54 protein-coding genes and 1 pseudogene (1 of these 55 running past the window's edge) are annotated in these 56,645 nt (G+C 66.5%); 23 read left to right on the top strand and 32 right to left on the bottom strand.

What is annotated here, in order from left to right; genetic code table 11:
- From AC0KUR_RS14520 to AC0KUR_RS14545, 6 genes are all read right to left on the bottom strand, one after another.
- Positions 1-25, bottom strand: the 5' end (the start) of a protein-coding gene (locus tag AC0KUR_RS14520; RefSeq protein ID WP_080287998.1) for an efflux transporter outer membrane subunit. It extends 1,445 nt beyond the left edge of the window; the window shows 25 of its 1,470 coding nt (coding positions 1-25); the start codon lies at positions 23-25; its stop codon lies off the left edge, out of view.
- Between the two features lie 6 nt (positions 26-31).
- Complete coding sequence (locus tag AC0KUR_RS14525) at positions 32-1,162, bottom strand: ABC transporter permease (protein ID WP_473376083.1); 1,131 nt, start codon at positions 1,160-1,162, stop codon at positions 32-34.
- Between the two features lie 2 nt (positions 1,163-1,164).
- Positions 1,165-2,079: an ABC transporter ATP-binding protein gene (locus tag AC0KUR_RS14530; protein WP_241012850.1), complete on the bottom strand. Its 915-nt coding sequence runs from the start codon at positions 2,077-2,079 to the stop codon at positions 1,165-1,167.
- Positions 2,080-2,087: 8 nt separating this feature from the next.
- Positions 2,088-3,257 carry an HlyD family secretion protein gene (locus AC0KUR_RS14535; RefSeq protein ID WP_473376084.1) on the bottom strand — a complete coding sequence of 390 codons (1,170 nt, stop codon included), beginning with the start codon at positions 3,255-3,257 and terminating at the stop codon, positions 2,088-2,090.
- A gap of 584 nt (positions 3,258-3,841) precedes the next feature.
- The gene (locus AC0KUR_RS14540) at positions 3,842-4,093 is read right to left on the bottom strand and encodes a hypothetical protein (protein ID WP_034191657.1); all 252 of its coding nucleotides are present in this window, start codon (positions 4,091-4,093) and stop codon (positions 3,842-3,844) included.
- Complete coding sequence (locus AC0KUR_RS14545; protein ID WP_051701093.1) at positions 4,090-5,337, bottom strand: alkaline phosphatase family protein; 1,248 nt, start codon at positions 5,335-5,337, stop codon at positions 4,090-4,092. Before AC0KUR_RS14545 ends, AC0KUR_RS14540 begins: the two co-directional genes overlap by 4 nt.
- Before the next feature lie 400 nt (positions 5,338-5,737).
- Between AC0KUR_RS14545 and AC0KUR_RS14550 the strand changes: the two genes are divergently transcribed.
- On the top strand, positions 5,738-6,544 hold the full coding sequence (locus AC0KUR_RS14550; protein ID WP_473376085.1) for an alpha/beta fold hydrolase: 807 nt from the start codon (positions 5,738-5,740) through the stop codon (positions 6,542-6,544).
- A 170-nt stretch (positions 6,545-6,714) separates the two neighbouring features.
- On the opposite strand, the gene infA is transcribed toward AC0KUR_RS14550, so the two are convergent.
- From infA to urtA, 10 genes are all read right to left on the bottom strand, one after another.
- Positions 6,715-6,978, bottom strand: a complete 264-nt coding sequence (gene infA, locus AC0KUR_RS14555; RefSeq protein ID WP_006483034.1) for a translation initiation factor IF-1 — start codon at positions 6,976-6,978, stop codon at positions 6,715-6,717.
- Positions 6,979-7,445: 467 nt separating this feature from the next.
- A complete protein-coding gene (locus tag AC0KUR_RS14560) occupies positions 7,446-7,649 on the bottom strand; it encodes a cold-shock protein (protein ID WP_006483056.1) in 204 nt (67 codons plus the stop codon).
- A gap of 533 nt (positions 7,650-8,182) precedes the next feature.
- Positions 8,183-9,208: an aliphatic amidase gene (locus tag AC0KUR_RS14565; RefSeq protein ID WP_069704718.1), complete on the bottom strand. Its 1,026-nt coding sequence runs from the start codon at positions 9,206-9,208 to the stop codon at positions 8,183-8,185.
- Positions 9,209-9,285: 77 nt separating this feature from the next.
- Positions 9,286-9,621: an FmdB family zinc ribbon protein gene (locus AC0KUR_RS14570; RefSeq protein WP_034191290.1), complete on the bottom strand. Its 336-nt coding sequence runs from the start codon at positions 9,619-9,621 to the stop codon at positions 9,286-9,288.
- 37 nt (positions 9,622-9,658) lie between these two features.
- The gene (fmdA, locus tag AC0KUR_RS14575) at positions 9,659-10,897 is read right to left on the bottom strand and encodes a formamidase (RefSeq protein ID WP_049036105.1); all 1,239 of its coding nucleotides are present in this window, start codon (positions 10,895-10,897) and stop codon (positions 9,659-9,661) included.
- A 61-nt stretch (positions 10,898-10,958) separates the two neighbouring features.
- Complete coding sequence (gene urtE / locus AC0KUR_RS14580; protein WP_059556590.1) at positions 10,959-11,648, bottom strand: urea ABC transporter ATP-binding subunit UrtE; 690 nt, start codon at positions 11,646-11,648, stop codon at positions 10,959-10,961.
- 34 nt (positions 11,649-11,682) lie between these two features.
- Positions 11,683-12,426 carry an urea ABC transporter ATP-binding protein UrtD gene (gene urtD / locus AC0KUR_RS14585; RefSeq protein WP_034191287.1) on the bottom strand — a complete coding sequence of 248 codons (744 nt, stop codon included), beginning with the start codon at positions 12,424-12,426 and terminating at the stop codon, positions 11,683-11,685.
- 3 nt (positions 12,427-12,429) lie between these two features.
- Entirely contained in the window at positions 12,430-13,599 is a 1,170-nt protein-coding gene (gene urtC / locus AC0KUR_RS14590) for an urea ABC transporter permease subunit UrtC (RefSeq protein WP_069704714.1), read from the bottom strand.
- 73 nt (positions 13,600-13,672) lie between these two features.
- The gene (urtB, locus tag AC0KUR_RS14595) at positions 13,673-14,590 is read right to left on the bottom strand and encodes an urea ABC transporter permease subunit UrtB (protein WP_034191655.1); all 918 of its coding nucleotides are present in this window, start codon (positions 14,588-14,590) and stop codon (positions 13,673-13,675) included.
- Between the two features lie 55 nt (positions 14,591-14,645).
- A complete protein-coding gene (gene urtA, locus AC0KUR_RS14600) occupies positions 14,646-15,920 on the bottom strand; it encodes an urea ABC transporter substrate-binding protein (protein ID WP_034191285.1) in 1,275 nt (424 codons plus the stop codon).
- Between the two features lie 224 nt (positions 15,921-16,144).
- Here urtA and AC0KUR_RS14605 point away from each other — a divergent pair, with 224 nt between their 5' ends.
- The 3 genes and pseudogenes from AC0KUR_RS14605 to AC0KUR_RS14615 form a co-directional block, all read left to right on the top strand.
- Positions 16,145-19,582: a hybrid sensor histidine kinase/response regulator gene (locus tag AC0KUR_RS14605; protein ID WP_034191284.1), complete on the top strand. Its 3,438-nt coding sequence runs from the start codon at positions 16,145-16,147 to the stop codon at positions 19,580-19,582.
- 67 nt (positions 19,583-19,649) lie between these two features.
- Positions 19,650-20,588: a response regulator gene (locus AC0KUR_RS14610; RefSeq protein ID WP_034191654.1), complete on the top strand. Its 939-nt coding sequence runs from the start codon at positions 19,650-19,652 to the stop codon at positions 20,586-20,588.
- 248 nt (positions 20,589-20,836) lie between these two features.
- Positions 20,837-20,953: pseudogene (locus AC0KUR_RS14615) on the top strand (transposase); the annotation flags it as partial.
- A 332-nt stretch (positions 20,954-21,285) separates the two neighbouring features.
- Here AC0KUR_RS14615 and AC0KUR_RS14620 read toward each other — a convergent pair.
- A complete protein-coding gene (locus AC0KUR_RS14620; RefSeq protein ID WP_473376148.1) occupies positions 21,286-21,369 on the bottom strand; it encodes a hypothetical protein in 84 nt (27 codons plus the stop codon).
- Between the two features lie 635 nt (positions 21,370-22,004).
- Between AC0KUR_RS14620 and AC0KUR_RS14625 the strand changes: the two genes are divergently transcribed.
- Complete coding sequence (locus AC0KUR_RS14625) at positions 22,005-24,116, top strand: hypothetical protein (RefSeq protein ID WP_473376086.1); 2,112 nt, start codon at positions 22,005-22,007, stop codon at positions 24,114-24,116.
- A gap of 224 nt (positions 24,117-24,340) precedes the next feature.
- On the opposite strand, the gene AC0KUR_RS14630 is transcribed toward AC0KUR_RS14625, so the two are convergent.
- Positions 24,341-25,018, bottom strand: a complete 678-nt coding sequence (locus tag AC0KUR_RS14630) for a hypothetical protein (protein ID WP_080287996.1) — start codon at positions 25,016-25,018, stop codon at positions 24,341-24,343.
- A gap of 750 nt (positions 25,019-25,768) precedes the next feature.
- On the opposite strand from AC0KUR_RS14630, the gene AC0KUR_RS14635 reads away from it, so the two are divergent.
- On the top strand, positions 25,769-27,157 hold the full coding sequence (locus AC0KUR_RS14635) for a DHA2 family efflux MFS transporter permease subunit (RefSeq protein WP_473376087.1): 1,389 nt from the start codon (positions 25,769-25,771) through the stop codon (positions 27,155-27,157).
- A 9-nt stretch (positions 27,158-27,166) separates the two neighbouring features.
- Here the strand turns inward: AC0KUR_RS14635 and AC0KUR_RS14640 are convergent, their stop codons facing one another.
- Positions 27,167-27,547 (bottom strand): DUF4377 domain-containing protein, encoded by a 381-nt coding sequence (locus AC0KUR_RS14640; protein ID WP_124669942.1) that lies wholly within the window; start codon positions 27,545-27,547, stop codon positions 27,167-27,169.
- A gap of 138 nt (positions 27,548-27,685) precedes the next feature.
- Between AC0KUR_RS14640 and AC0KUR_RS14645 the strand changes: the two genes are divergently transcribed.
- The 4 genes from AC0KUR_RS14645 (at position 27,686) to AC0KUR_RS14660 (ending at position 30,099) form a co-directional block, all read left to right on the top strand.
- Entirely contained in the window at positions 27,686-27,847 is a 162-nt protein-coding gene (locus AC0KUR_RS14645) for a hypothetical protein (protein ID WP_241012848.1), read from the top strand.
- Between the two features lie 105 nt (positions 27,848-27,952).
- Positions 27,953-28,117 (top strand): hypothetical protein, encoded by a 165-nt coding sequence (locus AC0KUR_RS14650; RefSeq protein WP_226103898.1) that lies wholly within the window; start codon positions 27,953-27,955, stop codon positions 28,115-28,117.
- 166 nt (positions 28,118-28,283) lie between these two features.
- On the top strand, positions 28,284-28,730 hold the full coding sequence (locus AC0KUR_RS14655; protein WP_034191279.1) for a hypothetical protein: 447 nt from the start codon (positions 28,284-28,286) through the stop codon (positions 28,728-28,730).
- Between the two features lie 172 nt (positions 28,731-28,902).
- Positions 28,903-30,099: a tyrosine-type recombinase/integrase gene (locus AC0KUR_RS14660; RefSeq protein ID WP_473376088.1), complete on the top strand. Its 1,197-nt coding sequence runs from the start codon at positions 28,903-28,905 to the stop codon at positions 30,097-30,099.
- Between the two features lie 52 nt (positions 30,100-30,151).
- On the opposite strand, the gene AC0KUR_RS14665 is transcribed toward AC0KUR_RS14660, so the two are convergent.
- From AC0KUR_RS14665 to AC0KUR_RS14695, 7 genes are all read right to left on the bottom strand, one after another.
- A complete protein-coding gene (locus AC0KUR_RS14665) occupies positions 30,152-30,370 on the bottom strand; it encodes a YXWGXW repeat-containing protein (protein WP_034191277.1) in 219 nt (72 codons plus the stop codon).
- A gap of 57 nt (positions 30,371-30,427) precedes the next feature.
- Positions 30,428-31,585, bottom strand: coding sequence for a DUF1501 domain-containing protein (locus AC0KUR_RS14670; protein ID WP_034191276.1), 1,158 nt, complete (start codon positions 31,583-31,585; stop codon positions 30,428-30,430).
- Between the two features lie 2 nt (positions 31,586-31,587).
- Positions 31,588-32,982 carry a DUF1800 domain-containing protein gene (locus AC0KUR_RS14675; RefSeq protein ID WP_473376089.1) on the bottom strand — a complete coding sequence of 465 codons (1,395 nt, stop codon included), beginning with the start codon at positions 32,980-32,982 and terminating at the stop codon, positions 31,588-31,590.
- Positions 32,983-33,236: 254 nt separating this feature from the next.
- Positions 33,237-33,740, bottom strand: a complete 504-nt coding sequence (locus tag AC0KUR_RS14680) for a periplasmic heavy metal sensor (protein ID WP_049031188.1) — start codon at positions 33,738-33,740, stop codon at positions 33,237-33,239.
- The gene (locus AC0KUR_RS14685) at positions 33,737-34,156 is read right to left on the bottom strand and encodes a hypothetical protein (RefSeq protein WP_034191273.1); all 420 of its coding nucleotides are present in this window, start codon (positions 34,154-34,156) and stop codon (positions 33,737-33,739) included. Before AC0KUR_RS14685 ends, AC0KUR_RS14680 begins: the two co-directional genes overlap by 4 nt.
- Positions 34,153-34,926, bottom strand: coding sequence for an RNA polymerase sigma factor (locus AC0KUR_RS14690; protein WP_473376090.1), 774 nt, complete (start codon positions 34,924-34,926; stop codon positions 34,153-34,155). The genes AC0KUR_RS14685 and AC0KUR_RS14690 overlap by 4 nt, the downstream gene beginning before the upstream one ends.
- A gap of 226 nt (positions 34,927-35,152) precedes the next feature.
- On the bottom strand, positions 35,153-35,452 hold the full coding sequence (locus tag AC0KUR_RS14695; RefSeq protein ID WP_034191652.1) for a YXWGXW repeat-containing protein: 300 nt from the start codon (positions 35,450-35,452) through the stop codon (positions 35,153-35,155).
- Between the two features lie 322 nt (positions 35,453-35,774).
- On the opposite strand from AC0KUR_RS14695, the gene AC0KUR_RS14700 reads away from it, so the two are divergent.
- From AC0KUR_RS14700 to yddG, 3 genes are all read left to right on the top strand, one after another.
- Positions 35,775-37,460, top strand: coding sequence for a purple acid phosphatase family protein (locus AC0KUR_RS14700; protein WP_473376091.1), 1,686 nt, complete (start codon positions 35,775-35,777; stop codon positions 37,458-37,460).
- 103 nt (positions 37,461-37,563) lie between these two features.
- Complete coding sequence (locus AC0KUR_RS14705; protein WP_034191270.1) at positions 37,564-37,845, top strand: hypothetical protein; 282 nt, start codon at positions 37,564-37,566, stop codon at positions 37,843-37,845.
- 184 nt (positions 37,846-38,029) lie between these two features.
- Complete coding sequence (yddG, locus tag AC0KUR_RS14710) at positions 38,030-38,974, top strand: aromatic amino acid DMT transporter YddG (protein ID WP_473376092.1); 945 nt, start codon at positions 38,030-38,032, stop codon at positions 38,972-38,974.
- A 69-nt stretch (positions 38,975-39,043) separates the two neighbouring features.
- On the opposite strand, the gene AC0KUR_RS14715 is transcribed toward yddG, so the two are convergent.
- Both AC0KUR_RS14715 and AC0KUR_RS14720 read right to left on the bottom strand, forming a co-directional pair.
- Entirely contained in the window at positions 39,044-39,676 is a 633-nt protein-coding gene (locus AC0KUR_RS14715) for a LysE family translocator (protein ID WP_034191268.1), read from the bottom strand.
- Between the two features lie 118 nt (positions 39,677-39,794).
- Positions 39,795-40,691 carry a LysR family transcriptional regulator gene (locus AC0KUR_RS14720; protein WP_034191267.1) on the bottom strand — a complete coding sequence of 299 codons (897 nt, stop codon included), beginning with the start codon at positions 40,689-40,691 and terminating at the stop codon, positions 39,795-39,797.
- Positions 40,692-40,962: 271 nt separating this feature from the next.
- Here AC0KUR_RS14720 and AC0KUR_RS14725 point away from each other — a divergent pair, with 271 nt between their 5' ends.
- On the top strand, positions 40,963-41,808 hold the full coding sequence (locus AC0KUR_RS14725) for a sulfite exporter TauE/SafE family protein (protein ID WP_473376093.1): 846 nt from the start codon (positions 40,963-40,965) through the stop codon (positions 41,806-41,808).
- Between the two features lie 369 nt (positions 41,809-42,177).
- On the opposite strand, the gene AC0KUR_RS14730 is transcribed toward AC0KUR_RS14725, so the two are convergent.
- Complete coding sequence (locus AC0KUR_RS14730) at positions 42,178-43,128, bottom strand: LysR substrate-binding domain-containing protein (RefSeq protein WP_473376094.1); 951 nt, start codon at positions 43,126-43,128, stop codon at positions 42,178-42,180.
- Positions 43,129-43,204: 76 nt separating this feature from the next.
- Here AC0KUR_RS14730 and AC0KUR_RS14735 point away from each other — a divergent pair, with 76 nt between their 5' ends.
- The 3 genes from AC0KUR_RS14735 to AC0KUR_RS14745 all read left to right on the top strand — a co-directional run bounded on the left by AC0KUR_RS14735 (position 43,205) and on the right by AC0KUR_RS14745 (position 45,444).
- The gene (locus AC0KUR_RS14735; protein ID WP_473376149.1) at positions 43,205-44,557 is read left to right on the top strand and encodes a D-serine ammonia-lyase; all 1,353 of its coding nucleotides are present in this window, start codon (positions 43,205-43,207) and stop codon (positions 44,555-44,557) included.
- Positions 44,558-44,610: 53 nt separating this feature from the next.
- The gene (locus AC0KUR_RS14740; RefSeq protein ID WP_027791787.1) at positions 44,611-44,865 is read left to right on the top strand and encodes a hypothetical protein; all 255 of its coding nucleotides are present in this window, start codon (positions 44,611-44,613) and stop codon (positions 44,863-44,865) included.
- Positions 44,866-45,144: 279 nt separating this feature from the next.
- Positions 45,145-45,444 (top strand): DUF4148 domain-containing protein, encoded by a 300-nt coding sequence (locus AC0KUR_RS14745; RefSeq protein ID WP_069704701.1) that lies wholly within the window; start codon positions 45,145-45,147, stop codon positions 45,442-45,444.
- Positions 45,445-45,541: 97 nt separating this feature from the next.
- Here AC0KUR_RS14745 and AC0KUR_RS14750 read toward each other — a convergent pair whose 3' ends face one another.
- The 3 genes from AC0KUR_RS14750 to AC0KUR_RS14760 all read right to left on the bottom strand — a co-directional run bounded on the left by AC0KUR_RS14750 (position 45,542) and on the right by AC0KUR_RS14760 (position 49,355).
- Entirely contained in the window at positions 45,542-47,317 is a 1,776-nt protein-coding gene (locus tag AC0KUR_RS14750; RefSeq protein WP_473376095.1) for a diguanylate cyclase domain-containing protein, read from the bottom strand.
- On the bottom strand, positions 47,314-48,444 hold the full coding sequence (locus tag AC0KUR_RS14755; RefSeq protein ID WP_034191651.1) for an extracellular solute-binding protein: 1,131 nt from the start codon (positions 48,442-48,444) through the stop codon (positions 47,314-47,316). Before AC0KUR_RS14755 ends, AC0KUR_RS14750 begins: the two co-directional genes overlap by 4 nt.
- Positions 48,445-48,632: 188 nt before the next feature.
- Complete coding sequence (locus AC0KUR_RS14760) at positions 48,633-49,355, bottom strand: FadR/GntR family transcriptional regulator (protein WP_049031052.1); 723 nt, start codon at positions 49,353-49,355, stop codon at positions 48,633-48,635.
- Positions 49,356-49,627: 272 nt separating this feature from the next.
- On the opposite strand from AC0KUR_RS14760, the gene uxuA reads away from it, so the two are divergent.
- The 6 genes from uxuA (at position 49,628) to AC0KUR_RS14790 (ending at position 56,572) form a co-directional block, all read left to right on the top strand.
- Entirely contained in the window at positions 49,628-50,689 is a 1,062-nt protein-coding gene (gene uxuA, locus AC0KUR_RS14765; protein WP_175028555.1) for a mannonate dehydratase, read from the top strand.
- A 71-nt stretch (positions 50,690-50,760) separates the two neighbouring features.
- Positions 50,761-52,071 carry an MFS transporter gene (locus tag AC0KUR_RS14770; protein ID WP_200086903.1) on the top strand — a complete coding sequence of 437 codons (1,311 nt, stop codon included), beginning with the start codon at positions 50,761-50,763 and terminating at the stop codon, positions 52,069-52,071.
- Between the two features lie 128 nt (positions 52,072-52,199).
- A complete protein-coding gene (locus AC0KUR_RS14775) occupies positions 52,200-53,633 on the top strand; it encodes an aminotransferase-like domain-containing protein (RefSeq protein WP_069704697.1) in 1,434 nt (477 codons plus the stop codon).
- A gap of 101 nt (positions 53,634-53,734) precedes the next feature.
- Positions 53,735-54,130 carry a hypothetical protein gene (locus AC0KUR_RS14780; RefSeq protein ID WP_034191259.1) on the top strand — a complete coding sequence of 132 codons (396 nt, stop codon included), beginning with the start codon at positions 53,735-53,737 and terminating at the stop codon, positions 54,128-54,130.
- Between the two features lie 205 nt (positions 54,131-54,335).
- Complete coding sequence (locus AC0KUR_RS14785; RefSeq protein WP_226252210.1) at positions 54,336-56,120, top strand: nitrite/sulfite reductase; 1,785 nt, start codon at positions 54,336-54,338, stop codon at positions 56,118-56,120.
- Positions 56,117-56,572: a DUF934 domain-containing protein gene (locus tag AC0KUR_RS14790; protein WP_034191257.1), complete on the top strand. Its 456-nt coding sequence runs from the start codon at positions 56,117-56,119 to the stop codon at positions 56,570-56,572. Before AC0KUR_RS14785 ends, AC0KUR_RS14790 begins: the two co-directional genes overlap by 4 nt.
- Positions 56,573-56,645 lie beyond the last annotated feature (73 nt).

Consider the following 56,645-nt stretch of genomic DNA (forward strand, 5'->3'; position numbering starts at 1 on the left):
GGCGTGGATAGGTTCGTTGTGCCATCGTCGTTCAATCGAGCGTGGTGCGGTACGCGAGCAGGCCGACCGTCATTGCAACCAGAGCGAACACGACCATCGTCGCGGCATCGGGCCATATTTCGTTCCATCCGCTCCCCTTCAGGAGAACACCGCGAATGGCCCGGTTGAAATAGGTCAGCGGCAATCCGTTGCCGAGCAGCCGCGCCCAGCCTGGCATGCCGGCAAACGGAAACATGAATCCGGAGAGCAGGACGCTCGGCAGGAAATAGAAGAACGTCATCTGCATCGCCTGCAACTGGCTCCGCGCGACCGACGATATGGCGATGCCGACCATCAGGTTCGCGACGATCAGCAACGATGCGAGGCAGTAGACCGTTACAGGATTGCCCTCAAACGGCACGCTGAACACGAACCGGGCCGCCAGCAGGATGATCGTGCACTGCAGGAGCCCGATCAGGATGTACGGCACGATTTTTCCGCAGATCACCTCGATCGAGGTTGCCGGCGACGCGAGGATGTTCTCGATCGTTCCGCGTTCACGTTCGCGCGTAATCGCGAGGCTCGTCATCATGACCATCGTCATCGACAGGATGACGCCCATCAATCCGGGGATGATGTTGTACTGCGTAATGCCGGCGGGATTGTAGATCCGGTGCACCCGGGCCGAGAATGCTTGCGGAGGCGCGGTTCTCACCAAGGCTCCGATCAAATCCTTGTTCAACACCGTCTGCGTCATCGTATTGAGAGCGGCGATCGCATTTCCCGTTGCGGCGGGATCGGTCGCATCCGCCTCGACCAGAATTTCCGGATGCTCGTTGCGCACCAGCCGTCGCGAGAAGTCGTACGGCACGCTGACCACGAACTGCACGATGCCCTTTTGCAGCGCGTCACGGGCCGCGCGTTCGGAAAACAGGCCGCCCTGGACGTCGAAATACCCCGTGTTGCGCATGCCGGCGACGAGCGATCGCGAAAATTCGCTTGTGTCGTCGGCGAGCACGATCGTCGGCAGATGCCTGGGATCACTGTTGATCGCAAAACCGAACAGCGCCAGCTGCACGATCGGCAACACGGCGATCATCCCGAGCGTCACGCGATCGCGGCGGATCTGCAAGAACTCCTTCGTCACCATGCTCCACCAGCGGGAAATCGAGATGCGGATCATGATCAGCCGGACTCCCCGGATGTGCCCTTCATCAAATGCAGGAAGACGTGCTCGATATTCGTCTCGATTCTGCGAATCTCGACACCCGCGCCGCAAACTGCTGCGAGACTCGCTCCAAGCACGGCCTCGTCACGTCCCGATACGTGCAGTGCACGACCGAATGCAATCACCTGCTCGACGCCCGGCCGGCCCTTGAGCCGGTCGTTCAGCCGGACGAGGTCGCCACCGGACACCGACCAGGTGTGGAGCGCATGCCGTCGCACGAGATCACCGGCCTCGCCGTGGGCCAGCAGCGTGCCGTACGAGATGTAGGCCAGCTTGTGGCAACGTTCGGCCTCGTCCATATAGTGCGTGCTGACAAGCACGGAAATACCGCGGGCTGCCAGACGGTGCAATTCCTCCCAGAACACCCGGCGCACGCCCGGGTCGACGCCAGCCGTCGGTTCGTCGAGCAGCAGCAGTTCGGGCGACTGCAACAGCGCAGCGGCAAGCGCCACCCGTTGCTTCCAGCCGCCCGACAATGAGCCGGTCAGCTGGTTCGAGCGCGACTCCAGGCCCATCTCGGCGAGGATCCGCGCGACGCGTTCCTTTCGCGCGTCGATCTCATACAGTCGCGCGACGAAATCGAGGTTCTCCCGCACCGTCAAGTCTTCCCAGTACGAAAAACGCTGTGTCATGTAGCCGACTCGTCGCTTGATCTCCCGGCATTCCGTCAGGATGTCGAATCCGAGGCAGGTCCCGCTGCCTGAATCCGGTGTCAGCAGTCCGCACATCATGCGCAACGAGGTCGTCTTGCCGCTGCCGTTTGGTCCGAGAAAACCGAATATCTCGCCCCGGCCGACCTGCAGGCTCAGGTTCTTGACGACGTGCCGTGTGCCGAAATGCTTGTTCAGATCGCGCACATCGATCAGCGGCATCGCATGACTCATCGCGTCACCTCGATCGGCAGGCCGGGGGGCAGGCCACGCGCGGCAACGGTATCGGGCCGCGCTTCGACGAGAAACACCAGCTTCGAGCGTGCGTCATTGCTGTAGATGACGGGCGGCGTATATTCGGCGTTCGACGCGATATGACTGATCGTCGCCGTGTAGCCGCGTTCGCAACCGTCGCATGCGATCCGCACGACACGACCGACGCGGAAATTGGCCAGGGCGGCCTCGGGCACGAAGAAGCGAACCTTCGTATTGAGATCGACCAGGATCTTCACCACCGGGTTGCCGGCGACGACCCACTCGCCCGGCGTGAAGAACGTATCGACGACGACGCCCTTGCCGGGAGCCTGCACCGACAGTTGCCGCAATTGCGTCTGCAGCCGTTCGTATTCGGCCTGCTGCGCGTCGGCGCTCTGTCGTTGCGATTGCAGTTGACCGTCGCGTGCCGGCAGGCGCGCCGTCTTCAGTTGACTGGCGACTTCGCTGACTCGTGCTTTGTCCACCCGGGCCGCCGCACGTTCGCGTTCGAGCTGATCGAGCGAGATTGCCTGTATCGCGTAGTCGGCTTCCGCGCGGGCGAGCCGTTGCGCGGAAAGCGCGGCGTTCGCCCGGGTCTGTTCGAGCTGTACGTTCACCGTATCGATTTCCGATGAACGCTTGCCCTGCTCCAGGTCGCCGAGCACGTCCAGCGACGATTGCCACTGGTGATACTGACGCTTGATTGCCTGTTCCAGGTCCGGCGCACCGATTTCGAAAACGACCGTGCCCGCTTCGACACGATCGCCGCGTGTCGCGCGCAAAGTCTTCAGATTTCCCGAATACGGTGCCGACAGATAGGAAAACTGCCCTTCGACATAACCGTGATACGTTTCCGGCGACTTTGTACAGCCCGCGGCGACGAAGCTCGCGCAAACGAAGCCGTACCCGGCCCACCTGGGCATGAGCGTGATGCGTTCCATAGGGAAGAAGCCGAATGTGGCGTGGTTGTATGCGACGACCGTCAGATGGTCGGCAAGCGACGGTCCGACTGGCATCGACCGCCGATCCGCTTCGTATACGCGTCGAGAAACTCGGCGGCCGCCGCACGCCGGATTTCGGTCACGTATTGCGTACAGCAATGGTCTCCGTCGGCGAACAACGTCAGCTTGACGAAATACCGACAACAGCGTCTTTCGACATTAACTTTTAATACGGAGAGCGCTCCACACGAATTTAGTCAAAGTATTTTCACGAAAGAATCGATACGGCGATGAATTCTATTTTTTTGCCATCCGATTCGTCAACGCCAAATTCATCGCTTTAATTTTTAATTCTGATATTGGATCGTTATTTTTCAATTCGAAACAAACAAAATGCTAGTACCAGTACTAAGCAGGAATGCAAATACCGGAAATGCCCCGATACGCTGCATGAGCAGCGCCAACCAATATTGTGGCTAAGGGAAATCCGCATTGCCGACCGCGACACCACTGTGCCAAGAGGGGGAAAATCCGCCCATTCGACGGATGTCCTTGGCACGGGTAGTGGCCGGGCGGAGGACAAGGCCGCAACACGTCGCGCAGACAATGGCAACGTGACACGACCCAACGGTTACCGCCAGTACGCTGTCAGCCGGTCGGCGCAGGCTCGCCGAACCAACATGTGGCGGGGAAAAGTGTCGTGCCCGATTCGGGCCGTTCGAACTGGCGCACTCATCGAGCGCCGCAGCGTGACCCTTCTGCCTCTCCGTACGTCCCGCTTCCCCCGCTCAACGATGCTTCCCGCCATGCTTGCGCGCCCGATGCTCGGCACGCTTGTGCAGCAGCACCGGCATCAGTTCCTCGATGTACCGCCGCGCCTGCCCGCGCGTGACGATCTCGCTGAAGCGTTGATGCGCCTGCTCCTGTCCGACGAGCGCCGCATGCGCTTTCCTCAGGATGTGCAGATACGCGATCAGGCTCGTGCCGTCGCGCACGGGTAGCGCATCGCGCGGGTCCGGAGTCGGGGCGGTGGTACTCATGTTCCGATCCTTTGCGGACAATCCGTCCGGCACGTAGGCGTCACGAGCGCCAGCAGGTCGTTGGCGAGGCGGTCGCGATCGGTCAGCGGCGCGAGGCCGAACAGCCGCTCGAGCGTCGCGGCGACCGATGCATGGTCATACGGCGTGTGATCGACGTGCCCGGCCGCGACCCACGGCGAAATCACGATCGCCGGCACGCGCACGCCGTACACGTCGAAGCCGAAGCCGCTCGCGTTCAGCGTCGCGGGCGCGCCGTCGTTCGGCGGCGGCGCGGCGCCCGGCCCGACCGAATCGTAGAAGCCGCCGTGCTCGTCGTAGACGATCACGAACAGGCTGCTGTTCCACACCGGCGAATTGCGGATCGCGTTGTACACGCGCGCGGCGAGCTGGTCGCCGCCGGCGAGACCGTCCATCGGATGCTGCGAGCTGCCGTTCTGATAGGTACCGTGCACGATGTCGCCGTAACCGGGCTCGATGAACGTATAGCGCGCCGTGTAGCCGGCCGCGAGATCGGCGTCGAAATGCGCGAGATCGTCGATGTCGAAGAAGCTGATGCCCTTCAACGACGCGACCTGCGGCACGTGGCCGAGCGGGTCGCCCGTCTGGTCCTGGTAGATGCGCCAGTTGTCGTCGCCGAGCGCGCCGAAGATCGAACCCTTCGGATACGGAAAACCGTCGAACCCGTCCCATCCCAGCATTTCCTGCTTGGTCGGCGAATGGTCGAGCCCGGCCGACGACGCGCCATGCAGGAAGAAGCGGTTCGGCCAGGTCGGCCCCGGCATCGATGCATGCCACGCATCACACAGCACGAACGCGTTCGCGAGCGCGTAAAGCGACGGCGCCTGCGTCGCGACGTCGACACCCTGCATGATCTTGCCCGCATCGACCGGCCGCGGCGGCGTGCCTTCGGAATGCGACGTCGCGTAGTTCGACACGAAACCCGAATTGGTGATGGACGGATAGGCCTGCCCTTTCACGAACGGTACGCCCGCGCCGCACAGCTGTTCGAGCACGTCGGTGAATTCGTGGCACGGATCGGTCGGCATCCGGTCGGGCGCGCCGCCGCCGAACGGATAGACCGCGCCGCCGTACGCGTTGCTGTTGCCCGGCGACGCGGCGACGATGTCGGCAATGCCCGACAGTGCAAACAGGTGATCGAAGGAACGGTTCTCGAGCATCAGCACGAACACGTGCCGGATGCGGTCCTGAACGGACGGGGATGCGGGGGCTGCGTCTGCACTCATGGCGCCTCCTGGCGTCGCGCGACGAATGTCCGGCTGGCACGATCGTCGGCCCGCTGAAAGCCACCGAAGGAATGGCAAGCCACGCGCGCGGGCCGCGAATTGCCGACGAGTGTACGGCCGCGCCGCCCCGCGCGTAAAGCATCGTGCGCACCGCGTCGCGGCATGGACGGCCCCCGGCCGCATAGGCGAGCCCGACGATATCGGTCGGTGATCGTGTCCTGCCGTCGGACGACAACCGCCGGGCCGATGCGCAGCGCATCGAGGTGTCGCGCGGAAAGGCACGTCGGGCGTTGACTTTCGCCGATCGGCCCGATACGATCGACGCACTTTCAAGACGCCCTCCCGGTCCGCCGGGAGGGCGTTTCGTTTTGGTTCCCCAACCAGACGGAAACGACTTGAAATGAACCCCATCGACACCTCCTCCGCCCGCCCGACCGGCAACCACGACGGGCTCGGCTCCCTGCGGCATGGCGCCGGCCCCGAATGCGTGATGGTCCTGCACGACTGGCTCGGCGACCACACGAACTACACGGCAACGCTGCCGTATCTCGACGAAACAGCCTTCACGTACGTGTTCGTCGACCTGCGCGGCTACGGCGCGTCCCGCCACCTGACCGGCGCATGCACCGTCGACGAGATTTCCGCCGATTGCCTCGCGCTCGCGGATCGTCTCGGCTGGCAGCGCTTTCACGTGATCGGCCATTCGATGACCGGCATGGCGACGCAGCGGCTCGCAGCCGATGCGCCGTCACGCATCAAGAGCGCGATCGCCGTGTGTCCGGTGTCGGCGGCCGGCAACCGCCTGGGCGCCGACGCGCGCGCATTCTTCGCGAGCACGACGGTCGACGACGATGCGTTTCGGCGGCTCGTGCGATTCGTGACGGGTGGATTGTCGGCGCGCTGGGCCGACCTGAAGTTGCGGCAGAACCGCGAACGCGTGGCGCCGGGTTGCCGACTCGCGTATCTCGACATGCTGACGGGCGCGGATTTCGTCGACGACATCCGCGGGCTCGACACGCGCTTTCTGGTAATCGTCGGCGACAAGGATCCGGGAATCGACGCAGCGGCGATGCAGGCGACCTTTCTCGCGTGGCACCCGGGCGCGCGGCTCGTGACGATACCGAATTGCGGGCATTACCCGATGCAGGAATGTCCGCCGTACTTCGCGATGATCGTCGAGGATTTCCTGCGGGACGCGGCCGCCTGAGCGTTGCGCACGCGCGGCGGCCGGTGAAGGCGGTGGGGGCCGCCGCGGCATGACGGCGCCGCCGGCGACCGACGAACGGCATGCAACGCGCGTTCATCCGGTGCGTCCGGCCGCGTGGCCGGACGGGTTTCGACCCGGTGCGCGAGTGGCCGCGCACCGGTCGAGGCCGCTTAACGACGCGGCTGGCCGCTTCGCGGCGGACGCGGGGAATTCGCGTCCTTGTGACGGAAGTTGATGCGGCCCTTTGTGAGGTCGTAGACCGACAGTTCCAGCGTCACGCGGTCGCCCGCGAGAATCCGGATGTGGTTCTTGCGCATGCGGCCCGACGCGTACGCGCCAACCACGACGCCGTTTTCCAGCGTCACACGGTATTTGCTGTCCGGCAGCACTTCGTCGACGATTCCGTCGAGTTCCAGCAGTTCTTCTTTTGCCAAACCAATTCCTCCAGACAAGGTGATAGACCGCGGCCGCGGCGATCTGCCCGGCGCGGCATCCCGTAACGGGACGGCCGCCGGCAGGCTGCCGGGGATCGGTTCGTTCAGACGGGCCACAGGCCTGTCTTGCGATCGGAGCCCGGCGCGTTGCGGCGTTCGGGCGGTCGGTGGCGGCGGCGGGATGAGCGCCGCGCAAGTCGGGACCGCGCCGGCTACGACATGGCGGCGGTCTGCTCAGGTTGATGCGTTGAAGCGGTGATGCGCTCGCGAAGCGGCGAGCGCTTTGCGAGGGCGTTACGTCGCACGCCGTTCAGGCATGCGAGGAGGGAGGCGTCACGACCGATGCATCGTGAATGTCGCGATGCATCGGTCGTGCGCATCGGAACGCGCCGGCGCCGCCAGGGCGGCGCCTCGCGCGAAACTCCATCCGGCAACGGCCACCGACTGGCGGCCGCTGCCGTTGCGGCTTACTGCGGCGTGATGTTCGACGCTTGCAGACCCTTCGGGCCGCGCTTCACTTCGAAGCTGACCTTCTGGCCTTCGGCCAGGGTCTTGAAACCCGTGCCGCGAATTTCCGAGAAATGGGCGAACAGATCGTCGCCGCCGTTGTCCGGGGAGATGAAACCAAAGCCCTTGGTTTCGTTGAACCACTTGACGGTACCGGTATCCACAAATACTTCCTTAATACAAATAATTGAACATGCGCCCGCGACGGGCACAGAAAGAATCAAAGAGGGAGAGACCAACGACTGCCGCACGGAGCGCGGCCAATGATGAGCAATCGAACTTCTTGAACACTTCGACCATGGACACTACGCCGTAGTGGCCATTTCGTCAAGCCATTTCGATGCAGTGCAGCATGCGATCGCCGCGTGCGCCTTGCGTGGCGGGCGTGACCGGCCGACGGCGCACATTCCGATGCGCCCCCGTTTTCGGGCGGCCTGCCCGTCTTTTTACCGCGGCTCGAACACGTGATGCGGCGCCGGCGGCTCGCCCCCGTCGCGAATCCGCGTCTCGAACGCCTTGCGCGCGACGCTCGTCGGCCGCACGTCGGCCACGTCCAGGTAGAACGGCGAATCGGCTGCCCGTTGCCCTGCCCCGTCAGCTGCGTCGCCTGGTGGTCCTCGAACAGGTTCCCGAAACAGTCGATCGGCGCACGGTGCACGGTCGCAAAGTGCGCGCACGAAGCCGGGAACGCACGCGCTCAGTCTTGATGCGGAATACCTTCGATCGGGCACTCCGGCGTGCCGGGCGTTGCGCGCGTAAGCGCTTCGACGCGGCGACGCGTGGCGTCGGGATCCGCGATCCAGTCGCGATAGAACCCGAATGGACAGTCCGCGACGCCATTCGCGCCATCGCCGGAATTGATCGTGCCGGTATAGCCGCGATGCAGCAGCTTGTACAGATGATTCTGCGACTGCATGTTACGCCGCGCGTCGCGAATCATCCCGAGCGACAGCTCCGCATACTGCACGCCCATTTCCTCCTCGCCGCATTCGCCGAGCGTGCGCCCGTCGAACCCCACGATCGCGGAATGGCCGAAGTACGAATACACACCGTCCCAGCCCGTGGCGTTGGCCACTGCCACGTAGGTATTGTTCATCCACGCCATGGCCTTCGCAACCATCACCTGCTGTTCTTTCGCCGGATACATATAGCCCTGGCAGCGCACGATCAGCTCCGCGCCGTTCATCGCGCAGTCGCGCCAGATTTCCGGATAATTTCCGTCATCGCAGATGATCAGGCTGATCTTGAGACCCTTCGGCCCGTCCGTCACATAGGTCCGGTCGCCCGGGTACCAGCCTTCGATCGGCGTCCACGGCATGATCTTGCGATACTTCTGCACGATCTCGCCGCGATTGTCGATCAACACGAGCGTGTTGTACGGTACCTTGCGCGGATGCGCCTCGTGGCGCTCGCCCGTGATCGAGAACACGCCCCACACGTTGGCCTTGCGGCACGCCGCCGCGAAGATGTCGGTCTCCTCGCCGGGGATCGTCGACGCCGTATCGAACATCTCCTGGCGGTCGTACATGATGCCGTGGGTCGAATACTCGGGGAACACCACGAGATCCATGCCTGGCAAACCCTGTTTCATGCCGACCACCATGTCGGCGATGCGGCGCGCGTTGTCGAGCACCTCCGCCTTCGTGTGCAGACGCGGCATCTTGTAGTTGACTACCGCGACACCCACACAATCGCGGCTGCTCGAAATATCACCATGTCGCATGACGCTTCCTCCTCGAACACGTTGACGCCGCGCGCGACGGCCGCTGCTTCCGGGCATCGGCTCGCGCGCGGCACACCTTAGTGGCTGATCATCCAGGGCCGTCCCGCCGGCCGCTTGAGGCCGTCCGACGCCGTGCCGGCAAGCTTCGCCGCGCCGCCCGAGCAGCAACTGCAGCCGGCGCGATGGCGCAGCGGCGGCCCGTCGTCGGACTGACGCGGCGCGTGCGCGGCACGCTCGTTGGTCGCGTGCGCGGCGCGGCGCGCCCCCGTCATCAGCGCCAGCGATGGCGCGCCGATCACGCGCCCGCCTTGCGCGCCGCACTCGGGACAACGGCACGGTTTTTCGCGATCCGCGATGCGGCGCATGACCGAGAACGGCCCGCAGCTTGCGCACTCGAAGTCGTAGATGGGCATGACAGCCTCCTTTTCCTGCGTTATTTCAGTGTGCCGCTCACGCCTTCGCGAGATCCGGCGAACACGGCAGATCCACGCCGCCCTGGATGTGCCGGATCGGGCCGTCGGCATTCGGGCGAATGTCGAAATCGAAGATCTGCGTGGGCAGCCACAAGGTCGCGCACGCGTTCGGAATATCCACCACGCCGCTGATATGCCCCTGCACCGGCGCGCAGCCGAGCAGCGAATACGCTTGCGCGCCCGAATAACCGAATTTCTTCAGATACTCGATCGCGTTCAGGCACGCCTGGCGATACGCGGTGGTGACGTCGAGATAATGCTGGCCACCCTGCTCGTCGACGGAAATACCTTCGAAAATGAGGTAATCGTTATAGGTCGGCGTGATCGGGCTGGGCTGAAAGACGGGATTGCGAATCCCGTATTTCGCCATGCCGCCCTTGATGAGATTCACGCGCATGTGCACCCAGCCGGCCATTTCGATCGCGCCGCAGAACGTGATCTCGCCGTCCCCCTGGCTGAAGTGCAGGTCGCCGACCGAAAGGCCCGCGCCATCCACGTAGACCGGGAAAAACACCTTCGAGCCGCGCGACAGATCCTTGATGTCGCAATTGCCGCCATGCTCGCGCGGCGGCACCGTGCGTGCGCCCTGCGCGGCGGCCTTGTCGCGCGCCTCGCCCGCGAGCTTGCCCATGTGGGCGGTGGCCGCGAACGGCGGATTCGCGAGCGGCGGCACGCGATCGGGCGCGGTGGCGATCAGGCCGGTTTCACGCGCATTCCAGGTCTCCAGCAATTTCGGATCGGGCAGGCAGCCGATCAGGCCCGGGTGAATCAGGCCCGCGAAATTCACGCCCGGAATATGGCGCGAACGCGTATAGACACCGTGAAAATCCCAGATCGATTTTTGCGCGCTGGGGAAATGATCGGTCAGAAAGCCGCCGCCGTTGGTCTTCGAAAAGAAGCCGTTGAAGCCCCACTGACTGTCGGCCTTCGCGCCGATGTCGAGCAGGTCGACCACCAGCAGGTCGCCGGGCTCGGCGCCTTGCACGCCCACCGGGCCGGAGAGAAAGTGCACGATCGACAGGTCGATGTCGCGCACGTCGTCGGCGCTGTCGTCGTTCTTGATGAAACCGCCGGTCCAGTCGTAGGTTTCGAGAATGAAGTCGTCGCCGGGCTTCACCCAGCAGGCCATCGGAATGTCGGGGTGCCAGCGGTTGTGTACCTGTTCGTTTTCGTAGGCCGACTGGTTCAGATCGACCTTGATGAGAGTCTCGGGCATGGCATTGGCTCCTGGGTTCGCGGATTGACATACGGCGCGGCGCGCGAACGCCGCGCCGCGCTCAGACGGAGAGGTATTCGCGGATGCGGTCGGTGTCGCCCGCGTCACGCGTGCTTTGGTGCACGAAGCGGCCGCCCTCGATCACGAACAGGCGGTCGGCCACGTCGAGCGCGAAGCTCAACACCTGCTCCGAGACGACGATGGCGATATTGCGGCTCGTGCGAATCTGGTTGAGCGCCCTGGCGATGTCCTTGATGACGGACGGCTGGATGCCTTCGGTCGGCTCGTCGAGCAGCAGCACTTTCGGGTCGGTTGCAAGCGCGCGCGCAATCGCGAGTTGCTGTTGCTGACCGCCCGAGAGATTGCCGCCCTTGCGCTTTCTCATGTCGAACAGCACGGGAAACAACGCGTAAAGTTCGTCGGGCACCTGCTGGCTCTGCGCGTTTTCGAGGCCCGTCCGAATGTTTTCCTCGACGCTCAGCGACGCGAAGATCTGCCGGCCTTGCGGCACGTAGCCAATGCCCTTCGACACGCGGCGGTAGCTCTCGTCCTTCGAAACGTCGGCGCCAGCCACGCGCACCGTGCCGCGATTGGCGGGCAGCATGCCGATCAGCGCCTTGAACAACGTGGTCTTGCCCATGCCGTTGCGGCCCATCACGGCCACGCTTTCGCCTTGCGCAACGGAAAAGCCGATGCCGTGCAGCACTTCGCTCTGGCCGTAGCTGACGACGAGATCGTCGACTTCCAGCATGATGTGTTCTCCGTGTTGTCGTTCGGTTGCCGACTCAGTGGCCGAGGTAGACGTCGATCACGCGCGGATCGGCCTGCACCTGCGCCATCGGCCCTTCCGCGAGGATCTTCCCCTGATGCATGACCGTGACCTTGTGCGCGATGCGCTCCACAAACGCCATGTCGTGTTCGATCACGATCATCGAGCGGTTGCGGCAAATGCGGTCGAGCAGGTCGGCGGTCAGTTCGCGCTCGCGCACGCTCATGCCGGCAATCGGCTCGTCGAGCATCAACAGTTCCGGATCCTGCATCAGCAGCATGCCGATTTCGAGCCACTGTTTCTGGCCGTGCGAAAGCAGCCCCGCTTCCAGATCGAGCGCGCCGGCGAGGCCGATTTCACTGGCCACGTCGCGCACGCGATCGGCCACTTCGGTGTCCTCCCGATAGGCGAGCGCGCCAAACACGCTGCGACCGCGCGGAAACGACACTTCGAGGTTCTGCGCCACGCTCAGGTTTTCGTAAATCGACGGCGTCTGGAACTTGCGGCCGATCCCTTGACGCACGCGGCGGAATTCCGCGAGCTTCGTGATTTCCTCGTTGCGGAACTTGATGCTGCCCGCCGTTTCCCTGGTCTTGCCGCAGATGAGATCGAGCAGCGTGGTCTTGCCCGCGCCGTTCGGGCCGATCACCACGCGCAACTCGCCGCGTTCGAGATAGAGATTGAGCGAATCGATCGCCTTGAAGCCGTCGAACGACACGGTCAGGTCTTCGATCGCGAGCAGAAAGTCGGTATTGCTCATGCTTCACGCCTCCTTGTTCGCCGCGCCGAGCAGACGTCTCACGCGCGGGCGCACATGTTCTTCGTACAGACCCGCCAGCCCGTTCGGAAACACCATCACCACGCCGATGAACATCGCCGCCATCAGATAGAGCCAGAGGTTCGGAAAGCTCTCCGAGAACCAGCTCTTGCCGAGATTGACGAGAATCGCGCCGTACACCGCGCCGACCAGCGACATGCGCCCGCCGATGGCCGCGTAGATCACCATTTCGATCGACGGCACGATGCCGACGAACGACGGCGACATGAAGCCCACCTGCAGCGTGAACATCGCGCCGCCGACGGCCGCGAGCATCGCCGCGAGACAGAACGCGAACACCTTGAACATGGCGACGTCGTAGCCCGAGAAGCGCACGCGGTCTTCCTTGTCGCGCATCGCGAGCAGCAGCGTGCCGAGCTTGCTGCGCTGAACATAGCGGCAGGCGAGCAGCGCGCCGATCAGCAGCGCGGCGTTCACGAAGTACAGGATCAGCTTCGCGTGATCGGTGCGGATGTCCCAGCCGAGCAGCGTGCGCAGGTCGGTGATGCCGTTCACGCCGCCCGTATAGCCTTGCTGGCCGATGATGAGCACCGAGAGGATCAGCGCAACCGCCTGCGTGATGATCGCGAAGTAGACGCCGCCCACGCGCCGCTTGAACATCGCGTAGCCGATCACGAACGCGAGCGCCGTCGGCACGACGAGCACCGCGAGTATCGAGAACGGCAATCCATGAAACGGCTTCCACCATGCGGGCAGCGCGGTGAGCTGGTTCCAGTCCATGAAGTCGGGAATGCCCGGCGTGGTCTGCGTGCGTGTGGCGGCCGGATCGGACGCTTCGAGCTTGAGAAACATCGCCATCGCGTAACCGCCGAGGCCGAAGAACACGCCCTGGCCGAGACTGAGCACGCCGCCGTAGCCCCACGCGATCACGAGGCCGATCGCCACGAACGCGTAGGTCAGGTACTTGCCCATCAGGTTCAGACGGAACGTGTCGAGCACGAGCGGAAACACGACCACGATGAGCAGCGCAAGCAGCACGATGCCCGCGTAGCCCGACGCGTCGAGCCGCGCCGCGCGAGCCCGCCAGCCGGCCGGCGGCGCGCCCGGGCCGGATCGCGGCGATACGCCGCCCGCCGTGGGTTGGATGGGTTCCATGTCCAACTCTCCATACGAATGAAGCTGTGAATGAGGCTTGCGCATGAACGCGCGCTGACGTGAGCCGCAGTGTTTAGACTCGCCTCACCTTCGAGGCGAACAGGCCCTGCGGACGCAGCATGAGAATCACCACGACGGTGAGCAGCGTGAGCACGCGCGCAATCGAGCCCGAGAGAAAGAACTCGCTGATCGACTGCATCTGCGCGATGCCGAATGCCGACGCCACGGTACCGAGCAGGCTCGCCGCGCCGCCAAACGTCACGACGAGAAACGAATCGACGATATAGAGCGAGCCGCTCGTCGGCCCCGTCGAGCCGATGGCCGTGAAAGCCGCGCCCGCCACGCCCGCGATACCGCAGCCAATCGCGAAAGTCATGCGGTCGGTGCGCTGCGTGTTGATGCCCGCCGCGTTCGCCATCGGCCGGTTCGCGACCGTGGCGCGCACGCGCAAGCCCCAGCGCGAGCGATAAAGCGCGAGCAGCAGCCCGCCCGTCATCAGCAGCGCGAGGCCCATCACGAACATGCCGCTCACCGGAATGTCGAGGCCGGGCGTGGGCTCCCACGACCCCATCAGCCAGTCGGGCAGCGCCGGACTCACCTCCTTCGGCCCGAAGGTCGACCGGAACACCTGCTGCATGCCGAGGCTCAGGCCCCAGGTGGCGAGCAGCGTGTCGAGCGGGCGCTTGTACAGATGGCGAATCAGCGCCCATTCGGCGAGCCAGCCCGCCGCGAAGGCCAGCGCGAACGCCGCGAGAATCGCGAAGAAGAAATACACGGGCGTGAGCGCGTGCCAGACGTTCTGCGACAACCACGAAAACATGTAGACCGTATAGGCGCCGATCGTCATGAATTCGCCGTGCGCCATGTTGATCACGCCCATCTGGCCGAAGATCACGGCGAGCCCGAGCCCCATCAGGAGCAGGACGCTGAAGAGGCTCAGACCGGCGAAGCCCTGCATCAGCGTGATGTTGAAAATATCGGTAGCGGACATCGAACGCTCCTCGCGCGGCGGCATCATGGCCCGCCGCGCCGCTGCGGTTGACGGATTACATGTAGCCCTTCGGGAACGGATTCGGCTGGATCGGCTGCTCCGACTGCGCGACGACCTTGAACTGGCCGTTCGCCTGCCCTTCTCCGATCAGCGAGCGGCTCCACAGGTGGTGGTTCGCATCGACCTTCGCGTAACCTTGCGGCGCGTTCGCCACCTCGATGCCGGCCGAATGCGCGACCACCTTGTCCACGTCGAAGCTGCCCGCGCGCTCGCACGCCGCCTTCCAGATCCACGGGCCGAGATAGGCGGCCTGCGTCACGTCGCCGATCACCGACTTCTGCCCGTAGCGCGCCTTGAACGCCGCGACGAACTTCTTGTTGTTCTCGTTATCGAGCGACTGGAAATACTTCATCGACGAATAGAAACCCGCGAAGTTGTCGCCGCCGATGCCGAGCACTTCGTCTTCGGTCACCGACAGCGTCAGCAGGAACTGCTTCTGCGGCGTGATGCCCGCGGCCTTGAGCTGCTTGTAGAACGCCACGTTCGAGCCGCCCACCACGGTCGCGAAGATGCAGTCCGGACGCGCGAGCTTGATCTTGTTCATCAGCGACGCGAACTCGGTGGTGCCGAGCGGGTAATACTCCTCGCCCGCCACCTTCGCATGCAGATGCTGTTCGATATGACGGCGCGCGATCTTGTTCGAGGTGCGCGGCCAGATGTAGTCGGAGCCGATCAGAAAGAACGTCTTGGCCTTCTTGGTGTTCGAGGCCCAGTCGAGCGCCCAGAGAATCTGCTGGGTCGCTTCCTGGCCCGTGTAGAACACGTTCTTCGACTGTTCGAGGCCTTCGTAGAAGGTCGGGTAATAGAGCAGGCCGTTATCCTTCTCGAACACCGGCAGCACCGCCTTGCGCGAGGCCGAGGTCCAGCAGCCGAACACCGCCGCGACGTGGTCGTTCTCCAGCAGCTTCTTCGATTTTTCGGCGAAGGTCGGCCAGTCGGAGGCGCCGTCTTCCTGAATGATCTGCACCTTGCGGCCGAGCACGCCGCCCATCGCGTTGATCTGCTCGATGGCGAGGCGTTCGGCCTGGATCGAGCCGGTTTCGGAAATCGCCATCGTGCCGGTGGCCGAATGAAGCTGGCCGACCGTCACCGTCGTGTCCGTCACCGCGAGGCCCGTGGTATTGACCTTCGCCGTGGGCGGCGTTTGCGCAAACGCGCCGCGCGGCAGGCCCAGCGCCATCAGCGGTGCGGCGGCCAGGCCGCCGAGCATTTTCCGGCGCAGTGGCGAAGGCATCCGGGCATCGTCATCGAGTCGATCGTCTGCGGACATCACGTTCTCCTTATCGGGTGCCCGATGCGGGTCGCTGCGGGCTGGGTCGAGGTTGGACGCAATGTAGAAAGCCAATTTGACGATCGAAATACGTCAATCGACGTATTCCCGGCGCGCGTGCTGGAATGTAATTTGCATTGCAGGGCGATCCTGAGCGGTGTGGTCCGCCGTGACGCCGTTCGCGCCCCGCTCGTGCCGCTTTCGCACCATTTCGGATCATCTTCATGTCCCAGAGTCACCCGTCAGTGGGCGCGCCCGGTACGCAACGCATCGTCAAGGTGCGCCGCGACTACAACGCCTGGGTTGGCGACGAAACCCTCGAGGACTACGCGCTGCGCTTCACACCGCGCTCGTTCCGGCGCTGGTCGGAGCTGCGGGTGGCCAATACGGCGATTGGCGCGGTGTCGTTTCTGGTGCTGGAGGCGATAGGCGGCAGTCTCGTCGTCAACTACGGCTTCACGAACACGCTCTGGGCCATCGCGGCCGTGTCCGTGCTGATCTGGCTCACCAGTTTGCCCATCAGCTATTACGCGGCGCGCTACGGCGTGGACATGGATCTGCTCACGCGCGGCGCGGGCTTTGGCTATATCGGCTCGACGGTCACCTCGCTGCTGTACGCGGTGTTCACGTTTATTTTTTTCGCGCTCGAAGCGGCCATCATGTCGCTTGCGCTCCAGCTGTATTTCCACATTTCCCTGGCGATCGCCTACGTCGTGAGTTCGCTCGTGGTGATTCCGATCGTCATGTTCGGCATCACGCTGATCAACCGCCTGCAAAGCTGGACGCAGCCGCTGTGGCTCGTCTTGTTCGTGCTGCCCTACGCAGCCGTGCTGTGGCACCATCCCGACCTGGTCGCGCAGTGGACCACCTTCGCGGGTTTCGCGCCGCAGGGCCGCGCTTTCAGCCTGATTGCCTTCGGTCAAGCATCGACGGTCGTGTTCGCGCTGATCGTACAGGTGGGCGAACAGGTGGACTATCTGCGCTTCCTGCCGCCGCTCACCGCGAAGAACCGCACGCGCTGGTGGTTCGCGCTGCTCTCGACGGGGCCGGGCTGGATCGTACCCGGCGCGCTCAAGATGCTGGGCGGGGCATTCCTCGCCTTCATTGCGCTCCAGTACGAAGTCGATGCGAGCCACGCGACCCAGCCTACGCAGATGTACCTCGTCGCCTATCATCTGCTGCTCGATCCGTTGGGGCTCGCGAGTTGGGCGCTGCCCGCGATGACGCTGTTCGTGATCGTCTCGCAGTTGAAGATCAACGTGACCAATGCCTATGCGGGCTCGCTCGCCTGGTCCAATTTTTTCGCGCGGCTCACGCACAGCCATCCGGGCCGCGTGGTATGGCTCGTGTTCAACGTCATGATCGCGTTGCTTCTCGTGGAAATGGGCGTGTTCGATGCGATCGCCAAGGTGCTGTCGCTCTACGCGAACATCGCGATTGCGTGGATCGGCGCGTTGTTCGCCGATCTCGTCATCAACAAGCCGCTCGGCTATAGCCCGCGACATATCGAGTTCAAGCGCGCGCACCTCTACGATGTGAATCCCGTGGGCGTCGGTGCGATGCTGATCGCAGCCGCCGTCGCGATGCTCGCGCATAGCGGCCTGTTCGGCGTGCTCGCCAAGGCGATGTCGTCGTTCATCGCGTTCGGTGCGGCGTTCGCGTGCGCGCCCGTGCTGGCGGTACTCACGCGCGGGCGCTATTACATTGCCCGTGCCGCGCAACCGACCGGCGACGCCACCTCGCTGCGCTGCGCGATCTGCGAAAACACCTTCGAACCGGACGATACGGCGTACTGCCCGGCCTATGGAGGAACGATCTGCTCGCTGTGCTGCTCGCTCGACTCGCGCTGCCACGACCGCTGCAAACCGCACGCGCGCTTCGCCGCGCAGGCCGACCGCGCGCTGCACCGCGTGCTGCCGGGCGCGCGACTCGGCCCCGCCGCGCTGCGCCTCATTCACTATGCGAGCCTCGTGCTCGCCATGCTCGCGGTGCTGGGCAGCGTGCTCTATCTGATCTGGTCGCAGAGCGCGACTTCGATGATCGCCGCCGGACCATCGATCGGCCGCGCGCTCTCGGGTAGCTTCCTGAATATTTTTCTCGCGCTCTCGCTGGTGGGCTGCATCGCGGCCTGGTGGTTCGTGCTGGAGCGCGAAAACCGCCGCGTCACGCAGGAAGAGTCGCAGCGGCAAAACGAATTGCTGATGCTTGAAATCGACGCGCATCAGAAGACCGACGCGGCGCTCAAGCGTGCGACCGCCGCCGCGGAATCGGCCAATCAGGCCAAAAGCCGTTACGTCTCCGGTTTGAGCCACGAGTTGCGCACTCCGTTGAACAGCATTCTCGGCTACGCGCAATTGCTGCTGCAGGCGAAGGAAGAACTCACGCCGATGCGCTACAACGCCGTGCGCACGATCCATCGCAGCGGCGAGCATTTGCTCGCGCTCGTCGACGGGCTGCTCGACATCGCGCGCATCGAGGCAGGCAAGCTTCAGTTGAACATCGCCAAGGTATCCCTCGCCGATTTCGTCGCCCACCTTACGTCGATGCTGCGGCCTCAGGCGCTCGAAAAGGCACTCGCATTCGACGTGCAGACGGTCGGTCGGCTTCCCGCCACCGTGCGCACGGACCAGAAGTGCATGAGTCAGATCCTCACCAACCTGATCGGCAATGCGATCCGCTTCACGTCGAGCGGCACGATCACGCTGCGCGTGAGTCATGTGCTCGATACACTCAAATTCGAGGTGATCGATACCGGCCCCGGCATCCCGCCCAGCGAACTGGAGCGCCTGTTCCTGCCGTTCGAACGCGGCGAAGCAGCCCATGCGTACGATCACGGCGCCGGTCTCGGGCTCACGATCTGCCGCCTGCTCACGCAAGCGCTCGGCGGCAGCCTGGAAGTGGACAGTGAAGTCGGGCATGGCACGCGCTTTGTGGTCCGCCTGTTCGCCCCCGCCGTTGACACGGCAGCCGAAACACGCACCGAACTCGCGTCGATTCGCGGCTATACGGGGGCGCGCCGCACCATTCTCGTCGTCGACGACCTCGACGACCAGCGCGACATCGTCGTGCAGTTGCTCACGCCGCTTGGCTTCGATGTCGCTGAAGCGGCCAGCGGCACCGATGCGCTGCGCTGGCTCGCCATGCACACGGCGGACGCCATCATCATGGACATTTCGATGCCGTTGATGGACGGCTACGAAACCAGTCGCCTGATCTCCGAGAATCAGTTGTCGAACGCGCCCATCGTTCTGCTCTCCGCCAACGCGTTCGCCGATGACCGCGATCGCGCAAGCGCGACCGGATGCAAGGATTATCTGGTCAAGCCGCTGCAGGTGAATCTGCTGCTCGACAAGCTTGCGCAACTGCTTGCACTCGACTGGATTGCGTCCGATACCGAAGCGAGCTCACTTCCGGCGGCAAACGCACCGGCCGCGACGCAGCCGCTCGCGCTCGCCGTGTGGCCGCGCGAACTCATCGAACACCTGCATGCGCATCTCGAAGTCGGCTACGTACAGGGCGTGATCGAACAGCTCGACGCCGCGCGCGAGACCTGGCCCGAGTTGCGGCATCAAATCGACGCGTTGCGCTCGTTGGCGGAACGTTTTCAGCTAAGGGAACTCGAGCATGAACTTGACCGACTCGCGCGCGGCTCGAACGCGTGACGCACGCACCACCATCGCGGCCTCCCCGCTCGCCGACAACCCGGCCGCGTGGCTGCACGAACGGCCCATGATACTGATCGTCGACGACACGCCGGAGAACCTCGCTTTTCTTTCCGATACGCTGCAGGCGCACGGCTACACGGTTATCGTTGCCCTGTCCGGCGAGGATGCGCTTAAACGCCTCGCGCGCGTGACGCCCGACGTGGTATTGCTTGATGCAATGATGCCCGACATGGACGGCTTCGAAACATGCCTGCGTATCAAGCAGGACGGACGGCACGAGCATCTTCCCGTCATCTTCATGACCGCATTGACGGAGAGTGAGCACGTCGTACGCGGCTTTCGCGTGGGCGGCATCGACTACGTGACCAAACCGGTGCAGCCCGAGGAGTTGTGCGCGCGCATCGGCGCCCACGTACGGCGTTCACGTGCGCAGTTGTACGCGGAGGCGGCACTGTCGCTCGACACACGCGCGGCGCTGATCGTCGGCGCGGACGGCACGATTCGGTGGCAAAGTCCGCAGGCTGCGCATCATATCGCCGCATACGCAACTACGCATGACGGCCCCGCCGATGCCGGGCAAACCAAGAACGCACGCGGGTCCGATGCGCCACCGACTCTGCCTGCCCCGCTGCGCATGTGGTTCATCGACTGGCTCGCGCGCGGCGCCCAAGGGGACGCCGTGCACGAAGTCAGCACGGGCCAGATACGTCGCTCGGCCAGTGCGACGCTCGGTCCGGAACCGGGCGAATGGATCGTGATCCTCAAGGAAAGAGACGACACGGCGCATTGCAATGCGCTCGCCGAACGCTTCGGCCTGACCATACGGGAAGCCGAAGTGCTGCTGTGGGTGTCGCACGGCAAGACAAACCGCGATATCGGCGACATTCTCGGCATAGCCCCGCGCACGGTGAACAAGCATCTTGAACACCTGTTCCGCAAGCTACATGTCGAGACCCGCGCAGGCGCAGCCGCCGCAGCGATCAAAATGCTCGAACGTGCCTGAAGAGCGTCAATTCCGGACTCGTCCTTCGTCTACACCGATACCGTGCCTCTCGCCCTGGCGAACGGTACGTGCGGCGCTATCCCGTAGCGCGGCGCGCCAGCCGCCTGCGCCGCGGCTCCGTCGTGACGACACCAACGCAAACGCGCCGAAGAGACAGCTTCGGCGAATGAGGCGAGCCCACAACACTGTCCCAGTTGACAGTGGAAAATTCCGGCATGACGTTGTCATTCAGACCAGGAGGTCATGCCGTGAAGAAGAGCAAGTTCACCGAAGAGCAGACCACATACGCGTCGAGGCAGGCCGCGCGGGGCACGCCTGTCGCGGAGGTCTGCCGCAAGACGGGGATCAGCGACGCGATTTTCTACATCCATGGACTGCTCCCAACAGCAAACGGAAGTTGACAGACACGGAAGTCGATTGCGTCCCTCCATCCGGCGTCAGGGCATCGCCCAGCGCCCAACCGGAATTCCACGCGTGCGGGCCTCGACAACTGGCAGACCTCAGGGGCCGTTATAAAAGCCTGGTTCTCTGCTCGCCCGGATCGACCGGAGCGCCACTCGTCAATTCGCCAACGCATCGCTGGTGACGTTGCCACACTGATTTCCGATACGACCGGCCGGTTGCGAGCATCGACCAGATCACACATGCAATCTTGTTCGCGATCGCAACCATGGCCCGATTGGCGCGTCGTCTGGCATTACGATGTGAGAGCCCAGGCGTGCTTCTTGTCATGTCTGGTTGGTGCGGTTCGGAGTACCGCGCGAGCACCGTGTATGAGCAAGGTACGGAGATGTCGATCGCCTCGCTTGCCGATACGAATGTGTGTTCCCTCGTACGGGTTGCAGGAACTTCATCACGTAAATCGCTGCGAACGAAGCGCGCTCCGCCTCAGTCCAGCGGAGATCGCGAACTGCGTTTGATCATGCATCGCAATCGGCCATGCAATCGAAGCCGCTCATCCGTTCCAGTTGCTCACTGCACAACCCTGTTCCCTGTTGTGGCGAGCCTTTACCGATGACAGCTCGACTCATCGCATAGCCAGGTTTAACTACACACTTCACAAATTTCAAGAAGTCAAATATGCGGGATACAAACTGGCGACCATGTAATCAACTGTCATTTCGTTAAACTAAATACTTTAAATGGTCATATTCGTTGACGATTCGTCAATGAATATGCTACCGTTCCCCTACTTCAAGAGGTCGAGAATCACGACGCCTCTCTCTGCACGCAGGCGGCAACCGAACCGCCGCTCCCCGCATCCGCTCCCGTTACCCGGTACGCCGGGTACCCGCACGTCCGCCAGTTCGTCGCCGATTGCACTGGCCGCACGTGACACCGTTACTGTCCTACGGAGACGCGATGACACCTCGAATCGACCGACGAGCCTTCCTGATGTACAGCGCATGCAGTGCAGTGCTGCCGCTGCTCGCCGCGTGCGGCGGCGATGACGGCACGCCATCGGCCCGCTCGCGCGCGATCGCCTCGGGGCTCGAGGGAAATGCCGCCCCGCCCGTCCATGCTTTCGATGAAAACGACTTGCTGGTTCCCGGCTTCAAAATGAAGCTCGGCGAAATCAAGACCCAGATCGAGCAATACCAGCCGGCGACAATCGCAATCGTGGATATCGTCAATGCAGCGTTGTCGACCAATACCCTGCCGGGGCTCATCGCATTCGGCGAAGTCACGATCAAAGCGCTCGCATCGTTCATTCCGGCCGCCGGGCCGCTCGTCGGCGAAGTGTTGAACCTGTTGTTCAACCACCTGAATACGCTATTCGAGCGCGGGCCGGATGAGGAAACGATAATCCGTCGCATCGCGACGGACGAGATTTCGAAAAACAACGTCGAGATCATGCGTCAAACGCTGGCGGGCATCAACGACGACTTGCACTTCCTCGTCGAATTCGTGCGAAGAAACTCGCCGCCCTATTCGGCGTCGATGGTGGACGCCATCACCGCGAAGTTCGCGGCGTTCTGGAGCGGTTGCACGATGCTCACGCCGATGTTCCTGATCAAGGGTTCCGAATATCAGGGGTTGACGATGCACGCACTCGCCTGCGGCGCGCAGGTTTCGATGTACGGCGTGTACCTGTCGATGCGCGACCAGCTCTCTCTTGCGTCCGACACGGTCGCCGCGACACTGGGCGAGATGCGCGAGAAGATCTACCAGTACCAGAATGCCATGCAGAAAGTGCTCGCCGGGCACCTGAACTCGCTTTCCGATCCGGACAAAAAGAACGACTACGTCCGCAACTTCTATACGCTCGGCCATGCGAGGTTTCTCGAATCGGCGAAGAGCTACTTCACGGCTATGCACCGGAAGAAGATCGACTTCCGCAACTCGATGGAGATCTACACGCACGACGTCGTACGCAGCACGGCTGACGCAACGCTGCCGTCTCGCACGTCGTACGTGACGGATCTGCTCGCAATCTGCCATTGCGGTTACGGCGGCGATCCGTGCGTCGTCCGCATGAATCAGACATTCGTCGACGGCGCAGGCCGATCGACACACATCGACGCGCAAGGTTGCACCGGCGGCTTCGACGGCGTGTCGGGCAGCCTGCTCGCGATTCGGCACTCGTTCGCCGCGAATCAGTCGGCGGGCGAGTTGACGGATGGTCTCGGCTGCATCTGGAAAGCGTCCGTGCGGGGGGCGAACTTCTTCCGTAACGAAAACCAGTTTCTCTATGCGCTGCAGGTGCAGGACGGCACCGGCACGCGCTATTCGGCGGCAACCGACGGATACGGCAACGTCCTCGATCTGGTCGACAACCCGGATTACATCCAGTCGTATACACCCGGCAACGCGGCGAAACTCGAGCCGGGTTATTTCGTTTCGGCGTTCCTGACCGCACCGGGCACCTATTCCGACAAGACGTGTCGCGAGGATTCGGGCCGCAGCGTTCCATATGCCGGCATGGCACTGCGACACTACTCGTCCGCGTCGCAACTCGCGGAATTGCATGGCGCCGACGTCGGGCTCGAACTCGACTTGACCTGCGGTTTCAGCCTGGCGGATTCGTCGACACTCGGCTCGCCGGCCGCTTACCCGGACGTGATGATCGGCAAGTCGATCCTGGTCGGCAAGCATCTGACCTTCGTCGTGACGAACCGCACCGCGGCACCGATCGCCTGCCGCCTTGTCCCGTTGCTGGCAGACGTGAGGACTACCTCGGACACGTTCGTCAATCTGACGCTCACGGCGCATATTGGGCAACGCGTGCTCGCCACCACCGCATTGGCCTCGCGCGAAGGCAGCCCCGCGCTGCTCGGCGAGGATGGTCGAGCCTTTCACTATTACGAGACAAACGACGTCTTTCCGTTCGCGCCCGGCGTCAACTACGTGCGGATCGCACGCAATGCTGATCTCGGCGACAACGACTTTCGCTTTGCCAGCCTGTTCATCGTGCCACGTGAACCTGTGGTGCCCACGGCAGGAATCGCAGCGCGACAGTCCGCTCGTCCTCGCCATGAAGTCACCGTTGAAGCCGTCGAGATCGGTTCCGACGTCACGAACCTGTAGAAGGGCGGCTTGGTGTCCGTGCAGTTCAACGTGGCATGCGGCCGCTGCGCGATATGCAAGGCGCGGGGCAGGCGCGTATGTCCGACCGCGATTCACGCTCAGGGCGCGCGCAGTTACGTCGACATGGGCGGCTGACTCGCAATCAGCATATAAAACGCAAACAGCAAAAAACTCGTAACCACAAGGGTTCTTTTCCACTAGTTACGATTTCTCAAAACAAGTCGCTAAAACCGGTACGAAATCCCGATCTGCAAGACCGGATACCACCGGTATCGCGACATCACCTGTCGCAGTTGATCGAGCCCGCTCGCGACCAGGATCTGGCTCTTCGCCGGTCCGGCCGCGGCGGCCAGTTCCGGCGACAGCGAGTACGAACATTTCGGAATCCCGTACGCGACGCCGATATCGGCGACGAATCCGAGCCCTTTCGACGCCGGCCGGTGCCCGTAGCCGATTCCTACGTACGGCATCACGGTCGGATAACGCGCTTGCGCGACCGCATACATCCCCGGCAACGCCGGATAGCGCTTGCCGCCGAACACGTACGTGCCGTTGGTCGGTACCGACACACCGCGAAGCTCGTCGTCGTTGAAGCGCAACCCGAGCGTCGCGCGGAAGCCGCTGCCGCGCCACGGAAAGATGTCCGCGTACAAACCGCCCTGACGCAGCTTCAGGTCGTCCTGATAGCGATTGCCGGCCACCGTGAAGTCATGCGAAAGATCGATCGCATTGAAATCCGCATGCGCGCCCAGCATCGAATTGAAGCTGACGGCCGCACCAATGCCGACGCCCTGCGTACCGCCCTGCAGGTAGATTTCCTGCGCGTGCGCACTCGCGGCAAACACCACCGCGATGAATGCCCATTGGTTCACTGTCGTTTTCATGGGCGCCTCCCCCGACATGTGCCGGGCGCGACGCCCCGCCGCACGCGGCCTTCGTCGCGATGCGCGGTGCGAACCCCGGCACGACACCCTGCAAGCAAGCTTGCTGTTCGACGGATCGGGAACGCGTTGCCCCGTGCGCATGACCGATACGACATGCGCGGCGCCTGCGTCGCGGCACACGACGCCCCGCTCCCCGATCCGATCCCCGGTTTGTTTCGATGTCGTTACATGCCGCCGATGTGCAATCGTTCTGGCGAATCCGTCTGCACCGGCGGCACCGGGTCAACCGCAAGCCACGTGCCATGCGGCGCAAACCGAAGCGGGGAAGGCGTGACCGGCGCGCACGGGCGGCAACGCGGGTCGCGATGACGGGAAAATGTTTCAGGAACGTATCCGTATTCGGCGCGCCAGGCCGAAAGACGCGATTGACGGTCTTGCACGCCGATCGCGCGATGCCTGTGAAACGAGGCCGGACGGCCGTCAGCGCACGCGCGTCGCCATGGCGATCAATCGTGTGCAGAGGAATGCGCTGGAAAAACGTTGCAAAAGTGTGCCCTCGAAACGGGCGCAAACGACGCCGATGCCACTCCGCACATGGCGAGGCAGGGTGAATACCGATGCGTGCGCATGCATCTTGTCCGTGGAGACGGACGCGGCCATCGGGCCTGGCACGCGCGGACGGCTTCCCGGCAGCCGCCGGAATCGGTACCATCGAACGCCTGAAGGCCGGCACGACGCCGGCCCGGCCGTCGTACCCTGCCTTTCGCCATGTCCCGGGAACCCACACACTCCGCGCTGCTCTGGATCGTCGCCGCTGCGTTCTTCATGCAGTCGCTCGACACGACGATCGTCAACACCGCGCTGCCTTCGATCGCCCAAAGCCTGTATGCGTCGCCGCTCGCGATGCAGCCCGTCGTGGTCGCCTACACGCTGATGATGGCGATGCTCACGCCGGCGTCCGGCTGGCTCGCCGACCGGTTCGGCACGCGCCGCGTGTTTTCGGTCGCGATCCTCGTGTTCGTGCTCGCGTCGATCGGCTGCGCGGCGTCCCATACGCTCGGCCAGCTCGTCGTCGCGCGCGCCGTGCAGGGCATCGGCGGCTCGATGCTGCTGCCGATCGGGCGGCTCGCCGTGCTGCGTCGCGTGCCGGGCGAACAGTACGTCGCGGCGATCGCGTTCGTGTCGATCGCCGGCCAGCTCGGCCCGATCGTCGGGCCGACGCTCGGCGGCTGGCTCACACAGGCGATTTCATGGCACTGGGTGTTCATCGTCAACGTGCCGGTCGGCGTGGTCGGCTTCATCGCGGTACAGCGCTACCTGCCGCACGACCAGGCGACGCAGCCGCCGCCGTTCGACTTCGTCGGCTGTGCGCTGCTGTCGGCCGCGATGATCGCGCTGTCGCTCGCGATCGACCCGCCGATGCCTGCACATCGTGCCGCGTGGGCGGCCGGGCTCGCCGCGGTCGGCCTCGCGAGCGCGCTCGCGTACCTGCCGCATGCGCGGCGGCGCGCGCAGCCGCTGTTCCGGCTCGGACTGTTCCGCGAGCCGAATTTCGGGTCCGGGCTGCTCGGCAACCTGCTGTGCCGGATCGGCACGAGTTCGGTGCCGTTCCTGCTGCCGCTGCTGATGCAGGTGCAGCTCGGCTATACGCCGCTGCAGTCGGGGTTGATGATGCTGCCGGCCGCGATCGCGGGCGTGATCGCGAAACGCTGGATCGCGCCGCTCGTGAAGCGGTTCGGCTATGCGGCGTTTCTGGTCGTGAACACGGCGATCGTCGGCTGCGCGATCGCCGGATTCGCGCTGGTATCGGCACGGCCCGCGCCGGTGCTGGAAGGCGTGCTGCTGATCGTGTTCGGCACGGCGAACTCGATGCAGTTCGCGGCGATGAACGGCGTGACGCTCAAGGGGCTGTCGCATGCCGACGCCGGCAGCGGCAACAGCCTGTTCACGATGATGCAGATGCTCGCGATGGGCCTGGGCGTGTCGATCGGCGGCGGGCTCGTGAACCTGTTCGCCGCCGGTTGGGGCTCGATGGCGCACGGGTTCATGCTGTCGTTCGCGTGCATGGGGGCGGTGACGCTGCTGTCGTCCGCCGTGTTCCGGCGGATCGATACGGCCGCGCCGCCGGCCGGTGCGGCGGCGCGGCCCTCGGCATGAACGCCGCCGTCAGTTCGCCTGACGGCGTTCGACGACGCGCTTGAGTACCCAGCGGATCGACGAGCCGTCGGCCGGCGGCTGCGCGACGCGGTATTCGTCGATTTCGAGCGTGTACAGGTAACCGGGCTGGTACGCGAACCCTTCGATGCCGGCGTACCACAGGCTCCACGGCTCGCTCGGACTGCCGCGCACCTGCAGGCACTCCATCGGCGCGACGCCCGTGCAGCGCGCGGATTGCGGCGCGACGTAGACGGTCTTGGTCACGGGCCTGGCGTCGGCCGCGCGGGCAGCACCGGATGCCGTGGCGGCCGCGTCGGTCTGGCATCCGGCGAGGAGCGTGCTGCCGGCAATGACGGCCGCGCCGAGCAGCATTCGGGTCTTGGGAATCATCTGAGGTTCCTCTGGGAGCATTGGAGGGCCGATTAGACGACCCGCGCGGCGAGAAAGTTCACAATTAGCTTACAAAACGCATCTGACCACCCGCATTTCGCCGCGGACGAGATCTTCGCCGAATGCGACGGCCCGCGCGTGCGCGGCGGCACGCCCGAAGCGTCGTATCCGCTGGAGGACCGCAAGCGGCAGAAGCTGATCCGCCAGGTGCGCGCGGAACGCACGGGTGTCATCACGCTATCGGTCGCGCACGCGATTGCGGTGTCGCGCCCGTCCGGCAAGCCCCTCTCGGCGTGCTGATCCGGGCGGTACGGTTGAGCGAGTGGTCCGGGGACGATCCGCGCGGGCCGGCGCGCGATCTTCATCCGCGATGCCGAGCGCAAGTCGCAAACGCCGCACGACGTCGTGCGCAAGCCGTTCGACCTCACGCCGGCCGAGACCGTGCTGGCGCTCGCGATCAGCAAGAACACCGCGCGCCCGTACCTGCGTGCGATCTTTTCGAAGACGGGCATCACGCGGCAGGCAACGCTGGTGCGGATGTCGTTGAACAGCGGGCTGTCGCTGGGGTGACGCTCACGATGGCCGCTGTACCGCGACCGGCATGCCTGAAACACGTTGCATGCTCGTTCCGCGTGGCCCCATAATCGGCCGGCACAAGCCAACCCGACAGCCGCAACCGGCGCGGGCGACAAGAGCCGCCGCATCGGCCGGCCAATCCGATTCGAGGGCAAACGAGATGGCACTCCGAACGATCAGACGTTCGATCTTTGCGGAACGGATGCCCGGCGCGACGCTGGGCGCGTGGCTGATGCTCTTCGTCGTGTGGTGCATCACGAGTTTCAATGCGGCACGCGGGATAATCGACACGATTCGACACCCTGAAGTACTCCTTGCGATTCACGTCAAGCCCGTGCTCTGGGCAGGTATCGCATGGATGCTGCCGATGGTCGCCGCGCCCGCGATCGGCGGGATCTTGCTCTTCAACCTGGGCCGTCAAAGGCGCTGGGCCAGAACGTGGACGCTCGGATGGATCTCGCTCAGCCTCGCACTCAGCACGCGCTCGATGCTTGAACACGCACCCGGCTCCACCCTTCGATTGGCGGATTGCCTGCTGGTCATCGCCGCGCTGCTGCTATTGACGCCGAACAGCAGGAAGTGGTTTGGGGAACGGCGCCCGCTGTAGGCCGTGCCCGTCACCCGGTCGACCAGCTGACCGGGATCATCGCGATCGGTACTCGCCGCTTTCTTTGCCGCGCACCGTTCAGGTACCATCGGCGCTTCCCGATACGCTTTGACGCGTTGCCATCGTCCGCCCGGCCAGGTCCGCGCGGTTCGCGCAACGCGCCGCCCCTCGCATGCCCTCTCCCGTTCCGTCCGACGCCGTGCTGCGCCCGCTGCCGATCGATGCGCTGACCGTGCCGGCGGCGCTCGATGGCCGCACGGGCACCAACCGCTCGGGCAGCGCGCATCCGCAGATCGCCGCAACCCATGATCTCGACGCCGTGCGCGCGTGGCTCGCGCGCTTCGTCGATACACCGACCACGTTCCAGAACTACCGCAAGGAAGCCGAACGCCTGCTGCTGTGGGCCGTGATCGCATGCGGCAAGCCGCTGTCGTCGCTCACGCACGAGGATCTCGTCGTCTACCGGCAGTTCCTGCTAGCGCCGGCACCTGCCGAGTTGTGGTGCGCGAACGGCGGCCGCAAGCATCCGCGCGACGATCCGCGCTGGCGGCCGTTCTACGGGCCGCTGTCGCCGGCCAGCCAGCGGCAGGCGCTGGTGATCCTGAACGTGATGTTCTCGTGGCTCGTGCAGGCCGGCTATCTGGCCGGCAATCCGCTCGCGTTGTCGCGGCAGCGCCAGCGCCGTCCCGCGCCGCGCGTCACGCGCCATCTCGGGCAGCCGCTGTGGCAGTCGGTCAAGGAGGCGATCGCCGCGATGCCGCGCGACGATGCGCGCACGCGCTTCCATGCGGATCGCGCGCGCTGGCTGTTCACGCTGCTGTATCTCGGCGGGCTGCGTATCACCGAAGCGGCCGACACGACGATGGGCCAGTTCTTCTGCCGGCGCGACGCGAACGGGCACGATCGCTGGTGGCTCGACGTGACAGGCAAGGGTGGCCGGCAGCGGCTCGTGCCGGCCACCGACGAGATGATGGCCGAGCTGGCGCGCTACCGGCGCGCCCACGGGATGCCGGCGCTGCCGTCCGACGGCGAACCGATGCCGCTCGTGCTGCCGGCCGGCCAGGTACGCAAGCCGCTCACGCGCGCAGCGCTGCACCGGATCGTGAAGCAGGTATTCCGGCAGGCGGCCGACCGGTTGCGTGCGAACGGCGAAGCCGGCGACCAGCAGGCGCGCGTGCTCGAACAAGCGTCCGCGCACTGGCTGCGTCACAGCGCGGGCTCGCACATGGCCGATGGCCGCGTCGACCTGCGGCTCGTGCGCGACAACCTCGGCCACGCATCGCTCACGACGACGAGCCAGTACCTGCACGCGGACGACGACTGGCGGCATCGCGAAACGGAGGAGAAACACCGGATCGGGTGGGACTAGGCGGCGTGCCCCCGCTTCCCGGCCTCCCCGTCGCTCGGCACGTCACGCGAGGTCAGTACACGGCCACCCAGTGCCCGGGCACCCACGCCCAGTGATTGCCGGCCCACCGGTAATGCCCCTTCGCCCAGCGATAACCGGGCGCCGGTGGCGGCGGCGCCACTTCGACGACGGGCGCCGGCTGCGGCGGCCGCACGGGTTCGACCACGCAGGCGGACATCAGCACGGCACTCGCGCTCACCAGCATGGCCAACGAAGCGGTCCGGATCTTCATCATCAATTCTCCCTGTTATGTCATGGTCCAGCGAGGACGAGCGCGGCCTGGGCCGCGTCATGCCGCGCCGCGAATCAGGCCGGTCATCGGCCGCGTCGCGCCGCTTTCCGCGAACAGCGCGGATGCGGTGCGGCGCGGATCGAGCCGCAGGCTTTCGGCGGCCGCGCCGGCGATCAGCGCGTCGAGCGACGCGGTCGGCTTCAGGTCGCGCCCTTCGTACAGGTCACCCGGCCGCAGCCCCGGCCAGTCGGCGATCACACGGCCGCCGGCAACCGCACCGCCCGCGAGCATCGCGACCGACGCCTGCCCGTGATCGGTGCCGCCCGTGCCGTTGACCGCCGCCGTGCGGCCGAACTCGGTCGCGACCAGCACCGTGGTCTGCTGCCACGCGGGCCCGAGGCCGTCGCGCAACGCGGCAAGCATCGTGTCGAGCGCTTTCAACTGGTTCGCGAGTCGCGCGTTCTGCGCGCTGTGCGTGTCCCAGCCGCCCGTCTCGATCATCGCGATCCGCGGGCCGTCGTCGCGCGCGAGGAACGTCGCCGCGAGCTTGCCGACGCCGGCGGGATCCTGCCGCGCCTGCGCATCACCGGCGAGGCCGCGCGCGTCCATCGCCGACTGCCACAGCGGGCCGAGCTGCGCATCGGCCTCGTAGAGCGACGACACGCGCGCGAGCAGGTCGTCCGGCGCGGCCGGCAAACCGGATGGCGCATACGACGCGGCCTGCACGGTGCCGCGCAACGCGAGCGGCACGGTCGGCGCGAACGCGATCGCGCTTTCGCGCGTCGCGGGCAGCAGCGCGGCAAGCCGGTTCAGCCAGCCGTCCTTCACCTGGTACGGCGCACGGCCGCCCGTTTCGAGCACGTTCTGGCCGTCGAAATGCGAGCGGTCGCGGTACGGCGACGCGATCGCATGAACGAACAGCGCCTGCCCGTCGCGGTACAGCTGCGCGGTCTGCGCGAGCGACGGGTGCAGCGCGAACGTGCCGTCGAGCCGCGTTGCTGCCGCCGTGTCGATCGCGAGCGGACCGCGCAGCGACGCATACGCGGGCTCCGCATACGGGACGACGATGTTCAGGCCGTCGGCCGCGCCGCGCTGGATCACGAACACGAAGCGGCGGTCGGTCGCGACGTTCGCGAACACGATCCGCGGCGCGACGAGGATCGCGCCCGCGCCGGCGGCGGCAACGCTCAGGAATTGTCGGCGTGACAGGGCCATGGTCATCTCCGTTGGAAATCGGGCGAGACGAGCAGCAATGCGAGCGATGTCGTCGCGCTTTCCGCGCGCGACAGTGCGGTCGCGGTCGGCGTGCTCATCGAACCGGCGAGCAGCGTGTTGCCGAGCGTGCGCGGATCGAGCCGGTCGCCCGTGCGCGCGGCCAGCCGCTGTGCAATCTCGACGCGCCGCACGAGCGCGTCGGGCGCGGCCCAGCTCGCGGCGACGTCGTCGTAGCCGGCCGGCGAGCCCGGCCGCCACACCGGCTGGCCGAGCTGCGCGAGCAGCGGCGCGGCCTTCAGGTCGCCCGTGTCGCGCCAGCCGAGCCCGCGCAGCGACGACACGGCCCACTCCCACGGCGTCTTGAACTTGCGATTGACCGGCGACCACGCGTCGGGCGCATCGACGAGCGCGCGATAGACGGTCGGCAGATCGCCGCCGCTCGCATCGAACGCGCGGGCCAGCCGGTCGGTCAGCGCGGGCGGCGGATTGTCGGCGACGAAATGACGGGCGAGCTGGAACGCGATGTGCCGGCCCGTCGCATCCGAACGCGTGAGGTCGTGCAGGATCGCGCGTGCCTGGGCTTCGCCCGGCTGGTCGTAGGTGCGCCCCATCACCGTGCGCGTGCCCGGTTCGTGCAGCTTCGGGCGAAACACGAACGCACCGGGCGCGGCATCGCCCGGCTGCGGCCCTCGCCCGCCGGCGATGCTCCAGCCGGTCAGCGCACGCGCGAATTCCGTCACGTCCGCTTGCGTGTAGCCCGTGCGCACGCCGAGCGTATGCAGCTCCATGATTTCGCGCGCGAGGTTCTCGTTCAGCCCGTGCCTTGCCGACGGGTTGCGTGCCTCGGCGCGCAGCGCGGCCGGGCTGTCCGGGCCGACCGAGCGCGCCTGGTCGAGGAACACCTGCATCGCGGGATGCTGCTCGACGGCGACGAGCATGTCCTCGAAACGACCGAGCACGTGCGGGCGGATCGCGTCGCGTTCGAACGCGCCCGCATATGCGGCCACCTGCCCCTTGTCGACCGACACCGCGAAATGGTTCGCCCAGAAATGCACGAGATGTTCGACGAATGGCGTGGACGTGTTCAACGCGCTGTTCATGCGTGCGGTGACGGCACTGCGATACGCGTCGTAGCCGTCACGCCGGATCGACTGCGCGGTCGCGCGTTTCTCAGCCGCGTCGTCGCCCGTCATCGTGTTGCGCGCGTTCGCGAAGCGCGTCGCGAGCGCAACCGCATCGGGCTCGCCGGCCCACGCGGCGGGCCGCGCATCGTAACGGTCGAATTGCGCGACGAGCGCCGCCTTCGGGTCGGCAGGCGGCGCTTCGTCGGCGCGCGCGCCGAGACCGAAGCGGTTCAGCGCGATCGCGGCCGGCGTAATGTCGTTCGGGTGGTCCATGACGGGCTCTCTCGCGGTGCGTACCCCTGTTCAACGCGGGCGCACCGGGAAATCCGTCGCGGGAATCGCAAATAAATATCGATCGGGGAACGCGGGCGCAGTGACCGGCGGAAGGCTCGTCGCACGGCAGCGCACGTCACGAATGAACGAACAGCGACGATGACGACGCAAGCCAGCGGAAAGGCGCACGCATTGCACGTGCCCGAGCGCGCGCGACGGCGACACGCGGATCGCGCGCCGCCGTCACGCAAGGCTCACTGACTCGCCGGCGGGTCAGGCTTCTTCTGCAGCTTCGGCGGCAAGCGCCAGTTGCCGCTGTGCTGCAACCCGTCGACGAATTTCATACGCTCGTCGGGCGTCAGCGTCGCCGCGAAATCGACGACGCTGCGCTCGACCTGCGCACGCATCGCGGTATCGGCCGCGCGCGTGCGATCGAGCGCGGCGTCGATCGCCGCGCGATCGAGTTGCGGCGCGGCGAGCAGGTCCAGCACGGTGATCCGGCCGTCTCGCCCTTCGCGTGCAAAATCGCGGCCGGTCTTGCGCGCCGCCTTCAACGCGGCGGCGAATTCGCGCTGTCGCGCCTCGGGCAATTCGTCCGCCGCGAAACGCAACGCGGTGCGCGATGCCGGTGCGCCCGCCGCATGCAGGTCGCGATGCGTCGAGAACCACTGATAGGCACCGCCGCCGATCGCGCCGAGCATGAACACGTTCAGCACGACCGAGCCGACGAGGATGAATTTCCAGCCACGTTCAGTCATTCATCGCTCCAATCGATGCTCGGACCACCGAACGTCGTCGTCAGATAGCCCGATTCATGCTGTGACGGCGGCGCGCTGCCGAGCATCAGCATCGACACGGCCACCGCGCCCGCGAGCGCACCGGCCAGGCCGACGCCCGCGAACGCCGCGCCCGACCACCACACATTGCCACGCCGGCGCGCGCGCCGCGGCGCGGGCGCCGTCGCGACGATACGCTCGACCAGCGACGGCGCGGGCGGTGCGACCGTGTCGCACGCGAGCCACGCATCGAGGTCGGCCGCGTCGTCCAGCGCCAGCAGCGCTTCGCGCGGGTTCGCCTGCGCCCATGCTTCGGCGGCCGCTCGCTCGCCGGCCGGCCAGCGCCGCGCGTCGGAGCCGTACGCGGCGACGATGGTACGAAATCGTTCGGGTGTCATCGCTTGTCCTCGCTAGGTGGGTCGCCGGCCAGCTGCGCGCGCAGGTTGCGCCTCGCACGGGCAAGCAGGCTTTCCAGCGCATCGACGGTGATGCCCATCAGGTTGGCCGCTTCCACATTCGACATTTCCTGATAGTACTGGAGCACCAGCGCTTCCCGCTGCCTCGGCGGCAACGCGGCCAATGCCTGCCGCACGCGCGCGTCGCGCGAACGCAACTCCGCATGCGCGGCCGGCTCCGGTTGCGTGTCGGGCACGTCCGGCAGCGTATCGACGGGCTCCTCGCGGCGGCCGCGCAACCGGTCGTAGCAGAGATTCAGCACGACGCGATGCAGCCACGTATCGAAGCGCGCCTCGCCTTCGCGCCAGCGCGGCGCATGGTTCCAGATTCGCAAGAACGTCTCCTGCGCGACGTCCTCGGCTTCGTTCCGGTCGCCGAGCATGCGCGTCGCCAATGCGAGCAGCCGCGGCAGCTTGCGCGCGACCAGCACGCGCACTGCCGATGAATCGCGCGCGCCGACGCGCGCGACGAGTTCCGCGTCCGGATCGCGGTCGTCGCGATCGTTCAACGCCGCCCGCTCCGTCTCGCGGCGCGCGGGCGCCGCCCTGTGCCGGCAGGGATACCCGCCGCCCGGCTGAAGCTCATCGTCGTGCTCTCCTTGCATGCGTCGGGCCGTCACCGGACGGCGCCACGCCGACTGTTCGTCGACGCCGTGCGCATCGCACACGACGTCGGCCACGTCCGCTTCATCGACATCCGGTTCGCGCGGCATATCGATCCTGTCTGCCGGCCGCGCGACCGGCGGCCGGCGCGCTCAATATACGACGACCGGCGCGGGCCGGTAATACACCGGTCGGGCCGGCACCACGACGCAGCCGGCCAGCACCACGGCTGCGGCCGCCAGGATCACGATGGTTCGGAAAGGCATCGCTTCGACTCATGATGTTGCATGAAGAATCCGTCGCGCCGGCACGGCGTGCCGCGCGACGTCGTACGCATCAGGCCCAGTGGCCGGGCACCCAGCGCCAGGCCGGCCCGCGCGCGGCCCAATGCCCCGGTACCCAGTGATAACCGACACGCACCACTTGCCAGTGGCCCGGAATCCACACGTAGCGCCCTTGCCGCCAGTGCCAGTGCCCCTGGTCCCAGACGTAGCCCGCACGCGGCGCGGGCATCACTTCGACGCGTGGCGGCGGCGGGGCGACAGGCGCGACGATCACGGCCTGCGCGAACGACGCGGATGCCGCCAGCGCGGCCACGCAGGCCACGGCAAATCGCAATGGAACGGAAAGTTTCATGAAAGACTCCGAAGTAACGGGCATCGACCGGTTGCGGCCGTTCATGCGTTAAACGGCGCGGGCGAAGCGATTCCGTCGCGGAATCCGCAAATAAATTCCAGACGGACCGAACGGGATTCGGCGCGGGTCGGACGCCACGCCGCGCGATCGCGCGTATCGGCTGCCGCCCAGCCGGGTTGCGGCGCTGTCACAACGCGGCAAAACTGCCCTTCGACAATGCATGCGACCGGGATCCCGCTCGTTTCCGGCCCATGCCCCGGCCGCGCTCGCGCACGGCCCCACGGTTCCACCTCTCGCGTCCCCACCCACGAAAACACCGACCATGTCGAACCAGGACACTCTCCCTGATCAGCCGAACGAGCCGGCCGCTTCGGTATCGCGTCGCGGCTTCCTGAAACTTGCCGGCGTCTCCGGCCTCGCCACCGCCGCCGCCGGCCTCGCAGCCGCGCGCGCCGCCGCGTCGAATCCGGACGGCACGCCCGAACAGGTCCACCTGACGTGGGGCAACGACCCGGCGTCCGAGGTCGTGATCTCGTGGGCGTCGCTCGCGCCGGCCGTCAATCCGCGTGCGCGCATCGTCGCCGACGGCGAGCCGCCGCGTACCGTGCACGGCGTCCAGCGCCTGTACACCGACGGCCTGAACGGCGAAACCGTGTTCACGTACCACGCGCGCGTGCACGGGCTGAAACCCGATACGCGCTACCGCTACGAGATCACCGCCGACAACGACGGCAACGCCGCGCAGCCGTTCTCCGCCAATTTCTCGACGGCGCCGCGCGGCCGCGCGCCGTTTCGCTTCACCAGCTACGGCGATCTCGCGACGCCGAACGGCGCGTGGGTGCTGTCGTCGCCGCAAAGCCGGTTCGCGGTGCAGGCCGTCGAGCAGTTCCAGCCGCTGTTCCACCTGCTGAACGGCGACCTCTGCTACGCGAACCTGAACCCCGCGCACCAGCCCGAGGTGTGGCGCGATTTCGGCAACAACAACCAGACGTCGGCCGCGAATCGCCCGTGGATGCCGTGCCCGGGCAATCACGAGATCGAGTTCAACAACGGCCCGCAGGGGCTCGACTCGTATCTCGCGCGCTATTCGCTGCCGGAGAACGGCACGCACTTCCCGGGCCGCTGGTACAGCTTCCGCGTGAGCTCGGTGCTGTTCGTGTCGCTCGACGCCGACGATGTCGTGTACCAGGACGCCGCCGCGTTCGTCGGCGGCCCGGCGCCGCTCGTGCCGGCCGCGAGCACGGGCCGCCCGCCGATCGAACCCGGCACGTCGTTCTACGTGCGCGGCTACAGCAACGGCGAGCAGACGCGCTGGCTCGAACGCACGCTGCGTCATGCCGCGCATGACGACGACATCGACTGGATCGTCGTGCAGATGCACCAGGACGCGCTCAGTTCGTCGAAAACGGGCAACGGTTCGGACAAGGGCATTCGCGAAGCGTGGCTGCCGCTGTTCGACCGCTACGGCGTCGATCTCGTGCTGTGCGGACACGATCACGACTACGAGCGCAGCTACCCGGTGCGCGGCTGCAATCACCGCGCGGGCGTCGACGCGACCACCGGCGAAGTGGTCGAGACGCTGCAGCCGCGTCCGGTCGGCTCGAACGACCCGGACCGCACCCGGTTCGACACGAGCCACGGCACGATCCACCTGATCCTCGGCGGCGGCGGCACCAGCGCGCCGCTCGACGTGTACGGCGAGAATCCGTCGACCGGCTTTGCGCGTGCGAAGGTGTTCACGAAGCCGAACCGGCCGGTGCCGGGCACCGCACCGAACACGTTCGTGCGCCAGCCGGCCGATGCGCTCGAGGATGCGATCTGGTCCGCGCGCCGCGACACGGGCACCGGCTACGGGATCGCCGTGTTCGACCATGACCCGGGCAAGCCGGGCGGCCACACGACGATCACGATGCGCTACTACCACGCGCCGGGCGCCGACCAGCACCCGAGCGCGCAGTACGAACTGTTCGAAACGATCGAACTGAGCAAGAAGCGGCACGAACGGTGATCGTGCGGGCGCCCGCCACGGCGGGCGCCGGTTGCACGGCCATCGAGGGACGGGATGCCGCGGCACGGGTTAGACTGCGCGGCTCGCCCCCCGGCCCACGAAGATGAGTTTCGAATACCGCATCCACACGATCCCGTCGGCCAACGCATTCGATGCCATCGCGAATGCGCTGCGGCAAGCGCATCGCGGCATCGACATCGATCGCAATCGACAACGGCTCGAGGTTCGGAGCGACACCGCCGGCTGGCCGCTGATCGGCCTGACGACCGGCGAAGAGGGATTCTTCCTCGTCACGACGCTCGGGCCGACACGGGATGCGATGCTCGACTCGATCGGGCACGCGTTGTCGGCGATCGACGCCGCATGGCGTATCGACGACGCGTGATCGACTCGCGCACCCGAATCAGCCGTACACGCCAGTCCGGCTGCATCGCCGCAACGGCATCGCCCCGTTAAAATGCGCGGTTCCGTCGAAATCACTCCATTGCATCGCCGCGCGCGATGACGGCGCGCGCGAGCGGCCCCGTATCATCCGAAATCGAATTGGCATGTTGAAACAGGTAGGACGCATGAAACGCAAGAACACGGCAACGCTCGCCGGGCTCGGCGCGGTATTGTTATGGGCCTCGGTGGTCGCGCTCGTTCGCGGCGTCAGCGAAAGCCTCGGCGCGACCGGCGGCGCCGCGATGATCTATACGGTGGCGTCCGTGCTACTGGTGTTTTCAATCGGCTTCCCCGACCTGAGCAGGTTCCCGAAAAGCTATCTGCGCTGGGGCGGCCTGCTGTTCGTGTCATACGAGCTGTGCCTCGCGCTGTCGATCGGCTATGCCAGCAACGGGCAGCAGGCGATCGAAGTCGCGATGGTCAACTATCTGTGGCCGAGCCTCACGCTGGTCGCCGCCATCGTATTCAACAAGCAGCGCGCGAACCTGCTGGTCGTGCCGGGTGTCCTGCTGTCGATGCTCGGCATCTGCTGGGTGCTCGGCGGCGACCGCGGCCTCGATCCGGCCGGCATGCTGCGCAACGTCGCGGACAATCCGCTGAGCTACGGCCTCGCATTCGTCGGCGCGCTGATCTGGGCAGCCTATTGCACGGTGACGGCGCGCCTCGCCGACGGCAAGAACGGCGTCACGCCGTTCTTCATGCTGGTCGCCGCGGTGCTCTGGATCAAGTTCGCGATCGAAGGCGGCGGCGGCATGACGTTCAGCTTTCACGCGGTCCTGTATCTCGTGCTGGCAGCGTCGGCGCTGGGGTTCGGCTATGCGGCCTGGAACACCGGCATCATGCATGGCAACGTGACGGTCATCGTCGGCGCGTCGTACTTCACGCCGGTGCTCGCCGCCGCGCTCGCCGCGACGCTGCTGCATGCGCCGCTGTCGGTCGAATTCTGGCAAGGCGCGTTGATGGTGTGCGGCGGATCGATCCTGTGCTGGCTCTCGACGCGCAGCCGACGCAACGACAAGGCCATGCCCGTTCGGGTCGGCAAGAAGGCCGAAGGCAATTGCCACGGTTGATGCTGCCCGGCGCGATCGGCGCAAGGCTGGCCGGCAGCCGGCCGTTCCCCAAGCGCCCGCCTTCGCGCGCTAGCTTCGCGACTCCAGCGCGATCCGCACGGCGAGTCCGGCCAGCACGGTACCCATCAACCAGCGCTGGGCCGACGCCCAGAGCGGCCGCCCCGCGAGAAAGCCCGCGATCGAACCGGCCATGCACGCGATCAGCGCGTTCACGCTGACACTCACCGCGATCTGCACGCAGCCCAGCACCAGCGATTGCGCGAGCACGCTGCCGTGGCCCGGCGACATGAACTGCGGCAACAGCGACAGATACATCACCGCGATCTTCGGGTTCGCCAGGTTCGTGACGAAACCCATCGCGAACAGCCTGACGCGGCTGTCGTGCGGCAATTGCCGGACCTGGAACGCGGAGCGGCCACCGGGTTTCAGTGCCTGCCACGCCAGGTACGCCAGATACAGCGCGCCGGCGAAGCGCAGCGCGTCGTATGCGTACGGCACGGTCATCACCAGCGCGGTGATGCCCAACGCCGCGCACAGCATGTAGAACACGAACCCCAGCGCGACGCCGCCGAGCGACACGAGCCCGGCGCGGCGGCCCTGGCAGATCGAGCGCGACACCAGGTAGATCATGTTCGGTCCGGGCGTCAGCACCATGCCGAGCGACACGAGTCCGAATGCAAACAGGGTGGGCAAGGCCGGCACGGCAATCTCCTTCGGCGCAACGATGACGAGGTCCGATCAATGTATTGCATTCCGGCAATCATCGGCATGAATAAACTGCACGTCGCCCATGAGCGCCGTTCATCGCACCGGCTGCGCGCTACCTGCCCTTTTTCGCGCGTGCGTGGATCGCCTTCCCTGCCTTCGCACGTTGTGCGTCGACGAGTTTCACGAATTCATCGGTTACCGCGTTGCCGGCCGTATTCCAGGCCAGCCGCACGGAACGATGCAGCCGCGGCGACAGTTCCAGCACGCGGCCGCCGAACGGCGTGTACGTGAGCGTGATGCGCGGCACGATCGATACGCCCATGCCGGCCTCCGCCATCGACAGAATGGTGCGCATCTCGACCACGTTGAACGCGGCCCGCAGCGGCGCGCCGCCGCGCGCGAAGTAATCCGCGATCAGCGGCCCGCATCCGGCCTTCGAAAAAATGAACGGCGCCGCGGACAACTGCCTGGCCGACACGCGCTTGCGGCCGGCGAACATGCCGTCCGCCGCCACCGCGACGAAATCCTCGTCGAGCAGCGGCAGGTTGTGCGCGAACGTCTTCGTGCCGGCCACCACGCCGACGTCGGCGGTCCCGTCGTCGATCCATCCCTCGACTTCGCTGTCCGTGCCTTCGAGCAGCACCGCCGATACGCCTTCGTGCAGGCCCTTCAACGCCTCGAGCGCGGGGACGACGAACGCCAGCGAGACGCTGGGCAGCGACGCGACCACCAGCCGCCCCTCGAGCTTGCCGCGCGACAGGCTGAACTGCTGGCGCAGTACCTGCGCTTCACGGACGACGCGCTGGACGTAGGGCCACAGGCGTTCGCCCGCCGCCGTCAGGACGACCGGCTGCCGGTCACGCCAGAGCAGCTTGACCTGCGTGAGATCCTCCAGCTCGGTCAGCGCATGACTGATCGCGGACTGGCTGCGGCTGAGCCGGTCCGCAGCGGCCGTGAGCGATCCGAGTTCGACTACGGCCGCCAGGGCCTGCAACTGGGCTAGCGTCATCGGATTTCCTTGTTTCCATGACATGTACTTGCTGCATGAAGCGGCAATTCCTCATGAATTATATTGAATCGCGTCCGTCGTACGGAACACTGTGCCCGCGCCCCGCCGCGGTCGAGCCGGACATCGCCGGCAGCGCTCGGGTAAGATGTCCGCGCGACTCGCCGTGCCCTTGCATGCGCACCGGCCAGTCGATTAGCCCGGTTGAACCACGCCGCCGCGTTGCTCATGCTCGCCGGCGCGACCTGCCGGATCGGCCCCGACATGCCACGCCATGATTCATTTCAATCTGACTGAAGGTGTACTGGTTTCCAGCCTGCAGGCGCTGTCCGTGCTCGACCTGGCCGGCATCGCCGTTGCGTTGCTGCTGGGCGGGATGGCCAAGGGCATCACGGGAATCGGCGTGCCGCTGATCGCGATGCCGATCCTCAGCCAGTTCCTGCCGATCCGGCAGGCGGTGCTGCTGCTGTCGATGCCGATCATCCTCGGCAACATTCCGCAGGCGCTGGAAGGCGGCCAGATACTCGCGACGGCCAGGAAAATCGCCGCGCCGATCGCAGGCACTGTGATCGGCAATATCGTCGGCGTCGCGATCCTGCTGTCGCTCAATCCGGGACACGCGCAGGCGGCATCCGGTGCGCTGCTGATCGTGGCCGCGGCGCTGATGCTCGCCGCGCCGAAACTCAACCTGCCGGAAGCGTGGCAAAAACCCGTCGGGTTCGCGCTCGGCTTTGGCGCCGCGCTGATGGAAAGCATCGCGTCGGTTCCGGGGCCGCTGCTCGCGACCTACCTGATCTCGGCCGGCGCGACCGGGCGCGTGTTCACGAAGCAGATCGCGATCATCCTCGTGGTGTCGATCGTCACGCTGATCACGACGTTCAGCGGCGCCGCGCATGCGAGCGGCGCCGACCTGGCGATCTCGGCGGCGGCCAGCCTGCCGGCCATCGCCGGCATGTGGCTGGTTCGCCCGCTGCGGGACAAGATGTCGCCGAAGATCTTCCGGATGGTCGTCCTGCTGTTCGTGCTCGTCGCGGCCTCGCAGATGATCTGGAAATCGGGCGTGTTCCGGCCCGGCTCGCCTGTCGCCCAGGTCGACCACGCGCGCGCGGTCCGGCAATAGCGGGCGGCGCGCCGTCATCGATCGCGCATGCGTTCTGAAAGCTGCAAGGCGTAGTATTCGCGGACCCGGCGTATCGCCCCCACCGTCAATGCCGACGATACGCCGCCGACTGTGCTGTACGCGCGCCGATGCCGACATCCGCGCCGCCACGTTTTCAGAGGCACGAAATGGAAACCTATGTGTTGCTGGGCTGCGGGTTGGGCCTCGGCCTGTTGATCGCGATCTGGGGCATCTGGTCGCTCGGATAAGGTAACCGGGCCCGTCCATGCGCAAGCCATCCGTATGCCGCCGGACGGGAAACCGTCATTTTCAGCAGTACCACCACCGTCGATTTCTTCGCACTCCGATCGAGTTATCCGGCGGCATCGTTCATGCAAGCCGCCCCGTCTTCGGCGACACGCTCGACCGGGCCTCGCCGAAACGCACGCATTCGGCCTTGAGCCAGTCCGAAAACGCGGCGGTACGCGGATCGTCCGGGTTGCGTGACAGCAGCATGTAGCGCGCCGGCGCACGCACATGCACGCCGAACACATCGACGAGCCGTCCGCTCGCGAGCTCGTCGTGCACGAGCGCCGCGCGCCCCATCGCGACCCCCTGATGGTTCAACGCGGCCGTGATCGCCAGGCTGGAAAAATTGAACTGCGGCCCATCCAGATGCCGGAGCCACGCCGGCCGGACGGCCTCCAGCCATGTACGCCACTCGACGAACTCGGAAGCGCCGACCCACGGTGCGGCATCGTGCAGCAACACGACGCCGTCCGGCGACTCGCCGCTGGCGAACGCCGGATGCCGCGCCAGATACGCCGGCGTGGCGACCGGGAACAGGATTTCGTCGAGCATCACCTCGGCATGCAGCCGACCGTATTGCACCGGGTCGTAGCGCACGGCCACGTCGATGTCGCCGGTCTCCATCGCCTCGCGATTCAGCACCTGGAACTCGGCCTGCACACGCACCGACACGTTCGGCTGTTGCCGGTGAAACGCGGTCAGGCGCGGCATCAGCCACTGCAATGCCAGCGATGGCAGGCAACTGACCCGCAGCGGCGCGTCCGACATGCCGAGCGCCTGAAGCGTGCGCTGGATATCGCCGAACGCACTCGACATCGTCCCGAGCAGAATCGCGCCCTTCTCCGTCAGCCTCAACCCGCGCGCCTGCCGCACGAACAGCGGATAACCCAGCCGGTCCTCCAGATTCCGGATCTGCTGGCTCACGGCGCTTTGCGTCAGGTTGAACGCCTGCGCCGTCTTCGTGAAGCTCAACAGCCGGCCGGCCGTTTCAAAGCAGTGCAACGCACCGAGGATCGAACCGTCCAGTCGCATTTATATAAGTCCAGCTAATGCATTGATTAGAAATCGGCGCTTTTGCGCGGTCGCCTTGAATCGTAGCATTCCAGCTCTGAATCTCGCTCAACGAACGCAAGGCCGCCCCGTGACCGCCACACCTCAACCCGACGATCTATTAGCCAGACTGCAATCCCGTCAACCGCTGCTGTGGCTGAACCCCGAAGCCGGCCGGCCGTTGCCGCAGGACGCGCCCTCACCCGACGCCATCGCTGCGGCCGAAGCGAGACTGGCGCGCTGCGCGCCGCTGATGGCCGAGCTGTTTCCCGAGCTCGCGGCCACGGCGGGAACGATCGAATCGCCGCTGATGCCGGCGGACACCTTGCAGCGCGCGTTGTCGCACGCGGACGACGCGCACGGCGCCTGGTTCATCAAGCGCGACGATGCATTGCCGGTCGCCGGTTCGATCAAGGCGCGCGGCGGTTTTCATGAAGTGCTCGCGCTCGCCGAGTCGATCGCGATCGAACACGGGTTGATCGCCCCCACTGGCGACCGGCGGATCCTCGCGTCGGCCGCCGCCCGCGCGTTGTTCGCCACCCATACCGTCGTCGTGGGCAGCACCGGCAATCTCGGCCTGAGTATCGGCGTGATGGCCGCCGCGCTGGGGTTCGAATCGGTCGTCCACATGTCGACCGACGCAAAGCCGTGGAAGAAGGCGCGCCTGCGACAACGCGGCGTCCGCGTGGTCGAGCACGACGGCGATTACGCGCAGGCCGTCGCCGCGGGTCGATCGCAGGCGCGCGCTCAACCGCGCTGCCACTTCGTCGACGACGAAGGCTCGCTGATGCTGTTCCTCGGCTACGCCGCGAGCGCCCGGCATCTGGCCGCGCAGCTCGCCGAATCGGGCCGCCGCGTGGACGCCGCGCATCCGCTCTTCGTCCATCTGCCGTGCGGGGTCGGCGGCGCGCCAGGCGGCATCACGTATGGCCTCAAGGCGCTGTTCGGCGAGCACGTGCACTGCTTTTTCGCCGAGCCCGTCGCGGCGCCGTGCATGCTCGTCCAGCTCGCTGCCGGTGCGGGCACGCCGGTGTCCGTCTACGACATCGGGCTCGACAACCGGACCGAGGCCGACGGCCTGGCGGTCGCGCAAGCGTCGCATCTGGTCAGCCCGCTGATGGCGTCGCAACTGTCGGGCGTCTTCACGGTCGGCGACGCGCAGCTCTACGCGCAGTTGCGCGCGGTTCAACGCGCCACGGGCGTGGAACTGGAACCGTCAGCCGCGGCCGCCGTCGGCGGGCCGGGCTGGCTGGCCCGGTCGGCGGCCGGCAGAGACTACCTGCGCCGCCACGCGATCGACATGCGCGCGTCCACGCACGTCATTTGGGCAACCGGCGGCTCGCTCGTTCCGCCGGAAGAACACCGCCGCTTCCAGTCTCACGCGGAGGCGCTCGCCGCCGCCGGCGCGTGACGCGTTCCGCCCGGCGCCCAGCCCGGTTCCCGAAGACCGGGTAGACTGTCCGGATGGAACAATGCCGTTATTGCCAGAGAATCCGCGATGAATGGGATTGCCACGGCGACGAATGCCGCCGGGCAATCGCCAAGGCGCTGCGCCGGCAGCGTGCGGGCCTGCCGATGGTGCCCGATCGCATCCGCAACGAACTCCCGTCCGGCGCGCCGACCCAGCAGGTGATCGCCGTCCTGTCGCGGCAGCGCCTGCGCGCGCGCCGCGGCAACGAGGAACGCCGCGAGCGCAAGGAAATCGACGACGACGTCTGAGCCGGCCGCCCCGCAGCCTGCCCGCACCGTTCCCGCTTCCCGCTGCCGCCGGGCGCCCGCCCGTACGCGCCATCCACGCCGCGCCCCGGTCGCCTTTCCGTTGCACACCCGGCAATACACAATGGGGACGGAAGATATTTTTCGCGGAATTATTGCCTCGCCTGCAACGATCTTTCGCTGAAACTCACGTTTACCCTAGGTCGACCGGCGCCTACGATGTAATCAACCGCTTACGACATGGTGTCGAACGCGGAAAGCCAATAAACATCGGAGGTCATCATGAAATCGCTCGTTTCCGCAGTCGTTGCCGCTGTCGCCCTGTCCGCTTCGTTCGGCGCATTCGCCCAAAGCACCGTGACCCGCGCCCAGGTGCGCAACGAACTGGTCCAGCTCGAACAAGCCGGCTACAAGCCGGGCCTGTCGAGCCCGTACTACCCGGCCGACATCCAGGCCGCCCAGGCCCGCGTGCGCGGCGCCGACAACAGCGGTTACGGCGCACAGCCGGCCGCGACCGTCCAGGGCGGCGCACCAGCCGTGAAGCCGCAAAGCGCGCACGACTCGGTCTACTTCGGCCACTAAGCCTGCCGCCGCGCGCATCGCGCGCAGTGCGGCCATGCGACGAGCCCGTCCCTGACGGGCTCGTCGCGTTTGCAGCGCCAGTTTCGCCGCCCGATCGTCAGCGGCTGCCGCTCGATGCGACCCGGTCGCCTGCGTCCGTCGCGACGCCGCCTCGGACCAGATCCTGATAGCGCACGCACACGCACTGCGGGCACGCCTTCGCCGCGTACATCGCCGCATCGGCCTTGACGAGCAGTTCCTCGGCCGACGCGCCGTCGGCCGGATACTCGCTGACACCGATGCTTGCACCGACCGCCACGCGCCGATCGCCGAACTCCAGCTCCTCGGCCATCACGATCTGGATGCGCGCCGCGACGTCGCCGATCACCGCCGGCGAACGCACGTCCGCGATCAGCACGATGAATTCGTCGCCGCCGAGCCGCGCGACCATGTCGCCGCTGCGCAGCGCGCGGCTCAGCCGCTTCGCGACCGCGACGAGCGTGCGATCGCCGGCCGAGTGCCCGTGCTGGTCGTTGATCTGCTTGAAGCGGTCGAGATCGACGAACATCACCGCCAGCCCTTCGCGGGCCGCCGCCGCATGCCGGATCGCAGCTTCGAGATGCTCCATGAACAGCAAACGGTTCGGCAGCGCGGTCAGCGGGTCGTGGCCAGCGAGGTGCGCGAGTTCCTGCTGCTTCGCACGCAGCATCGCGACCTGCGTGCGGATCTCGACGCGCATGCTGTCGAAACAGCGCGCGAGTACGCCGATCTCGTCGGCGCGCGCGGTCGGCAGCCGCTCGGCGGCCGAATCGTCGAACACGTGGGTCGCGGCACGCGCCAGCGTCTGCAGCGGCCGCGTGATCGCACGCGCGAACAGGATCGCGAGGATCGCCGCCAGCAGGCTCGACACGAGCACCATCCGGACGATCCGCTCGCCGAGCACGCCGGCCGGCGCCAGCACGTCCGCGAGCGGGCGCGCCATGCCGAGCACGACGAAGCGGTTGCCCTCGTCGTGCCCGAACGGCGTGCGCGCGAACGCGAACATCTGGCCCGGCGCCTCGTCGGGCTGCGCGAGTCCATTGAGCGTCACGTTCGTTTGCGCGTGGTCGAACAACGCGCGGGTGGCGGTGAAACGGTCCTGCATCAGCACGCGCCGGCCGCGGTCGAAACCGAACGTCTGCGCCGGATCGGGATGCACGAGAAAATCACCCCACTCGTTCGCGAGATAGACCGCATAGTCTTCCGGCAGGTCGCGCTCGAGCCGGTCGAACACGCGCGACAATTCGACGTCGACGACGAGCGCGCCGACCGTGCGGCCGGACATGTCGACCACCGGTGTCCCCACGCGCAGGATCGGCAGCCCCTCGGCCTCGTGCGATCCCGTCTCGTGATTGATCACGATCGGTGACAGGTAGATGTGGCCGGGCGCCATCGCGAGCGTGTCGAATACGTAGGAAAACTGCCCTTTCTCCTGGAAGGCGCTTTCAGGCAGCACGACGATGCCGCTCGCATCGCGAACGACACGGATACGTTCGATCCCGAAATGCCCGCTCGCGATCAGGCGGATCTGCAGGTACTCCGGATGATTTGTCATGAAGCTCCGGTACACCTGCTCGAGCCGCGTGCGGCGTGCGATGTCCGGCTTGTCGTCACCCGCGACGAACGCGGACGACGGCAACTGCGCGAGCACGAGCGCGTCGTCGGCAACATCCGCCAGCGCGGTCGTGAAGCGTTGCCCGAGCAGTTGCGTCGACATCAGCAGGCTGTGCTGCGCTTCCTGCACGAGCATCGCGCGATTGGCGCGATACGCGTAGTAGCCGGTCGTGCCGGACGCGATCACGCCGATGCAGGCGAACAGCACCGACAGCTTCGACACGAGCCCGAGCCGGATCATTTTCCGAACCGCTCCGGCCGGTCGCCCGACACGATACGGCTCCACAACGATTCGCGGCGGGCAATGTTCTCGACGGGCTGGAGCCACACGAGATGCTGGTGCCCGGTGTCGAGCCCCGACGGCGGCTCGAGCGTATTCGCGAGCCCCTGGCGCTCGGTCAGCAGCGCGCCGATCGCCGGTTCGAGCATGTAGTTGATCCACGCGAATGCCAACCCGGGGCGTTGCGCGCCGCGCGTGACGGCCCAGCAGTCGAGCCACGCGAGCGCGCCTTCTTCCGGGATCACGTAGCCGACGTCCGCGCCCGCGCGCCGCAGCAGTTCGACCTGCTGCGTGCCGTAGTTGCCGAACATCAGTGCCGCGCGATGCTGGACGAACAGCGCGGTCGCCTCCTCGGGCAGCGTGTAATACGTCAGCAGGTTGCGGCGCAGGTCGATCAGCTTGCGCGCGACCGCGAGCGTCTGCGCGGACGACAGCCGGAACGGATCGGAATAGCCGAGCGCGAGCGCGGCGAACGAGAAATTGTGCTGCGCGCTGTTGAAGTCGAGCACCTTGCCGCGGTAGCGCGGATTCCACAGCTCGCGCATCGAGCGCGGCGCGGCCGGCACCTGCTTGCGGTCGTAGATCAGCCCCATCGACGAATACGTGAACGGGATCGCGTAGGTCGTGCCGTCCTGCACGAGCCCGCCGATCGTCGCGACCTGCTGGAAGTTAGGCAACTGGCGCCGCCGGTTCGGAATGCGCTGCAGGTCGATCGGCGCGAGCAGGCGTTCGCGCGCATAACGCTGGATCTCGGCCGTATTCGCGGCCAGCACGTCGTACGGCGGCGGCGACGCGCTGTGCATCCGCGACCACAACGCTTCGTCGGAGTCGACGAACGTCACTTCGACGCGCGCGCGAAACTGCGCCTCGAACGCGCCGACGATGTCGCTGTCCGCATAGCCGGGCCACGCGAGCACGCGCAGCACGTTGTCGTTGACGGTTTCGGGAGAGGCGGAGAACGCCGGCACGACGGGTGCCAGAAAGCCTATCGTCAATATGATGAGCAGGCTGCGCACGGCGCCGCGTGCACGCTTGCGTGCACCGATTCCCCTGATCAATCGGACCCCGCGTGAATCGCCCGGCTGCATTCGACTGTCCTTTTTCGAGTCGATGCGATATCCCGCAACGAGACCATAAATCGGACGGTCGCGCAATTGGAAGAAGCCGTACGCGGCGCGCATGTTCGCCGGCACCGGCGGCGGCGGCGACATGCGGCATGCGGCATGCGGCATGCGGCGCGGCTACAGCGGCCCGCGTCGCGCCGCTGAAACCCGCGTCAGCGCCAGGCCTGCGTGAACTCCGCGATCACGCGCGACAGGTGTGCACGCATCGCGTCGCGCGCACCTGTCGCGTCTCGCGCCATGATCGCCGCGAAGATCCGCTGGTGATCCTCCTGCGACGCCTCGCGCAGCGCGGTCGAGTGAAAGTGCTCCTCGATCTTGTCCCACAGCGGATCGCTGCGCGCGCAGTCCCACATCGCCGTGACCATGTGCAGCAGCACCGTATTGCCGGTCGACTCCGCAATCCGCAGATGAAACTGGCGGTCGGCCGCGTCGTACGCGGCCTTGTCGGCCATCTGCTCGCGCATCGTCGTCAGCGAGAGAAACAGGCGGTCGAGATCGGCGTCCTTGCGTTCGGTCGCCGCGAGCGCCGCGACTTCCGCTTCGATCAGCCCGCGCGCGCGCAGCGTCTCGATCGGCCCCGGGCCGCGCGGCATCTCGAACGTCACCGGCCGTGCGGCGTCGGCCGCGGACACGTAGATGCCGGAGCCGATCCGCACTTCGACGATCCCCTGCACCTCGAGCGCGATGATCGCCTCGCGCACCTGCGTGCGACTCACGCCGAACTGGTCGGCCAGACTGCGCTCCGACGGCAACCGCGCGCCGGCTTCGAACGCGCCGGCGGCCACCATCGCGTGAATCTGCCGCGCAAGACCGATATAGGAGCGGTCTGTGGCATCGGTGTCGCGGCTGGCGGGCAGGCTGGAAAGATCGGTCATCGAAAGGCTCGCAACATGCTGGCCGGCGCCGTCGCGGCACCGGGTCCTCAAAATGGTACACCAATTTCAACCCGCACCTGATTCGGCTTGTCGGCCCGTCCTGCCGCGCAATCGCGGATGCTGTCTGTCATCCTTGCGATATCCTCACAACTGGTAAACTACTATCCCGCCTAACTGGCATACCAATCATAATCCGCTCACCGGCACCGGCACCGGGCCGCACGCTGCGGCCCGGTCGTCCGTGCATGAACCGCCAGCCAGGAGCCGCTCCAGTGAAGATGTCTTTCCGTTGGTACGGCGAGTCCGATCCGGTCTCGCTGCAATACATCCGCCAGATCCCGGGCGTCACGCATATCGTGTCCGCGATCTACGACGAACCGGTGGGCGAAGTCTGGCCCGCGCACAAGATCGAAACGCTGAAAGCAACGATCGAGCGCGCCGGCCTGCGGTTCGAAGTCGTCGAATCGGTGCCCGTGCACGAGGACATCAAGCTCGGCAAGCCGGGGCGCGATCGTCTGATCGACCACTACCGGCAGACGATCCGCCATCTCGGCGCGGCCGGCATCCGAGTCGTCTGCTACAACTTCATGCCCGTGTTCGACTGGACGCGCACCGAGCTGTCGAAGACGCTCGCCGACGGCTCGACCTGCCTCGCATTCAGCACCGACGCGGTCGACCGGATCGATCCGAACGACGGCATCGCGCTGCCCGGCTGGGATTCGAGCTACCGGCCCGAACAGCTGCAGGCCCTGCTCGCCGACTATCGCGACGTCGACGAAGCCGCGCTGTGGGCGAACCTCGAGTACTTCCTGAAGGCGATCATCCCTGTTGCCGAGGAAGCCGGCGTGAAGATGGCGATCCACCCGGACGATCCGCCGCGCCCGATCTTCGGGCTGCCGCGCATCGTGAAGAACCGCGACGATCTCGCGCGGATCCTGCGCATCGTCGACACGCCCGCGAACGGGCTGACGCTGTGCTCGGGTTCGCTCGGCGCGGGCCCGCAGAACGACGTCGAGGCGCTGGTGCGCGAGTTCGGCGCGATGGGCCGCATCCACTTCGCACACATCCGCAACGTGAAGGTCGACGCGAACGGCGATTTCGAGGAAACCGCGCACCTGTCGCGCTGCGGCTCGCTCGACATCGCCGCGATCGTGAAGGCGTATCACGACACCGGCTTCACCGGCTACGTGCGCCCCGACCACGGCCGCATGATCTGGGGTGAAACGGGCAAGCCCGGCTACGGCCTGTACGACCGGGCGCTCGGCGCGGTCTACCTGAACGGCCTGTGGGAAGCGCTCGCGAAGTTCGACCGCACGCCGCACGCGTCGCGGTAATCCGCCCATCGAGGCAGCCGGCGCAGCGGATCGCCGGCCGCCCGTCACGACATTCCGCACGGAGACACCGCATGCCACGCATCCGATGGGCCATGATCCTGATGTGCTTCCTGGCCAACGTCATCAACTTCATCGACCGCGCGAACCTCGCGATCGCCGCGCCCAGCATCCGCGCCGACCTCGGCCTCGACGCGGTCGGCATGGGGCTCGTGCTGAGCGCGTTCTTCTGGACCTATGCGTTCCTTCAACTGCCGGCCGGCTGGTTCATCGACAAGGTCGGCGTGCGCGTGAGCCTCGCGCTGGCCGTCGGCTGGTGGTCGGTGTTCACCGTCGCGACGGGGGCCGCGCGCGGCCTCGCGCAACTCGTGGGCGTACGGCTGATGCTCGGCGTCGGCGAAGCGGCCGCGATCCCGTCGTTCGCGAAGGTCGCGTTCAACTGGTTCCCGCGCAGCGAGCGCGGGCTCGCGAGCAGCATCTTCGACAGCGGCTCGCGTGTCGGCTCCGCGCTGTCGCTGCCGCTCGTCGCGTGGCTGATCTCGATCGTCGGCTGGCGCGGGTCGTTCGTGATCACGGGCGGCATCGGCATCGTGTGGGCACTCGCCTGGTGGTTCGTCTATCGCGACCCCGAACGCTACCGCGCGATCGCACCCGATGCCGTCGATGCGCTGCTCGCGCAACGCGGCGCACCGGCCGTTGCGGCCGCAACCGATGGCCCGACCGTATCGTGGCTCGACCTGTTCCGCTATCGCACCGTGTGGGGGATGATGATCGGCCTGTTCTGCCTGAACTTCGCGATCTACTTCTTCATCACGTGGTTCCCGAGCTACCTGCTGCAGTCGCGCGGCTTCTCGCTCGCGTCGCTCGGCACGTGGGGCATGCTGCCCGCGCTGCTCGCGATTCCCGGCGGCTGGCTCGGCGGCTACGTGTCGGACAGCCTGTTTCGCCGCGGCTGGAGCGCCACCGCCGCGCGCAAGACCTGCCTCGTGCTCGGGATGCTGCTGTCGTCGTCGATCGCCCTGTCCGCGCTCGTCGAAAACACGTGGGCGTGCCTCGGACTGTTCGCCCTCGCGTATGCCGGCCTGTCGTTCGCCGGCGCCAACGTGTGGACGCTCGTCGGCGAAATCGCGCCGACGCCCGCGCACGTCGCGTCGATCGGCGGCATCCAGAACTTCGCGGGCAATCTCGCGGGAATCTTCATCACGACCTTCACGGGCGTGATGCTGTCGATCACCAAGGGCTCGTTCGTCGTGCCGCTCGCGGCGGCCGGCGCGCTGTGCGTGGTCGGCGCGCTGTCGTACCTGTTCATCGTCGGCAAGGTCGAGCCGCTGCCGCCGCTGCGCGGCCGTGCGAACGGGCGGAATGCGGCGCCGAACGCGGCCTGACACTGCCGGAACGCGCGGCCGGTGCCCCGCGCTTTCCTTTTCGGGCCGCCCGTCGGACAATGGCCCGCGCCCGCCGGCGCGGCGCCACTCCGGCCCGCGCGCGGCGACGCCGCGCCCCGCCCACGCCGATGAAACGCTACGAAACCCTCGCCCATACGATCGCCGACGACATCCGCAACGGCAACCTTGCCGTCGGCACGCGCCTGCCGTCGCTGCGGCAGATCATCGCGCAGCACGGCGTGAGCCAGTCGACGGTGTTTCGCGCGTATTACCTGCTCGAACAGTGGGGCTTGATCCGTGCACGCGAACGCTCGGGCTATTACGTCGCGCCGGGCGCCACGCCGGCGGCGAACCCCGCCGCGAAGCGCCGCGCGAGCCGCGCCGGCGCCACACGCAAGGTCGACATCAGCAGCCTCGTGTTCTCCGTCCTCGACGCGGCCACGCAGCCCGGCATCGTGCCGCTCGGTTCCGCGTTCCCCGCGCCGCAGCTGTTTCCGCTGCCGCGCCTGGCGAAGTCGCTCGCGCAGGCCACGCGGCTCGTGAGCCCGTGGAGCACGGTCGTCGACCTGCCGCCCGGCAACGAGGCGCTGCGCCAGCAGATCGCGCGCCGCTATCTCGCCACCGGCATCTCGCAGCCGATCGACGAGATCGTCGTCACGAACGGCGCGCTCGAGGCGCTGAACCTGTGCCTGATGGCCGTGACGCGGCCCGGCGACGTCGTCGCGGTCGAAGCGCCCGGGTTCTATGCGGCGCTGCAGGCGATCGAACGGCTCGACCTGCGCGCGGTCGAGATTCCCGTCGATCCGCATACGGGCCTCGATCTCGATGCGCTGGCAAACGCGCTCGACCGGCACGCCATCCGCGCGTGCTGGTTCATGACCAATTTCCAGAATCCGACCGGCGTCACGCTGTCCGCCGAAAAGAAGCGTGCGCTCGTCGACCTGCTCGCGGCGCGCGAGGTGCCGCTGATCGAGGACGACGTGTACGGCGAGCTGCATTTCGGCCCCGACTATCCGCTGCCCGCGCGCGCGTTCGATCGACACGGCCTGGTGATGCACTGCAGCTCGTTCTCGAAGACCCTCGCGCCCGGCTACCGGATCGGCTGGGCCGCCGCCGGCCGCTTCGCCGAGAAGGTGCAGCGGCTCAAGCTGATGACGACGCTGTCGGCCAGCATTCCCGCGCAGGCCGGCATCGCGAACTATCTCGAGCACGGCGGCTACGACCGCCACCTGCGCAAGCTGCGCGGCGCGCTGCACGCTCAGCTCGACCGGATGGACGACGCGTTGCGGCGCTGGCTGCCGCCCGGCGTCGAATGGGTGCGGCCCGACGGCGGATACTTCCTGTGGCTCGCGTTTCCCGACGCGATCGACGCGATGGAGTTGCACCGCCAGGCGATCGCTCGCGGCATCAGCGTCGCGCCGGGACCGCTGTTTTCGGCCGCGCACGGCTTCGAGCGCTGCGTGCGCGTGAACTTCGGCCATCCGTGGAGCCGCGACATCGAACGTGCGATCCGCGTGCTCGGCGAACTGGTCGCGCAGCCGCCGGTCCGCAAGGCAGGCTGATCGTTCACGGTACGCGCGGTGCATGCCGCGCGCATCGCGGCCATGCAGGCAATCCGCGCGCGGGTTACATTGCGGATCCCGCCGCACCTTCACGATCTCCCATGAGCCAACTGCCTTACCTCGATCACGCCGCCCTGTTGAAACTGACGGCCGAAGCGGCGCACGTCACGCAATCGTGCACGTGCACGAAGACGTCGCTCGCCGGATGGACGACCCTGCCGCTGTCGCTGCAGGATGCGCAACTGACCGAAATCGCCACGCTCGTGCCGCCCGGCGACGCCGAGCCGACCTATGCGGAGCATCACCCGGCCGGCACGCGCTACGCGTCGGACGACGCACCGATCGCCCTGCGCCATTTCCCGTACAACCGCTGCAGCGTCAGCCGCTGCCGCTCGTGCGGCCGCTTGTTCCTGCGCTATCAAGAAGGCGGCGGCTACTTCATCGACCAGCGCATCCGCGCGCTCGATCCGGCGCTCGTCGTCGACGCCAGCGTTTGATCGCGCCGCGGGCATGGCCGCATGCCCGGTCTCCCGCGCCGGCGCCTGCGTGTCGCCCACCATCTGCTGCGCCTTTTTCGTCCCGTTCTGCTGCTTGTCCCGCCGCACCGCGTTCCCTACGCTGTCTCCCGTTGCCTGACATCCGTCGCAACGCCTGTCCGAGCCGCGCGCAATCCGCGCCGCGGCGCTTCTCGCGTATCACGTCATGTACCGATATACCGATTTCGACCGGGCGCTCGTGCACAGCCGCGCCGCCCAGTTCCGCGACCAGCTCGAGCGCTGGCAGCACGGCACGCTGAGCGAAGACGCGTTCCGGCCGCTGCGGCTGCAGAACGGCTGGTATGTGCAACGCCACGCGCCGATGCTGCGCGTCGCCGTGCCGTACGGCGAGCTGTCGAGCGCGCAGCTTCGCGTGCTGGCGCGAATCGCGCGCGACTACGACGTGCCCGACGACGCCACCTACCGCGCCGCATGCGACGCGCAGGCGCTGCTCGGCACGTTGCGCCTGCCGACCCGCAGCGCGCACTTCACGACACGCACCAACGTGCAGTTCAACTGGATTCCGCTCGCGAAGGCGGCCGACGTGATGGACCTGCTCGCGACCGTCGACATGCACGGCATCCAGACGAGCGGCAACTGCATCCGCAACATCTCGTGCGACGAGCGCGCGGGCGTCGCGCCGGACGAGATCGCCGATCCGCGCCCGTTCGCCGAAGTGATGCGCCAGTGGACGACGCTGCATCCCGAATTCGCATTCCTGCCGCGCAAGTTCAAGATCGCGATCACCGGTGCGACCGAAGACCGCGCGGCAACCGACTGGCACGACGTCGGGTTGCAGCTCGTGCGCGACGACGCGGGCGAACTCGGCTTTCGCGTCAGCGTCGGCGGCGGAATGGGCCGCACGCCGATGATCGCGACGCTGCTGCGCGCGTTCCTGCCTTGGCAACACGTGATGAACTACATCGAGGCGATCGTCCGCGTGTACAACCGCTACGGGCGCCGCGACAACAAGTACAAGGCACGCATCAAGATCCTCGTGAAGACCGAGGGGCAGCGCTACATCGACGACGTCGAGGAAGAGTTCCGCCAGATCGTCGTCCTCGACGGCGGCCCGCACACGATCCCGCAGGCCGAATTCGATCGCGTGGCCGCGTCGTTCGTCCCGCCGCGGCTCAAGCCCCGCACGCTCGATCTCGCCGGCGCGCAGGCACGCGTATCCGCACAGGCGGCCCGTCATCCGGCGTTCGCGCGCTGGCTCGCCCGCAATGTCGCCGCGCATCGCGATCCGGCGCTGCGCATCGTCACGTTGTCGTTCAAGCGCCGCCTGCAGGCCCCGGGCGACGCCTCGCCGGACCAGCTCGACGCGCTCGCCGATCTCGCCGACCGCTTCTCGGCCGGCGAGGCGCGCGTCACGCACACGCAGAACGTCGTGCTGCCGTGGGTGCATGTCGACGATCTGTTCCTGCTGTGGGAAAACGCCCGTGCGATCGGGCTGGCGAGCGCGAACGTCGGGCTGCTGACCGACATGATCGCGTGCCCGGGCGGCGATTTCTGCGCGCTGGCGAACGCGCGCTCGATCCCGATCGCCGACGCGATCACCGAGCGCTTCCAGGATCTCGACCTGCTGCACGACATCGGCGACCTCGACCTGCACATCAGCGGCTGCATCAATTCGTGCGGCCATCATCACAGCGGCCACCTCGGCATCCTTGGCGTCGACAAGGACGGCGCGGAGTGGTACCAGGTGACGCTCGGCGGGTCGGACGGCTCCGCCGCGAGCGGCCCAGCGCGGCCGGGCAAGGTGATCGGTCCGTCGTTCTCGGCGGACGAGATCGTCGATGTCGTCGATGCGATCGTCGGCGCGTACCTCGACGCGCGGATCGACACGAACGGCCGCAGCGAACGATTCATCGACACCGTGCGCCGCATCGGCGCGGAACCCTTCAAGGCCGCCGCGAACGACGCGCGCCACCGGGCGGAGCACGCATGAACCAGGAAACCTCCATCGCACACGCACGCATCCGCCTGCTGACGCCGGCCGACCACGCCGAAGACACGCAGCCGCACGACGACGCGACGCTGACGATCGGCAACGACGAGGAACTGGCGCCGCTCGCCGCGCAAATCGCGCAAGCCGCCCGCATCGACCTGCAGTTTCCGTCGTTCACGGACGGACGCGCGTACAGCCAGGCGTACCTGCTGCGCAAGCGCTTCGGCTTCGCCGGCGACCTGCGCGCGACCGGCGAGGTGCTGGTCGACCAGTTGTTGCTGATGGAACGCACGGGGTTTTCGAGCGCGGTGCTCGCCGACGACACCGAAATCGCGGCCGCACGGCGGCAACTCGACCGGTTCCCGGGCTTTTATCAGCGCGACGCGAGAACGGCCACGCCGCCGCACGACACGGCGGCGACAGCGGCGACGGCGGCAGCGGCCGGAAAATGAAACGGGCGGCACGCTGGCCGCCCGTACGATGAACCGGCAGGATTCCGGCCGGTGCCCGCGGCAACGCGGGCGC

Source organism: Burkholderia sp. YHN3-13 (assembly GCF_055810675.1).

What these genes read in the sequence shown, in the direction of transcription:
- AC0KUR_RS14525 (WP_473376083.1), bottom strand. Translation starts at nt 1,162, where the DNA reads ATGATCCGCATCTCGATTTCCCGCTGGTGGAGCATGGTGACGAAGGAG.
- AC0KUR_RS14530 (WP_241012850.1), bottom strand. Translation starts at nt 2,079, where the DNA reads ATGCCGCTGATCGATGTGCGCGATCTGAACAAGCATTTCGGCACACGG.
- AC0KUR_RS14540 (WP_034191657.1), bottom strand. Translation starts at nt 4,093, where the DNA reads ATGAGTACCACCGCCCCGACTCCGGACCCGCGCGATGCGCTACCCGTG.
- AC0KUR_RS14545 (WP_051701093.1), bottom strand. Translation starts at nt 5,337, where the DNA reads ATGAGTGCAGACGCAGCCCCCGCATCCCCGTCCGTTCAGGACCGCATC.
- AC0KUR_RS14550 (WP_473376085.1), top strand. Translation starts at nt 5,738, where the DNA reads ATGAACCCCATCGACACCTCCTCCGCCCGCCCGACCGGCAACCACGAC.
- AC0KUR_RS14565 (WP_069704718.1), bottom strand. Translation starts at nt 9,208, where the DNA reads ATGCGACATGGTGATATTTCGAGCAGCCGCGATTGTGTGGGTGTCGCG.
- AC0KUR_RS14570 (WP_034191290.1), bottom strand. Translation starts at nt 9,621, where the DNA reads ATGCCCATCTACGACTTCGAGTGCGCAAGCTGCGGGCCGTTCTCGGTC.
- fmdA (WP_049036105.1), bottom strand. Translation starts at nt 10,897, where the DNA reads ATGCCCGAGACTCTCATCAAGGTCGATCTGAACCAGTCGGCCTACGAA.
- urtE (WP_059556590.1), bottom strand. Translation starts at nt 11,648, where the DNA reads ATGCTGGAAGTCGACGATCTCGTCGTCAGCTACGGCCAGAGCGAAGTG.
- urtD (WP_034191287.1), bottom strand. Translation starts at nt 12,426, where the DNA reads ATGAGCAATACCGACTTTCTGCTCGCGATCGAAGACCTGACCGTGTCG.
- urtC (WP_069704714.1), bottom strand. Translation starts at nt 13,599, where the DNA reads ATGGAACCCATCCAACCCACGGCGGGCGGCGTATCGCCGCGATCCGGC.
- urtB (WP_034191655.1), bottom strand. Translation starts at nt 14,590, where the DNA reads ATGTCCGCTACCGATATTTTCAACATCACGCTGATGCAGGGCTTCGCC.
- urtA (WP_034191285.1), bottom strand. Translation starts at nt 15,920, where the DNA reads ATGTCCGCAGACGATCGACTCGATGACGATGCCCGGATGCCTTCGCCA.
- AC0KUR_RS14605 (WP_034191284.1), top strand. Translation starts at nt 16,145, where the DNA reads ATGTCCCAGAGTCACCCGTCAGTGGGCGCGCCCGGTACGCAACGCATC.
- AC0KUR_RS14610 (WP_034191654.1), top strand. Translation starts at nt 19,650, where the DNA reads ATGATACTGATCGTCGACGACACGCCGGAGAACCTCGCTTTTCTTTCC.
- AC0KUR_RS14630 (WP_080287996.1), bottom strand. Translation starts at nt 25,018, where the DNA reads ATGTCGGGGGAGGCGCCCATGAAAACGACAGTGAACCAATGGGCATTC.
- AC0KUR_RS14635 (WP_473376087.1), top strand. Translation starts at nt 25,769, where the DNA reads ATGTCCCGGGAACCCACACACTCCGCGCTGCTCTGGATCGTCGCCGCT.
- AC0KUR_RS14640 (WP_124669942.1), bottom strand. Translation starts at nt 27,547, where the DNA reads ATGATTCCCAAGACCCGAATGCTGCTCGGCGCGGCCGTCATTGCCGGC.
- AC0KUR_RS14655 (WP_034191279.1), top strand. Translation starts at nt 28,284, where the DNA reads ATGGCACTCCGAACGATCAGACGTTCGATCTTTGCGGAACGGATGCCC.
- AC0KUR_RS14660 (WP_473376088.1), top strand. Translation starts at nt 28,903, where the DNA reads ATGCCCTCTCCCGTTCCGTCCGACGCCGTGCTGCGCCCGCTGCCGATC.
- AC0KUR_RS14665 (WP_034191277.1), bottom strand. Translation starts at nt 30,370, where the DNA reads ATGAAGATCCGGACCGCTTCGTTGGCCATGCTGGTGAGCGCGAGTGCC.
- AC0KUR_RS14670 (WP_034191276.1), bottom strand. Translation starts at nt 31,585, where the DNA reads ATGGCCCTGTCACGCCGACAATTCCTGAGCGTTGCCGCCGCCGGCGCG.
- AC0KUR_RS14675 (WP_473376089.1), bottom strand. Translation starts at nt 32,982, where the DNA reads ATGGACCACCCGAACGACATTACGCCGGCCGCGATCGCGCTGAACCGC.
- AC0KUR_RS14680 (WP_049031188.1), bottom strand. Translation starts at nt 33,740, where the DNA reads ATGACTGAACGTGGCTGGAAATTCATCCTCGTCGGCTCGGTCGTGCTG.
- AC0KUR_RS14685 (WP_034191273.1), bottom strand. Translation starts at nt 34,156, where the DNA reads ATGACACCCGAACGATTTCGTACCATCGTCGCCGCGTACGGCTCCGAC.
- AC0KUR_RS14690 (WP_473376090.1), bottom strand. Translation starts at nt 34,926, where the DNA reads ATGCCGCGCGAACCGGATGTCGATGAAGCGGACGTGGCCGACGTCGTG.
- AC0KUR_RS14695 (WP_034191652.1), bottom strand. Translation starts at nt 35,452, where the DNA reads ATGAAACTTTCCGTTCCATTGCGATTTGCCGTGGCCTGCGTGGCCGCG.
- AC0KUR_RS14700 (WP_473376091.1), top strand. Translation starts at nt 35,775, where the DNA reads ATGTCGAACCAGGACACTCTCCCTGATCAGCCGAACGAGCCGGCCGCT.
- AC0KUR_RS14705 (WP_034191270.1), top strand. Translation starts at nt 37,564, where the DNA reads ATGAGTTTCGAATACCGCATCCACACGATCCCGTCGGCCAACGCATTC.
- yddG (WP_473376092.1), top strand. Translation starts at nt 38,030, where the DNA reads ATGAAACGCAAGAACACGGCAACGCTCGCCGGGCTCGGCGCGGTATTG.
- AC0KUR_RS14720 (WP_034191267.1), bottom strand. Translation starts at nt 40,691, where the DNA reads ATGACGCTAGCCCAGTTGCAGGCCCTGGCGGCCGTAGTCGAACTCGGA.
- AC0KUR_RS14725 (WP_473376093.1), top strand. Translation starts at nt 40,963, where the DNA reads ATGATTCATTTCAATCTGACTGAAGGTGTACTGGTTTCCAGCCTGCAG.
- AC0KUR_RS14730 (WP_473376094.1), bottom strand. Translation starts at nt 43,128, where the DNA reads ATGCGACTGGACGGTTCGATCCTCGGTGCGTTGCACTGCTTTGAAACG.
- AC0KUR_RS14740 (WP_027791787.1), top strand. Translation starts at nt 44,611, where the DNA reads ATGGAACAATGCCGTTATTGCCAGAGAATCCGCGATGAATGGGATTGC.
- AC0KUR_RS14745 (WP_069704701.1), top strand. Translation starts at nt 45,145, where the DNA reads ATGAAATCGCTCGTTTCCGCAGTCGTTGCCGCTGTCGCCCTGTCCGCT.
- AC0KUR_RS14750 (WP_473376095.1), bottom strand. Translation starts at nt 47,317, where the DNA reads ATGATCCGGCTCGGGCTCGTGTCGAAGCTGTCGGTGCTGTTCGCCTGC.
- AC0KUR_RS14755 (WP_034191651.1), bottom strand. Translation starts at nt 48,444, where the DNA reads ATGCAGCCGGGCGATTCACGCGGGGTCCGATTGATCAGGGGAATCGGT.
- AC0KUR_RS14760 (WP_049031052.1), bottom strand. Translation starts at nt 49,355, where the DNA reads ATGACCGATCTTTCCAGCCTGCCCGCCAGCCGCGACACCGATGCCACA.
- AC0KUR_RS14770 (WP_200086903.1), top strand. Translation starts at nt 50,761, where the DNA reads ATGCCACGCATCCGATGGGCCATGATCCTGATGTGCTTCCTGGCCAAC.
- AC0KUR_RS14775 (WP_069704697.1), top strand. Translation starts at nt 52,200, where the DNA reads ATGAAACGCTACGAAACCCTCGCCCATACGATCGCCGACGACATCCGC.
- AC0KUR_RS14780 (WP_034191259.1), top strand. Translation starts at nt 53,735, where the DNA reads ATGAGCCAACTGCCTTACCTCGATCACGCCGCCCTGTTGAAACTGACG.
- AC0KUR_RS14785 (WP_226252210.1), top strand. Translation starts at nt 54,336, where the DNA reads ATGTACCGATATACCGATTTCGACCGGGCGCTCGTGCACAGCCGCGCC.
- AC0KUR_RS14790 (WP_034191257.1), top strand. Translation starts at nt 56,117, where the DNA reads ATGAACCAGGAAACCTCCATCGCACACGCACGCATCCGCCTGCTGACG.